The organism is Arthrobacter sp. NPDC093125 (genome assembly GCF_044754225.1).
In the GTDB taxonomy this organism is placed as follows: Bacteria; Actinomycetota; Actinomycetes; order Actinomycetales; family Micrococcaceae; genus Arthrobacter.
The window spans coordinates 1-54,271 of the sequence record NZ_JBIVOQ010000020.1 but is presented as its reverse complement, the minus strand read 5'-3'; the positions used below and the strand labels follow the sequence as shown (position 1 = coordinate 54,271).

Below are 54,271 nucleotides of genomic sequence, written 5' to 3'. Positions count from 1 at the left end.
GCGTTTCGCTGGTGTACGTTTGCATCACCCGCACGGAAGCGAACGTCTCGGACATGGCCGCTGCGATGTCGCTGTCCTTGCTGCGGGCCTCCTTGGAAGCGCTCTTGATGCGGCGCCGGTACACGAGGACGGTCACGAACATCAGCGGAGCAACTGCCAGGCCGATCAATGCGAACGTCGGGTCCACGAGAACGCAGATGGTGGTGATGAAGCCCAGAATGAAAATGTTCGGCAGCAGCACGGAAAGCATCGACACCATCAGGGAACGGACGTAATCCACGTCCGTGGTGGTCCGGGTGACAAGGTCGCCCAGCCGCTGCCTGTCATGAAATGACAGCGACAGGCGCTGAAGGTGCACGAAGACGTCCGCCCGGATAGTGGCCATGGTCTTCTCGCCGACGCCATTGAGCAGCAGTGTCCCCAGATAATCCGCCGCGGCATTCATCACCGTCAGGACGAGCAGCGCCGATGCAGCCAGCAGCAACAGCTGGAGCGGGTTCAGGCTGCCGAGACCCAAGAACTCCGGGGTCGTTTCCGTGCCCGATTTGCCCAGCGGCTGCAGGACGTCGTCAACAATGATCTTCATCGGCCAGGGCAGTGCCACTTGCATTGCTGCGACAAAAATGACCAGCAGCGCGCCGCCGCCCATTGCCCAGGCGTGTGGAGCAGCCGCCCTACGGAACCGCCAAAAGGTGCGAAACATTTGTCCCCCTCGTCAACCGGTAGCCCGGATAGACCCGTTGCGTCTTTCCTTGTGCCGTCAACTATCGCGGGGGGAACTTGGGGAAATGATGTCGGAGCTTGGGGAAACCCTATTCGGCGACGATGAAACCCATGACCGACGTGGCCAATCTGAAATTGGGGGCTTACAACCGGGGTTTCACGGGCTACGGTTTCACTGAGGGACAATTCCTTCCGCATGCGGCGAGCAAAGGAGTTCTCATGGGAGGCGTGTGGCTTCGCACGATCAGCCACAGTATGGTCCGTGCGGACCGTGTCACAGAAATCGCGTCCTCCCGTGGATCAGTTCACGAGGAGACGGGGTATTCCCTGAAGGTTGTGGTCGACGGCAGGGCGCACATCCTCGTCGACAACAGCAACCTCCCGGGCACGATGGAGGAAAGACTCGCGCATGCCCAGCAAATGCAGGATGCGCTGTTGGCCGCTATCGATGCAGCGAACGGTGAAAGCGCCTCGGTGGTCATCAGCCACGAACCCGACGGCGAGCGGTGGATGCTTGCTCCGGCGGCTGACCTGGCTGGCGAACCGGCGACCTGACTGCGGTGCTTTACGGAGTGAGGCCGCTCGCCTCATCCGGCCGTACGAACTCGCACGAACCGTGATGTCGTTCGGGCAGGATGCACGTGCGGCCTGTTGCCATATGCACATTGCCGCAACGGCCTGCCCGCGCCACATCCTCGCGGACGTGAATGCTTCTTAGGTCCGGCCGTTCGTCGGCGCGCACGGCTTGCCGGAAGGATTCGGACGTGTTGTTGTCGTGACTGTTCATGCCTCGTGACTTCCTCGTCGAGTGGCTGCCCCCAGTTAGCAAAGGCCAGTCAGTTGGATACTGAGACTTAATTTTCACCCGCGCGGATTACCCGCGGGTTACGGCTATGTTAGAACCTGCAGAAGAGTCTGTCAGCTGCCAGTTCCTCACTGTTGCGGATGCCTACTTGACGGGCCCGTCCGGGGAATCGGCGCCCTCGGCGGGGTCCTGCGAATGCATGCGGATATCTGTGGGATCAGCGGTCTCATCCCCTTCGGCAGGAGCCTCGCTGTGGATGCGCTGCATCCCTTCCAGATTCTCAGTCATGACTGCCACTCCTCTGCTGAGTGCCCTTGTGTGCCGTGAGCATCACCTAGTTCATCTAGCTCCCGCATTCATCGGCTGTCAAGAACCAAGCGTTCCCGCTAGCCGTCAGCAGCTGCAGCCCGGCCGGGAAAGCTACGCCCAGGCGGCGGTACTTTTCGAGCCTCCGGGGGAGCAGCTCCACCACTCCGGAAGTAGGCTAGGCCTGAGAATGTCGCGGGGAGGACGGGTCATGCCGAAGAAACAGCTACGCAACAGATCTCGCGTGGGTCACGCCCGCGGCTCTACGAGCAGCTGGTGGAACAGCTGATGGACTTCATCGAATCGGCCCAGCTTGGCCCCGGGGACACGCTGCCGGGGGAGCGTGATCTTGCCGAGCGGCTGGGGGTGTCGCGGGCCACGCGGGCCCAAGCCATCACCGCGGAGCGCAGTGACCTTGTTTCCGACGCTGCCCTCCTCAAGCAGCCATGAAGCCGTTTCTGTTGCTCGCCTCGAGGGCAGAGGACGTTGCCGCCGAGGACGAGTACGAGGCCTATCTGCGGTACGGAGGACTGGAGCCTGCGCAGTTGCAGAGGATCCGCCTGGAGCAGGGCCCGCTGCCGGAGGTGGACCTGGACGACCATTCAGGGGTGATCGTTGGCGGCAGCCCCTTCACTTCCAGCGATCCGCCGGAAAAGAAGTCCAAAACGCAGCACCGGGTGGAGCGTGAACTCGCGGGGTTGCTGGACCGGATCGTCGCCGAGGACTTCCCGTTTCTCGGTGCCTGCTACGGCGTCGGCACCCTGGGCTTGCATCAGGGGGCGGTGATAGACCGGACCTATGGGGAGCAGCTGGGCGGGGTGACCATCAGCCTGAGTCCGGAGGGGCTGGAGGATCCGCTGCTGGCAGGGCTGCCGGTGCAGTTCACGGCCTTCACCGGCCACAAGGAAGGCTGTACGGTCCTTCCGTCCCATGCGGTGCTGCTGGCGAGCTCGGAGACCTGCCCGGTGCACATGTTCCGCATCAAGAAGAACCTGTACGCCACACAGTTCCACCCGGAGCTGGATGCTGAAGGCCTCGTCACCCGGATCGACATCTACCGCCACGCAGGCTATTTTCCGCCCGAGTCCGCAGAAGAGCTGATGGCTGCTGCCAGGACCTTCACCGCGACGGAACCAATGAAGATCCTGCGGAACTTCGTCAAGCTTTACGCGAGCGATCACTGAGGTTCGATTACTGACAGAAGAGGACGACGGCGGGCGGCGGCCCGCCGTCGTCCTCTTCCTTGGGACTTGGGAGGGAGCGGGAACCGGCCCCAGGCCGGATGAGTTTTTCGCCCATTGACTTCGGGACGGCGGAGGCTACCGTTGTACTACGTCAACACCGACCTGTTACACGTGCGTACTGGGGGCAGCCGCACACCCGCGGATTGTTTGCGCAGCCAGGCTACAGCCGACAAACCGCAGACCCTCAGCTTCTCTCCACCCGGAGTGCCCATAATTCAAGGTCTCACCCTAGTCCCAGGCAGCGCCATGACACCCAACTACGTGACAGCTTTCTCGGTAAAATCCTTCGACGTCCCGGACAAAAAGAGATACCCGGACAAGGCGCAGGTGGATCTCGTCAGTGTCAACGACTATTCCGTGGCCCGGCTCATTCTGGCCCCCGGCTGGCGCTGGTCTGAAAACTCCCAGCCCACGGAGAAGACGGAATTCTGCCAGCACAACCACCTCGGATTCTGCATCTCCGGAACGCTGGAGATCGCCACGCCCGACGGCCTCGTGAAGACCATCCGCGCCAACGACACCTACGCCATTCCCCCCGGACACGACGAATGGGTGGTAGGTTCCGAACCTTTCGTGGCCGTGGAGTTCCTTGGCGCGGCCTCGTTCGGCCGGCCGTCCAGCCACGGACAGCACGCCCGCATCTGAACGCCAGCCATTGATCCTGCGCCTGCCGTCGCATTCCGGACTGCAGCGCAGGATCACTCCGGCGCTTGCGCAGGATTCCAAGCATTGGCGAAGGAAAAAGCAAGGTTCGGAGTTCTTTGAGGAGACCAAAAATACACTGGAATTGGCCATGAAGGTTGGCCTCTCCCACCGGTCCTCCATCCTCAAGGAACCCCAAAATTCGTTCTTCACTACGAACCCGCCCCGCCTTGGCCACGCTGCTTTTGACGGCACTCGCAGTGACCTCTGCGGGTGTAACCGCCGCAACGGCGGGCGGTGCCACTGACTCGGCTGCCGGCTCGGCTGCCGCCGGTTCGAAGCAGTCCGGAACTGCCCGCTACCTGGTGCGCTACACCGCCGGAACGGACGTGGCGGAGGAGGCGGGCAAACTGCGCTCGCGGAAGATCGCCGTCGGACGGACCTTCGAGAAGGCCCTGCGGGGCGCGGTGGTGACCGCAACCGCCGCCCAGGCTGCTGAGTTCGTACGTTCCAGCCTGGTGGCCGCCGTCGAAATCGATGCTCCCGTCACGACCTCCGAGACCCAGCAGTCGGCACCGTGGGGCCTGGACCGCATCGACCAGCGCGCCCTTCCCCTGTCCGGCTCGTACACGTCGGCGGCGTCAGGCACTGGAGTGAACGCCTATGTGATCGACACCGGCATCCTCGGATCCCACACCGAATTCGGCGGCCGCGTCGGCGCCGGGTGGACCGCTGTTGCCGACGGTCGCGGCACGGGGGACTGCAACGGCCACGGAACCCATGTGGCTGGCACCATCGCGGGCAAGACCTACGGCGTGGCAAAGGCAGCCACCCTCATTCCCGTACGAGTCCTGGACTGCGCGGGGTCCGGCTTCAACTCTGACGTCATCGCAGCCCTGGAGTGGGTGGCCGTGCACCACCAGACCGGCACGCCTGCTGTTGCCAACATGAGCCTTGGCGGCACCGCCAGCACTATGGTGGACTCGGCCGTGCAGGCCCTCGTCAATGACGGCGTCACGGTGGTGGCTGCGGCCGGCAACTCCGCTGTCGATGCATGCACCAGCTCGCCTGCCCGCGTCCCTGACGCGCTTACCGTGGCAGCGAGCGACGCATCGGACCGCCAGGCATCCTTTTCAAACTTCGGCGCCTGCGTCGACCTGTACGCGCCGGGCGTAGGAATCACGTCGGCCGGAACAGCTTCGACAACGGCCACGGCCTCGATGAGCGGCACGTCCATGGCGGCTCCGCATGTAGCCGGCGCGGCAGCTGCGGTCCTCTCTCGGTCACCTGAAGCTGCGCCCGCCGCGGTAGCCACCCAGCTGCTCTCCGGTGCGACGCCGGGCTCCGTCACGGCTGCCACCGCCGGCACGCCGAACCGCCTGCTGTACTTGGACCCGGCTGCAGGCACGGTCACTGCGCCAATAGTCACTGCGCCCACGGCCCCTGCACCGACGGTTACGGCCCGCACTCCGGGTTCCGGCAGCACCGGCATTGCCGCCGGAAGCAACGTCACCGCGACCTTCAGCTCGGCTGTCCAGGGCGTCACCGGCAGCGCATTCGTGCTGAAGAACGCGGCCGGGACCGTGGTGCCGGCTGCCGTCACCTACGACGCCACCACCCGCACGGCAACGCTCGATCCGGCGTCCAGCCTCACGAATGACACGAAGTACACGGCGACCCTCGTCGGCGGGGCTACCGCCATCCGTGATGCTGCCGGTACTCCGCTCACGAACACCAGCTGGACTTTCACCACGGGCCCGGCTCCGGTGGTCACGTCGGTGACCCCGCGGCCAGGGGCGTCCCTGGTGCGCCGGGCCAACAATATCGCGGTCACCTTCAGCGAGGCCATCCAGGGCGCGGGCACCGGCACCATCTTGGTGAAGAACACCGCCACCGGTGCCACCATGGCGGCGACGGTGTCCCGCTACGGAACCACAAACGAGTGGATCCTCAACCCGTCCGCCACGCTGGCCGCCAAGACTAAGTACTCGGTCACAGTTGCCGGCGGTCCGGCAGCAATCCGCGACCTCGCCGGCAACAGCCTGACTACGTACACCTGGACCTTCACCACCGGGTCGGTGTAGCCGGGCGCTGAGGATAAACGTAAGAACGCAGAACGACGGCGGCACCGTGGTGCCGCCGTCGTTCTTCCTAATCCCGAATCAGTTTGCCCGGGACGCGGTTTTACTTGTAGCCGCGGAAGTAGATGGTCTTCTTTTCGCTTTCGTCACTGTGCCGCTTCCAGTCGCCCTTGTCCTTGTAGACGATCTTAACGAAGTGGTAAACCGTGAGCTCCTTCTTATTGCGCTCCGGGAATACCTTGTCTACCTCAACCTTTACGTCATGATGCCGTCCGACCCATACCCAGCCCTTGCTGTGAGGCCGCTTAATCTCTTTGGCCCTGTCGCCCTTTGTCACCTTGAACAGTTTCTGGTCAAAGTAAACGTGAGTGCGCTTGTCGCAGTCGATCTTGAACTTGAAGACGACCTTGACAGCCTTGCCGTAGTCTTTGTCGCCTCTCTTCTTTTCCACAATGTCCGGCTTTTTGGCAGTGACCGTACATTTGTTGTCATTCCTGGGATATTCGGCGGCGTTGGCCGGGCCGGCGAGGGCGATGGGACCGGCAAGCAGTCCCAAGGAAACGGTCGAAACCAACGCGAGCTTGGCTGCCAAGGGGCGCCGCTGAATTGGAGAAGTGGTCATTCTATTGCTCCTGCATAGCTGTGCACGTGTTGTAGATGTGTCCGGGCAGCTGGCCGATCACGGTGCTTGTGGCAGGCTTTGTCAGCCGTTCCTGTCCGCTTATGTAGGGGCACCCGCTCCAGCTCGGGGCCGTCGCTGCGGATCCTCTTATGTCCCGAGGATCCGGTACTTCCAAGGGTACAACCGGAAGTGATGGTCGGCGATTGTTTTTGAGAAATTGTAACCATTAATGGTTGTGGCGGACGGACGACGGCGGCAGTGGCCGCCGTCGTCCGTCCTTGTCCCAGCGGGCTACTTGCTTGGGCGACCAGTCAATGAACGCGAGCAGCGGGCGGTGAAGGAATGGCAGCTCCGGCGGGAGCGTTGGACAGGACATGAAACGTATCGGCTTCCTCTCATTCGGGCACTGGGGACCTGTCCGGGGTTCGCGCACGCGGTCGGCAGCGGAAGCTCTGCTGCAGGGGATCGAGCTGGCTTCCGCCGCCGAGGAGCTGGGCCTCGACGGGGCGTTCTTCCGGGTGCACCACTTCGCACGGCAGCAGGCGTCGCCGTTCCCGCTCCTGGCGGCCATCGCCGCCAGGACCAGCCGGATTGAGCTGGGCACCGCCGTGATTGACATGCGCTACGAAAACCCGCTCTACATGGCGGAGGAAGCCGCCGCCACGGACCTCATCAGCGGCGGCCGCCTGCAGCTGGGCATCAGCCGGGGTTCACCCGAGCCCGCCAAGAATGGCGCCGCTGCCTTCGGCTTCGTTCCGGGTCCGGGGGAGTCAGACGCGGACATGGCGCGCCGGCATGCGGCAGAGTTCCTGAGGGCAGTCGCCGGCGCAGGAGTAGTGGAAGCCGATCCGCGCTACTCCGGAGGGGCCACCGGCCTGCTGCCCATCCAGCCGCGTTCCAAGGGGCTGGAAGAGCGGATCTGGTGGGGCGCCGGCACCCGCAAGACAGCTGTCTGGGCAGCTGAACAAGGGATGAACCTCATGAGCTCCACGCTGCTGACCGAAGACACCGGAGTTCCTTTCGACGAGCTGCAGGCCGAACAGATCGCACTCTTCCGGGAAGCGTGGTCGGCGGCAGGCCACCGCCGCGAGCCGCGCATTTCGGTCAGCCGCAGCGTCATCCCGCTGGCCGACGACGAGGACCGGCAGTATTTCGGGCTCAGCGCCCTGCGCGAGAGCAGGGACCAGGTGGGTCCCCTTGACGGCGCCCTCACCCGTTTTGGCAAAAGTTATATAGGCGAGCCTGACGTCATCGCCGCAGAGCTGGCGAACGATGCCGCTGTGAAGGCCGCGGACACCGTGCTCCTCACGGTACCGAACCAGCTGGGCGTGGACTACAACGCAAAAATGCTCGAAAGCATCGCCACGCATGTTGCCCCAGCCTTCGGATGGCGGCCGAAGATACCAATTTCAGATGAGCCTGTTCGCGGGGCCGGGCTGGCGTCCACTTAAACCGACCGCCCACATAGACTGGGGTCCTGCTGCGCCGCAGCCGGCAGCCATTGGCTCTGCGCGGCGCAGACCGCCCGACGGCGGATGACATGCAGTCCCGAGGGAAAGGCAGTTCCATGAGCGACCCCAACAACCCGGCACACGAGTCTCCCGAACTTCAGGGCCCCGGCGACCCTGACGCCGTCGAGCACGGTCAGCCCCACCCCGGTGCGGGCAACGCGCACAACATCCGCGAAGAACAGCTGACGCAGGCCGCTGGTACTGTGCCCGCAAGCTACGTGGGCAGCGGCGCAACCGACTCCGGCCCGAAGCCGGAAGAGGCGGCGGACGAGTCGGGCATGTGGGACTCGGAGGAAAAGTAGCGGGCTGCCCGGCGGTCAGCGCCAGGTGATGATCCGGTCGGCCCGGTGCCGCGTGGCGGCGATAAGCCGTGCGTTCGCTTCGTCCGAGCCGGCCGCCCACGCCTCGGCCGCCGGCCGGTCCATCCCGAAAAGCATGTGGCGCTCCACAAGGCGGGAAAGCCTCAGTTCATGGGCGGTGTCGATGAACCACACCTCGTCCAGCTGTGCCCGTACCTTTTGCCATTCGGGGTCTTCACTGAGCAGGTAATTGCCTTCGGTGATGATGAGCGGAACGGCCGCCGGCACGGCTATGGACGCGGCTACCGGCTCGTCGATGGACCGCCGGAAGTCGGGCGCGTACACCACTTCCTCATCCCGGCGCCGCAGGCGCTGCAGCAGCGAAACATAACCGCCGACGTCGAACGTGTCGGGAGCGCCTTTGCGCTGCCTTAGCGGTGTGCCGTCGATGATCGCATTCCCCAGGTGGAAGCCATCCATGGGAACCACCAGCGCCTCCTCCGGGCCGAACGCACCCGCGAGGCAGGCCGAGAAGGTGGATTTCCCCGCCCCAGGAGCCCCTACAACGCCCAGCACGATCCGGGCGCCGCCGGCTAACTTGAGGCGCAGCGCGGTGACGGCCTGACGGATGTCGGGGGAGTCGAAAGCCCGCACGGCAGGCGCCTGGACATTGCGCATCGTCATACGGGAAATCCTAAGCCAGGTCCCCGGCGGGCGAGGGGCGCTCGGCTGGCGGCTGCCGCCGACTTAGCCGCGGCCCGGCTTCGCCTGACCTGTTGCCTGACTTAGTCGAGCGGAATCGTGATGGTGACAGCTGTGCCCGATTCAGGATCCGAAGCGATGGCGACCGTTCCACCGGCTTCCTCAACCTCCGCGGCCATCGTCCGCAGACCGGGACTTCGCCGCCCGCCCTCGGAGGATGCGGCCTGAAATGCGGTACTCCCCGCCGAAGCACTCCCGGCGGCACCGTGCCGTGCGGAGCCACGACGCACGGCGCCCTGCCGCATACCGGTGCCGTTGTCGGCAACGGTCAGGCGGATGCCGTGGAAGACGGCGGAAAGCCGGACGGTGACGTCGGTGGCATGGGCATGCCGGAACGCGTTATTGAGGGTGACCTGCGCGGACCGGTACAGGAGGGATGCGCAACTGGCCGAAATCTCGAGGCAGTGGTGCGGTGTCTCCCAGTGGACACAAGTGCCCTGGCGCCGCAGCGGAACAGTCAGCCTGTCAATGCAGCCCGCGAGTCCGAGCCTGTAGAAGTCAGCCGGCTCCGGTTCGCCGATGAGGTCCCGCGCTTCGGCCACTTCTTCGAGAATTGCTGGGCTGTTCATGGCGACCGCCGTCTCCTTGCGTCCTAATGCGAGTCCCGGGAATGATTCGGGCTGTTGCATTAAGGCTGGCGCGGAACGATCAGGCTTAGCGCGGTATTTCCTCAGGATCGGATCAGGATTGCCCGCCGCTGTTCGGGCCGAGGTATCCGCCGGTCCCCCAAGGGCGGCGCTACCCGGCGAATGCCGACGGTTGGAGCGCCTGCCGCGGATACGTCACCGCATCAGCAGCGTCGAGGACCTCCAGTGCCGTCATGTGGGCGGCTGCCGCCACCTCCCGGATGGGTTTGCCGTGGGTAACGGCTGCTGCCACTGCAGTCTGAAGCGTCACAGCGGCGGGCTCGTGCTCAACGCTCTCGGATTCCAGCGTGGCTGCGGCTTCCTCCACTGCCCGGATGTCGTCATCGTCCATCATGCGCTCCTATCTCTGCTCCATTGCAGTGCTGTCTGCGGCGTTATCCGGATTCCAGCGGAAAGGAATTCCAGCTGACGTTTTCCACTGGTTGGTAACGGAGGATTCCGGGTAACTAAGCATACTGTTGGTACCCACCATAAGACAGACTGGTCTGTCTCGTCCATTCACGCGGTAGAGTATTTCCTGATGAAGGTACCTGATGCAAGAGAGGGCACTCTGCTGCCCCAAGGGGTTCGTGCTGCCCAGAACGAACCGCTGCACCGGATACTCGCCACTGCCTACGAGCTTTTCTCCCGTCGTGGCATCCGTGATGTCGGCATCAATGAGCTCATTGAGCGGTCCGGGGTGGCCAAATCCACGTTCTACCGGCATTTCCCCTCCAAGGACGCCTTGGTTCTCGCTTTCCTTGCACTCCGCGACCAGGTCTGGACCGTTGATCTGATCGTTGCCGAGGCCAGACGCAGGGGCAGCACGCCCGAGGGGCGCCTGCTGGCTATTTTTGACGTATTCGGTGACTGGTTCCAGCGCGACGACTTCGAGGCCTGCACCTTCATCAACGTTCTTCTTGAGATGGGTCCTGAGCACCCCCTGGGTGAGGCCAGTATCGGCTACCTTGCCCGGATCCGCGGCCACCTCAAAGCGCTGGCCGAGGAGGCGGGGCTGCGTGACCCGGAAGAGTTTGCCCGCTCGTGGCACATTCTGATGAAGGGGTCGATCATTTCGGCCACGGAAGGTGACTTCCTGGCGTCCAAGCGGGCGCAGCAGATGGCCGGCTGGCTGATCGCACACCACCGGAGCTGAGGCACGCCGGTCCGTCATCCCTCTTTCCTGCCCTTGCCCTTGTCCGCACCCTTGGCCCTGTTGTCTTCGGCGGCGTTGTTTTTCTCGGCGGCGCTCTCCTCGGCTGGCGGAGTGCGCGGGGGTGGTGCCGCCGTTACCGAAGTAGCTGGAACCGGCGGGGCGGGAATGCTCTGGACAGCTGCGCCTCCTGTGGCTGCGGCCTGTGCTGCAGCGTCTGCTGTGGCTTTGTCGGCCGCGGCCTTCTCTGCGGCAGCTTTCGCCGCCGCCGCCTTCTCTGCCGCAGCTTTGGCTGATGCGGCCTTCGCCGCAACGGCTGACCGCAAGTCTGGCCTGACGGTTTCCACCGCTTTCATGATGCTCTGATGGCGCTTGAAGGACACCTCGCCGTCAGCAGCGGCCCTGGTCACGTGATCCACCAGTTCATCAAGGGCCCTTAGTCCGGTAGCAGGGTCTCCGCTTGCAGCCGCTGACGTGACCGCCAGGACGCGGCTTTGCAGCTCCCGGCTGGCGGCAGGGTCGAGGTCCGGCGGAACCGGCGAACACCCCACGGCGGCGGCTGCCGCGATGCCGGCAGCCGCCAGCCCCAGGGCAATGCGCTGCCGCATGCCCCTGCCGTGCAGCATATCCATCATCGTTCCCAGCCTCTGCCACTAAGTCCCGCAGGCCGCTCCAAGCTGCGGGGCCCCGTCCGGTGACGGTTGCTGGACAATCATAAGCCTACTTAGCTTCAATTCGGGAGGCGGTGCGTTGCGAGGGGGCGGCGTGAGTTTTCGAGCAGGTGGCACAGCAGGGCCTGCTCGGGACAATCGGGGTGGGCAGCCAGGTGGCGCAACAGCCTGAGCCTGACTTCGGACTGCGGGTCTGTCGCAGAAATGATGTCAAGGATGAGATCGATAACCTGCTGGCGCATTGCTGTCCGTTCGGGCCGGGTGGCCGGAAGGGCTCCCGCATCCGGAACTGGGCGGGGCCGCCAGCAGCGGCCGGTTTGCTGGTGCTCCCCAAGCCCGGCTTCCAGCTGCGGCCCGTACTCTTGCCCGCGGCGCTGCTGCGGGTCCGGAAAGCTAGCGCCCATTACGGCCCCCAAAGTCGCCGGTCCCGGTCCCGGTCACTGCGCTGGGTCCTCGCTGCACATCCGATGATCGGGAGGGTCCCTGCACGTGGGCAGCCGGGCTGGCAACAGTCACGCCCGGCACCAATATCCCCGGTCTTTGGACAGGATCTGGCTCTGCTAATGCATGGCTCCAAACCTGGAGTCCGGCAACGGCGAGCACTGGAAAGCACAGGAGCAACAGCTTCTTCATGGGGCACTCCTTACGTGGGCTTCACTGCCGGACAAGGTCACTATCCCGCGAAGCTCCTGTGAAAATCCCTACGCGCTGCCCCCGTATTCCGGCCCGCCCCGCCGGGAGTGGGGGTGAAGGCGAATAGAACGGCCCCCCGGCAGCGAGGCTGCAGGGTCCCCATCAGGAAACTTCCAGGTTTTCCCAAGGAATCCCGAATGAGCCGGCGGGGCAGGCCGAAACAAGCCTTAACAAGCTGCAGGCGCGGGCGTACGTTATTGGTGTTGGAACCCATCCCGGCCCGTCCTTCAGCCGGAGCGGGCCGGAAACTGACAGGAGGTAACAGCGATGGCCAACATTCTCCGCCGGGCCGGCGTTGACTTTCCGGAGCCGTTCCGCAGGTTCCTTGAGGGGGACTTGGACTCCTGGCTCCGCGTAGAGGAGTACCGCGAGGCCGGGACGCTGGTGGTCAAAGCCGAGGTACCCGGCATCGACCCGGACAACGACGTGGACATCACGCTCACAGGCAATCAGCTGCAGATCTCTGTCCGCCACGAGGAGAGGTCCGAGCACAGGGGCAAAGAGGGCTACCGGTCTGAATTCCGCTACGGCACGTTCGCCCGCACGGTAAGCCTGCCCGCTCCCGTCAAGGAGGATGACGTCCGCGCCTCGTACACCGACGGGATCCTCGAAGTCCGCATTCCACTGCCTGAGGAACCTGAAGCCGGGGGACGCAAGATCCATGTTTCCCGGGGTGCCGGCGCTGCGCCAGGCTCTGCCGTCTAGCAATATTCGCCTGCAAAACCGGGAGCCCGCGCCCCGCCGCTGCCACTGTCTTGGTTAGAGTCGACGACCTGCACGCTCCCGCGTCCGCGATGAGGGGCACGTCTTCCAAATCGAGTCCTTCGTGGTGCCGGCCGGCGGCCCCCATCCGTCACTTGAGGCGCTCGAGGAAGCGCGGAGAGAATGCGCAGCGCTGGACTGGAAGGTGCAGGATCTTGTGATCATCCCGGTCGCGGAACTGCCCAGGGAGTTCCTGCCGGGCTCCGGCCCGAGGGGCAGAATACTGAACTGCTACCCCTCGTAGTGGGTCTTCGCCGGACCCTGCCCCAGCGAATCCACGATGGTTGTCGCCACGGTGCGGAGTTTGATGTTCCGTGTGCTGGAGGCTGCCTTGAGCAAGGCGAAGGCCTCCTCCTGGCTGCACCTGTTCTGCGCCATGATGACGCCGACGGCGACGTCGATCACGGTCCGCGTTTCCAGGGTGGCCTTAAGGTTGGCAGCTGCGTCACTGTAATGGGCGAAGCGCACTGCAAGCCGCAGGGCCATGGATGTCTGTGAGACGAAGTCCTCCGCCAAGGCCAGGACCCGTCCCTCAAACCGGCCGGGGCGGTGTGAGTAAAGGTTCAGGGCTGCGCGTGTCTCGCCTTCAAGCCGGAAAGGGATGGCCAGGATGGAACGCACGCCCTTGTCCAGCACCGTGCGCGAATACTGCGGCCACCGCTCATGGTTTCCGACGTCGCTAATGTGGACGGTCACCTGTTCGCGTGAAGCCGTCATGCAAGGGCCGTCGCCGAAGTCATACTGGATCTCGTCCATGGCCTGGGCCTCGGGCGAGCTGCTGGCCACAGTCGCCGCCTTGCGGTGGCGCAGCAGCGTAACACCGCACAGGACCTCGTCGCCGGGTTCGGAGAGGCTGCGGGCGGAAACCCGTGCGAGCTCGTGAAGGAACTCCTCCACATCGGAGCTGGCGAGCACCATTTCATTGAGATGCTCGGTAATTGACGTTTCAGATTTTGCAGTCGACTCGCTGGCCACGATTCCCAGTACCGTTTTCGCTCAGGTCAAGACGAGCCGGCGGGCGCAGCGCATTCCACGGAAGGGGAGCGGTAAGCGGCAGCTAGAAGCCGGATCGTACAACTATCCAACGGCCTTCTGCTAAACCGTACCGAGAAATTATATACACCAGTTGGAAAGGCGTTATGACAGCGAGTCGCGGACATAAACACAGGTCAGCCCCATCGGCTCTTCCGTTGCGCGAGCCACAGGGCCTGCCAAAAGGGCTGCGGGAGCGCGCCGCCGCACCTAGGCTGGGTGGATGAAAGCCGGCCGCACACCCGGTCATTCAGAAAGGGCTTCGACGAGGGCCCGCCAGCGGAACAATCAGAGGAGACCTTCGTGAGAATTGCTGTAACCGGCGGAAGCGGAAAGCTTGGGCGCAATGTGGTCCGCAGGCTCAGTGGAGACGGGCATTCCGTCCTGAACCTCGACCGGACAGGAGAACGAAGCCCCGCTCTGGCGCTCGTGGATCTGCGGAACTACGGCCAGGTCCTGGACGTGATTCTGGGCCTGGATGACCGGCACCAGGGATTCGACGCGATCGTCCACTTGGGTGCCATCCCGGCGCCCGGACTCGTGCCGGATGCCGCCACTTTCGAAAACAACATGCTGTCCACCTACAACGTTTTCCAGGCGGCGCGCAGGGCCGGCATCAAAAAGGTGGTGTACGCCTCCAGCGAGACGGTGCTGGGACTGCCGTTCGACGTCGACCCTCCCTACATTCCGGTCGACGAGCAGTACCCGGCCCGGCCGGAGAGCACGTACTCGCTGGTGAAGCACCTGGAGGAGCAAATGGCCATCGAAATGACGCGCTGGGACCCGGAGCTCAGCATCACAGGCCTCCGCTTCTCCAACGTGATGGATCCCGAGGACTACGAGAATTTCCCCTCGTTTGATGCTGATCCGAAGCTGCGCAAATGGAACCTGTGGGGCTACATCGACGGACGCGATGGTGCTCAGGCAGTGGCCCGCGCACTGGAGTACGGCAGACCCGGGTTTGAGGCTTTTATCATCGCCAATGAGGACACTGTGATGACCCGTTCCAGCGCAAGCCTCGCTGCCGAGGTGTTCCCCGACGTCAAGGTGACCAAGGAGCTGGGGGAGCACGAGACGATGCTGTCCATCGACAAGGCCAGGCGGCTCCTCGGGTTCGCTCCCGAGCACAGCTGGCGGACCTATCACTCCAACCGCACCACGCCCACGGAGGACTGAAGGTACTGGGGTACAGGGCGCCTGCTGCCGCCTGGCTACTGCGAAGGTTGCGGCACCTGGCAGTCGATCTTGGGGTTGGCGCCCATGTAGTTCAGGGGTCCTGCTACGACGGTGATGGCCACCGTGCCCGCTTCCGCGCAGGAATCCGGAGAACCGCTGAAATATCCCCGCTGAAAAGCGGCGAAGCCGCCGATGATAAGCCAGATAATCACTAGCGTTCCGACGATCCTCATGGAATCCTCCGTAGCCCCGTTGCCACTCCAGTGTGTGTCCAATTATCCACCGCGGACGGACTCCAGCACAGAGCATCGGGGCGGGCGGAGGCGGGGCGTCGGGCTTGGGCGGTTGGCCGAGGCCCGTTGGCCGGTTACCGCTGGCCATGAGCGGCTGGCCGGCGACGGGACGGCCAGCCGTTCAGTGTCCGATCAGCTCGGTTCGCTCGTTTCGACCGGTGTTTCCTCTACGTCAGGCGTGTCCTCGGCTGTCGCTACGGACGTTTCCCCGGAAGTCCTCCCGGACGGCGAACTGTCGCTGCCGTCCGTTCCTTCTTCCGGTTCAAAGGTGTTGGGCTCCCCGGCGCCCAGCCCGGCCCCGTTCTCCGAGCCGGGTATGCCGCCGGGCTCCTGCCGCGCTGCGTCGGGTCGACCATCCTCGCCGGTGCCGGTGTCTTCAGTGCTCATCTCGTCTCCTGAATCCTCGTAGGGCTGGGAAACCCCACGCTAACAGCGCCTGCCCGGCTTTGTAAGGGACACGCGCGCCGTTTCTCTGCAGCGCGCCGGCGCCGAAAAAGGTACCCTCATCCCACAAAACCATTTGATACTTCGGCGCACAGGCGGCTTCCACGTGGCGAACGGATCGGCAGGCAAGACCGGATGGCGGAGGGTGCTTCACGACAAGTTTGCTGTCGAGGAACGCTACGTCGACGCAGCGGTGCGGAAAAAACTCTATGTCGTTGCCGCTGTCCTGGCCATAGTGGGTGCGGGGGTCTTCGTCCTGGCGCTGACGGGCGTGCTTGAGAGGGACGGCCTGGCGAGCGCGGACGAATCGGCGCACAGGTGGCTGCTCACCACCCGGTCAGAGCCGCTGACCGATTTTATGATCATTCTTGCCGTAATCTTCGGCCCGGTGGCGCTTCCTATCATCGTGCTGGTGGTCACTGCCGCCTGGGGGATCCTCGCCAAACAGGCCTGGCGGCCTGTCCTGCTGGCCGCCGCGATGCTCACCGGGGTCGGGCTCGCACAGGTCATAGGCCGTTCCGTGGAACGCACCCGCCCGCCCGTGGAGCTCATGCTGTTCGGGGCCGACCATACATTCTCCTTTCCGTCCGGGCACGTCCTGGGGGCTTCCAACTTCCTGCTGGTGACCGCCTTCCTGGTGTTTTCCCGGCACAGGAAACCTGCCGTCACCGCCGCCGGCTTCGTCCTGGCCGGCTTCGGAGTGGCCCTGGCTGCTCTCAGCAGGCTTTACCTGGGCTATCACTGGGTAAGCGACGCCATCGGCTCCGTGGCCGTGTCGCTCGTGGTGCTGGGAGCTGTGATTGCGGTGGACACGTGGCGGACCGTGCGCATTCCCGGTGAGCCCCTGACTGAAGATGTTTCCAGGGCCGACACGCAGGCCGACTGACGCGCTTTGAACGGAGGACAGGGCGAGGGTTGCTGTTGATGCCAGCCGATGCGAGAGTATGGCATGGTCACCCAATCCGACGTCCGCCGGGTCTGCCTTGCCCTGCCCGGAGTCGTCGAACGTAGAAGCTGGAACCAGCCAGCGTGGTTCGCGAAAACCCTTATGGCCCGCATGTGGGACGAGGGTGTGCTGACGGTGAAGACCAGGGAGCGCGAGGCCCTCGCGGGAACAGACCCCGCCACCTACTTCTGGACACCGCACCATGAGCGGTCGCCGCAGTTGGTTCTCGTGCGGCTTTCAAGGCTCGACGACGGCGAACTCGCCGAGCTGCTGGAAGAGTCATTCCTTCTGGCCGGCGGACGGATGCGGGCCCCGGGGAGGTGAGTTCCGTGCGGGACTGCTACCCGCCGTCGTCGGCCTGCCTTTGGATGCGCGCGCGGGCGCGTTCGAGCTGCCGGCGGAGCTTGGCGTTGTCCAGCTCAAGCTCCAACACCTTGGCCACGCCCGCCAGGTTCAGGCCCTCATCCAGGAGCTCTCCGATCCGGCGCAGGACCAAAAGGTCCGCTTCGCTGTACTGCCGGGTGCCCCCGGATGTCCGCTCAGGCGTGAGCAACCCGCGCCGCTCATAGAGCCGGATGTTTTGCTGGCCTGTGCCGAGCAACTCCGCGACCACCGAAATGGCGTAGAGCCCTCTGTCTCCGCCTTGATCTGCCACGGTACATCCCTCGGTTGAAAATCTACTGCAGTGACTCTTGCACCAGTTTGACACGGGTGTTATAAAAAATCTATATCAACCACCATAGATACCGGTGGTGACCATCTATTCATCGCAGACTGAAGGAGTGGGAAATGATGCTCATCCGTACCGACCCGTTCCGGGAGTTGGACCGGCTCACCCAGCAGGTCTTCGGAACGGCTGCGCGGCCGGCAGCTATGCCGATGGACGCGTGGCAGGAGGACGGGGAATTCGTAGCCGCGTTTGATCTGCCGGGCGTCGTGCCCGAGAAGGTCGATCTCAGTGTGGAACGGAATGTTCTTACGGTTAGGGCCGAACGCCAGGATCCGACACAGCCGAACGCGGAACTGGTGGTGGCTGAGCGGCCGCGCGGCGTCTTCAGCCGCCAGCTGATCCTTGGCGACACCCTGGACGCCGACAACATCAAGGCCACCTATGACGCGGGCGTCCTGACACTTCGGATTCCGGTCGCCGAACAGGCCAAGCCGCGCAAGATCGAAATCGCGCGCAAGGAAGAAATGCACGAAATCGGAACGTAGCAGCCGGCCCATGTCCAGCGATTTCACTGACCACTACGCGGTGTTGCACGTTCCGCGGACGGCCACCCAGCGGGAGATCGCGCGCGCCTACCGGTCCCTGATGCGGACGCACCACCCCGACCTGGACAACCCCACCGCTGTACCGGCCGAACTGCAGCTCATCATGCAGGCGTTTGAGGTGCTGCACGACCCGAAGCGCCGCCTGGCCTATGACCAGGAGTTCCTCAGGCGGGAGCGCCGCGCCGGCACAGCAGCTGCGAGGGCCGGTCCTTCGCCGCAGGACCGGCCGCGCACCGGGCAACCGGCCGGAGACCCCTCCGCCGCCGGCAAAGCTCCCGGCGGCCGGCCAGTGCCCGTTAATTCCGGGGCCTCTGCCCGGGACATTCCCATCCGGCGCGTGCGGCACGTGGAGCCGCCGTTTCGCGTGACGCCGGTCCGGTGGGAAAGCGGGCCTTGGGCCAATGGACGTTCTGATCCCCGAGGAGAACAAAAACGATGAGCGATTGGCGCCGATACGACTCGCATCTAATTCCGGCCTTTTACGAGCGGTTTGAGCAGCGCTGGGGTCAGGGCACCGCTCCCTTCCTGGACCCTGAAGCCCACGAGCAGCCGCTTCCAAGGGCGCAGTGGATCAACCCTGCAACGGGGGCCGCCTTGGCCGTGGTGCCCATCTGGAGCAACGAGGACCGCCAGAACCGGTCGTTCGGTGTCTTTTACCTGCCGCCCACCGGGGACATCTGGGTACTTCGCCCCGGATTCACCGGCTATCTCGAACCAGCCGAGGACGGCCCTGAGCACCTTGTTGCCCTCAGAAATGACGCCTTCAAGAAAGCCGTGGCCCACGCCAAGGACTTCCTGTTCGGCCCGGCCGTGATGCACTAGCGCGTCCCTGCCGAAGTGCGCCCGCCGCGCGGGCGCGCCCGCTTTCCTGCAGGATCTGGCCCTCGTCAGCCAGGTAGCCGTGTGCCATTCTGGAAGGTGCCGCGAGTTCGGGCCGTCAAAGGAGCAAGGCCATGTTCAAGCCAAAAGGTTCATTTTCCAGCTTCAGCATCAACGATGTGGCGCAGGCTAAGGAGTTCTACGGACAGACCTTGGGGCTGACCGTGGAGGACATGGAGATGGGCTTCCTGCAGCTCACAACTCCCGAGGGTCACAGGATCATGATTTACCCCAAAGACAACCACGAGCCCGCCACATTCACCGTGTTCAACCTGGTTGTCGACGACGTCGAAGCCGCAGTTGATGAGCTCAACGCCGCCGGCGTCCGCACCAAAATCTACGACGATCCGAATCTCCCCACCGACGACAAAGGCATCGCGCGGGGCATGGGACCGGATATCGCCTGGTTCAAGGACCCGGCAGGCAACGTGATTTCAGTGATCCAGGAGAGTGGCATGATGTCCTGAGCGCCCCGCTTGAGGCAAACTTATCCTTCTGACCACCCCCGCGACGAACCAGGACCCGCAAATGCATACTTCCGCCAAAGAGTTGGCCGCCATGGTTCCGCCCGGCTTCACCTTGGGAGTGGCGACTGCCGCGTTCCAGATCGAGGGTGCCCTTGATGAGGACGGCCGGGGGAAGGCGGGATGGGACGTCTTCTCTGCCAAGCCGGGAAACATCGTGGATGGCCACAGTCCCGCCGTGGCGTGCGACCACTACCACCGCATGCCACAGGACGTTGCGCTGATGAGGGAACTGGGGATCGACTCATACCGGTTCTCGCTTTCGTGGCCCCGCATCCAGCCTGACGGCAGCGGCCCGGTGAACAGGGCCGGGCTGGATTTTTACGACCGGCTGCTGGATGAGCTCCTCGCCAGCGGCATTTCCCCCATGGTGACCCTCTACCACTGGGACACCCCCCTGGCCCTGGACGAGGCAGGCGGCTGGCTCAACAGGGACACGGCCTACCGGCTGGGGGAGTTTGCCGCCATTGCCGCGGCGGCCTACGGGGACCGGGTGGCACGCTGGGTGACCATCAACGAGCCTGCAACGGTCACCACCAACGGCTATGCCCTCGGGCTGCACTCGCCGGGGAAGGCGGACTTTGCGAACGGGCTGCCCACCGTCCACCACCAGCTGCTCGGCCACGGGCTGGCGCTCCAGGCGCTGCGGGCGGCCAAGGTGCCGGGGGAGATCGGTATGACCAACGTCTACTCGCCGATGGTGCCCAACTCCGCCAATCCGCTGGACTGGATGAGCGCCGGAGCCATGGACGTGGCACAGAACCGGCTCTACGCCGACCCCGTCCTGACCGGAAAGTACCCCGACCTCGTCCGCCTCGGGAAGTTCTTCTCGTCCTTCGAGCACCCCGATGAGGACATGGCCGTGATTTCGCAGCCACTGGATTTCTACGGGCTCAACTACTACATGCCCACCAGGGTGGCCGCCGGCGGCGGTGACAGCCCGGTCCCCGCAGCGATGGCCGAGGCTATGGGAGACGATCTCAGTGCCGCCACTCCGGGCGCGCCGCTGCACATCGAGCCCTGGCCGGACACGGAAACCACGGCCTACGGCTGGCCGGTTAAGCCGGAGTACATGTCCGTCGCGCTGAAGGAAATGTCCGAACGCTATCCCAATCTTCCGCCGGTCATCATCACCGAGGGCGGGGCGAGCTTCGAGGACATCATCGTGCGGGACAAATCCACCAACCGCAGTTTCATCCCGGACGAGCGCCGCCTGCGTTACCTCTCGGACCATATCGGCACGGCGCTGCGGGCCACGGCCCCGGGCGGCGAGGCTGAGGGAGTGGACCTCCGCGGCTATTACGTGTGGTCCCTCATGGACAACTTCGAGTGGTCCGGCGGCTACAAGCAGCCGTTCGGCCTGGTGCATGTGGACTATGAGACGCTCGAGCGGACGCCCAAAGCCTCCTTTTACTGGTTCCAGGAACTCCTCGAAGAGCGGAGACTCCTCACGGCTGCAGGAGCCGCCGTTGCGGCCGCCGCCGTTCCGGAGGAAGTGGCCCCGGCGAGTGCTGTTGCCGAGGCCGCGGGCGTTGCGGACGGTGGAATGCCCGACGGCGATGCGCAGCCACTGGGGCTGTAACCCTCGGGTTTGCCTCAGAACAGCTTGAGTTCCTTGAGCCGCCGGGCCATGCCTGCGCCGTCCGGCGAGTAGATCCACGGGACGGCTGAGGCGCTGTGGTCGCCGGTTTCTGAATGCCCGCCGGCGAAGACTGATTCGCTGACAGACAGCTGTCGGATGGCGATGGCGGCTACCTTGTCCCCGTGCTTACGGGTAAAGGAGGAGTAGATCTGCTCATCATGCTGGCCGTTATCACCGATCAGCAGCCAGCGCATGTTGGGGAATTCTGCGGCAAGCCGTTCCAGATTTTTACGTTTGTGGTCCTGGCCGCTGCGGAACCAGCGGTCCTGGGTCAGTCCCCAGTCGGTGAGTACCAGCGCGCCCGAGGGGTACAAGTTCCGGTTCAGGAAGCGGGCAAGGGTCGGCGCCGCGTTCCAGGGACCCGTGGACAGATAGATCACCGGGGCGTCGGGGTGCTCCACGATCAGCCGGTCCAGCAGTACCGCCATCCCCGGAGTTGCCATCCTGGCCCGTTCACTCAGGACGAAGGTGTTCCAAAGGGCGAGGAAGGGCCGCGGCAGGGCGGTGACCATGACCGTGTCATCGATGTCGGAGACGATCCCGAACTTGGTCTCCGGCCCGATAACGAAAATGCTCGCCTCCGCGGGCTCGGTGCCTTGAGAACGCAGCACAGCGGTGTGCCAGCCGGGGGAGAGGGACACCTCGACGTCGATATCGACCAGTCCACCCCGGTCCGCCCTGACCTTCGTGACGGTGCCGCCGATTTCAATCTCCACCTCGGATCCGGGAATGGGGACGCTGGTGAAGGCGCGCCAGCCACGTATGTTCTGGTTGCCGTTCTTCGCTGCATGTTCGGCCCGGCTTCCCGGCACAGGCTTGCTTGCCAGCACCACCCTGCCGAGCACCCTGACCCACTCCGTGGAGCCGTAGCCCTGGTATGCGATGGTCTTGGGTTCGAACTTCCACCGCCGCGCGAGCTTCAGCCGCCCGTTGTTGATGGCGTTCGAGAGCCAGTGGGCCAGGCGGAAGATGCGAGTGCCCGACAAAGAAATTTCCTGTGACGCCGTGTCCATGCCATCACTCTGCCATAGCCCGCGGGCTGGGTGGGCCGTTACCGGCATCTGTTACCTTCCCGGAGGCAGGACTTCGCAGCCGCGGGGAAGTCAGCCGTCACCCAGCAGCCACCTCAAAGTATCCGCGTTCCGCACAGCGTTGCCACCGCCGTCGTTATTGAAGTAGGCGTACACGTCCTTGCCCTCGCCGCGCCACTCCCGGATTCTGTCCGCCCACCACCGCAGGTCCTCCTCGGAGTACGAGCCGCCGTACAGGTGCTCGTGGTCCGGGCCGTGGAGCCTGATGTAGACGAAGGGCGCGGTGGCCCTCAGGATGCACGGCAGCCTGGCCCCGCTCATGACGCAGTACGCGGCGCCGTGTCTTTCGAGCAGGCCGTAGACGTCGGGATGGTCCCAGCTCGAATGGCGGAACTCCACGCTCACCCTGATCCAGGGCGGAACTGCGGAAAGAAAGTAGTCCAGCCGGGCGTCGTCCCGTGCGAAATCAGGCGGCAGCTGCACCAGCAGCACAGCACGCTTCTCACCCAGTTCGTGCCAACACCGGGAAATGCGCTCGATCCAGACTTCGGGGCCATAGAGCTTCCTGCCGTGGGTCAGACCGCGCGGGGCCTTGACCGATAAAGCGAAGCCGGCCGGAAGCCGCCGGCGCCAGCTCGCAAAGGAGGTATCGCGCGGCCAGCGGTAGAAGCTGGCGTTCAGTTCCACAGTGCTGAACTTCGCCACGTAGTGCTGAAGCCTGTCGCGGGCGGGAAGGCCCGGCGGATACAGCACGTTTTCCCAGTGGTCGTAACTCCACCCCGACGTTCCAATGTGCACCGACACAGTCAGCCCTGGTCTCCGGGAACGGTCACTCGAAGTGTGTGGACAGGTTTCCGCCGCCTGCTGACTCGACGATCGCGGCCGCCACATCGCGGAGCTTCATGTTGCGGTTGCTGGAGGCGGACTTGATCAGCGCGATTGCCTCGTCCTGGCTGCAGCGGTTCTGGGCGATAATGATCCCCACGGCGGTATCGATGATGGTACGCGACTCCATCGCGGCCTTCAGGTTCGAGGCCGTGTCCGTGTGCTGGGCCAAAAGGATGGCGAGGCGCAGGCCCTTGGACGCCTGCCGGACGTAGCTGATGGCGTTCTCCACCCCGGCGGCGTCGAAGGCGTTCGGCTTGTCAGAGTAAAGGTTGAGACCGGCGCGGGCGCTGTCCCCGGGCAGATCGAAGGGCACTGCCAGGACTGAGCGGACGCCGTTCCGGAGAACGGCCTCGTTGTAGTCGGGGAATTCGGTGTCCAGCTCAAAGTCCGGAACATGGACAACCACCCCTTCGCGGCAGGACCGCAGGCACGGCCCGTCACCGAACCCGTACTGGATCTCGTCCAGAGCCTGGGCGCGCTCGCTGCTGCTGGCTACGGTTCCCGCGGTACGGTTCCTGAGGAGCGTGATGCCGCAGTAGACGTGGCCGTGCGGTCCGGACAGCTGTTCCGCCGAGTAGCGTGCCAGCTCATTAAGGAAATTTTCCACGTCCCTGGTGTCCAGCAGGAGGTCCTGGACATAGCCGAGCACATCCGCCTCGTTTAGGCGACTTTCCAAAGCGGGCTCCAGTTCTGTCATGCCCTCCGGCGGGGCCGGGAAGCCAGGCGCGAGGTCAGGTTCCGGGGCAGTTGTTTGCCTACAACTCAGGCTACACCCCGGTTCCTCTCGTGCAGATGCGGCAGCTATGGCACTGTAAGGGCATGGCACGCATTGAGGACTATGCGGTGGTCGGCGACCTGCACACCGCGGCCCTGATCAGCACCGAAGGTTCCATCGATTGGCTGTGTCTGCCGCGCTTTGATTCGCCGGCCTGTTTCAACGCGCTGCTGGACACCCCGGAGTCCGGGCGCTGGCGGCTTGCCCCCGCGGGTGCAGGGACATGCACCCGGCGGCACTACCGCCGCCACACGCTGATCCTGGAGACTGAATGGGAAACGCCGGACGGTGCAGTCCGGGTCATCGACTTCATGCCCCCGCGTGATGAAGTGGCGGACATCGTCCGGATAGTTGTGGGCCTTGCCGGCGAGGTAAGGATGCGCGGCGAGCTTGCCCTCCGCTTCGACTACGGTCACATCATGCCCTGGGTCCGCCGGGACAGCCGCGGCCTTCATGCAATCGCCGGGCCGGATTCCGCCTACCTTGTCACCACGGCGCCGCTTCGCGGTGAGCACATGCATACCGTCAGTGACTTCACCGTTAAGGCCGGTGAACGCGTACCTTTCGTGCTGACCTGGGCGCCCAGCCATGTCCACCGCCCGCGTGCGGTGGACGCCGAAGCTGTACTCCAGTCCACCGAGGCGTTCTGGCTGGAATGGGCGGGCCAGTGCAACGTGGCGGGGCCGTACAAGGAAGCCGTGGAACGGTCCCTGATAACGCTCAAGGCGCTCACCTATGCCCCCACCGGCGGCATTGTTGCAGCCGTGACCACGTCCCTGCCGGAGCAGCTGGGCGGGCCCAGGAACTGGGATTACCGCTACTGCTGGCTGCGCGACGCCACCCTCACCCTGCAGTCCCTGCTGGCAGTCGGCTATACGGCGGAAGCGGCCGCATGGCGGGACTGGCTGCTGCGGGCCGTGGCTGGCGACCCCGCGGACCTGCAGATCATGTACGGCATCCACGGCGAACGCCGCCTGCCCGAGATGGAGCTTCCCTGGCTTGCGGGTTACGAAAAATCCGCCCCGGTCAGGATCGGCAACGGAGCCGCGGGGCAGCTGCAGCTGGATGTGTGGGGCGAAGTGCTGGACTGCCTGTCGCTCACCCGCAATTCCCTGCTCACGGATCCTGACGAGTCCTGGGATGTACAGGTGGCGCTGATGGAGTATCTGGAAGGAGTCTGGGACCAGCCGGACAACGGGCTGTGGGAAATGCGCGGGCCAAAGCGCCATTTCACCCACTCGAAGGTGATGGCCTGGGTTGCCGCCGACAGGATGGTCAAGGGCGTCCGTGAGTCCGGGCTGCCGGGGCCGGCCCGCCGCTGGGAGGCCCTGCGGGAGACCATTCGCGCTGACGTCATGGCCCATGGCTTCGACGCGGACCGCAACACCTTTACGCAGTCCTACGGCCGCCCCGAACTGGATGCCAGCCTGCTCCTGATTCCGCGGGTGGGGTTCCTGCCGCCGGATGATCCGCGCGTGGTCGGGACCATCGACGCCATTCAGCGAGAGCTGACTGAGGACGGCTTTGTGCTGCGCTACCGTCCGGAAATCAGCGACGACGGTTTGCCCGGCGGGGAAGGAGTCTTCCTTGCCTGCTCCTTCTGGCTGGTCGAAGCGCTCCTCGGTGCGGGCCGGCACGGTCAGGCAACAAAGCTCTTCGAACGGCTCCTGGTGCTGCGCAACGACGTCGGCCTGCTGAGTGAGGAATGGGGCGTGCAGACGGCCCGGCATCTGGGAAACACCCCCCAGGCCTTCAGCCACTTCGCGCTCGTCACGAGCGCCTTGGAACTGCACCAGCACGAGACCCGGCAAAGTAACAGGCCCCTGCCCTCCGCAGCGGGAACTGCGTTGTAGCTACCAGTTTTCGCTTTAAAACCCTTAACCATGCGCGGTCCGTAAGTATACTTACTAATACCTCGCCGAATGGTGAAGAAGGAGGAACGGTGGAATGTCTGGATATTTCGAGCTCGTGGATGCCCCGGACGGCGGCTACCGCATCCGGCTGCTGGACAGCACGGGCACGCTGATGGCAGTGTCCGTCACCTTCCCAACGAAGCGTGCGGCGGTGGCCGGGGTGGCCCGTGCCCGCGAAATCGCCGGGACCGGCCTTATCCGCGACAACTGCAGTGACGCAGTCAAGCGGCCCGCGGAGCGGCACACCAAGCCCGCCCGGAAGGCGGCCGGCACCGGATCCGCGCGGCCGTCGCCGGTCCTTTCCCCTGGCCGGTCCAAGGCAGAACACTGAGGCCGGCGGGGATGCCGCGTCATCACGCGGGCGACCTCCGGAAGGGTGTCCTGTTCGATGTTGACGGGACCCTGATCGACTCCGCCTATCTCCACACGCTTGCCTGGTGGCAGGCGTTCCGGCAGGCGGGCTTCGACGTTCCCATGGCGCGCATACACCGCCACGTGGGAATGGGCGGCGCCCGGCTCGTGGACAGCCTGTTGCCGGAGGGCCGCGACAAGAGCCTCGATACCGAGATCCTCGCCGCCCATGCCGGGATTTTTGGAACTTTTTGGCCTGCCCTGAGGCCGCTGGACGGTGCGCGGGACCTGCTGGCGCAGTGCTCCGAAGGCGGCCTCGCGGTGGCGCTGGCATCCTCGGCCAGGGATGCCGACCTTCAGGCCCTCCGCGCCAGCCTGGCTGCTGATTCATTCATCCACGCCGCCACCAGCGCCAACGACGCGGAACGGAGCAAGCCGGAGCCGGACATCCTCATTGCGGCACTGGCTGCAATCGGCGTCGAGGCCTCTGATGCCGTCTATGTCGGGGATGCGGTCTGGGATGTCTACGCAGCCGCCAGGCTCGGCATCCCCACCATCGGCGTGACCTGCGGCGGCACGAGCGAAGCCGAGCTGCGGGAGGCGGGTGCCGTCGAGGTGTATTCGGGCCCGCGGGAACTCCTGGATCGGCTGCGGGACAGTGCGATCGGGAAGCTCCTCGCGGGCTAGGCGGCAGGCGACAAATCGGACGGGGTAGAGCTTGCGCGGCGGGGCTTAGGCGGCGCTTGGCTTAGCCGGCGCTAGAGCCGGTGGCGGGCCTGCCGGTTGCCTTCCCGTTCCGGGTCAGCTGTTCGCTTGGGGCCTCGCCTGTGAACCCGCCCCCTTCCGGTTCATCTGCGTAGTCGCCCTTATTCCAGGACACCGTAATCGCAACCGACCCGTCGTCGTTCCTTAGAACCTCGGTGACCACCTCCGAGACCGCTGCCCCCATCGCCATGATCTTTGCGCGGTACGTGGTGACCAGCTCCTCAAGGCTTGACTCCGTCCATTCTCCGGGGCGCATCCGGGTGGAGATCTCCACGGGCTCGGGCTGGTACAGCGTCATGATGAAGCCTTTCTTGGGGGCCAGGGGCAGTTCCTACGCTAAAAGCCTTCCCCGGCCGAAACAAGAGCGGTACTGGCTGCCCGCGCCAATTGATAAGCATACTGAGCTTTACCTCGGGCGGGATCAACGCTACGGTCGAAGCAACCCGCATCGCAGCTGAAGGAAGGCACCCCATGAAGGCACTGACCTGGCAAGGCAAGCGCTCGATGAGCGTGCAGGAGGTTCCGGATCCCGTAATCCAGGAGCCTACGGACGCAATTATCCGGATCACCTCCACCGCGATCTGCGGTTCGGACCTTCACCTGTACGAGGTGCTGGGACCGTACATGAACAAGGGCGACATCGTCGGCCACGAGCCGATGGGCATCGTGGAGGAGGTGGGAAGCGCGGTCACCAACCTGAAGAAAGGCGACAGGGTGGTGGTCCCGTTCAACATCGCCTGCGGCAAGTGCTTCATGTGCGAGCGTGGCCTGCAGTCCCAGTGCGAGACCACCCAGGTGAAGGAAAAGGGGTCAGGAGCCGCGCTGTTCGGCTACTCCGAACTGTACGGCTCCGTTGCGGGCGGACAGGCGGAGTACCTGCGTGTGCCGCACGCCGATTACGGGCCCATTAAGGTGGGCCAGGAGCTGCCGGACGAACGATACCTGTTCCTCTCTGACATCCTGCCCACCGCATGGCAGGCCGTGAAGTACGCTGATGCGCCCGGCGGCGGGACCCTCGCCGTTTTCGGGCTGGGCCCTGTGGGCCAGTTCTCGGCAAGGATCGGAAAGCACCTGGGGCTGCGGGTGATTGGGGTGGACCCCGTTCCGGAACGCCGCGAGATGGCGGCACGCCACGGAATTGAAGTGCTGGACTATTCCAGGGACGTTGCCGATGAGATGCGGGAAATGAGCTCCGGCCGGGGACCCGATGCCGTGGTTGACGCCGTCGGCATGGAGGCCCACGGTTCACCGGTGGCAGGTTTCGCGCACCAGGCACTGGGCCTGCTGCCGGACAAGCTGGCCCAGAAAGCCATGGAAACAGCAGGCGTGGACCGCCTTGCGGCACTCCACGCCTCACTCGACGCCGTCCGCCGCGGCGGAACCGTGTCCCTCAGCGGGGTGTACGGCGGCCAGGCCAGCCCCATGCCGCTGCTGACCATGTTCGACAAGCAGATCCAGCTGCGCATGGGCCAGTGCAACGTCCGCCGGTGGACCGATGAGCTGCTGCCGCTGGTGGAGGACGACGCCGATCCGCTTGGTGTGACCGATTTGGTCACCCACCGCGCGGGGCTGGCTGAAGGCCCGGCGCTGTACGAGAAGTTCCAGAAGAAAGAGGACGGCTGCATCAAGGTTGTCCTGCAGCCTTAGTTTTCACGGACTTCCGGGCTCCAGCAGCGGGGTCCGGACGGCGACTGGCGGGAGGCTAGCTCTCCCGCCAGTCGTTGGTTGTGATGTGGGAGCCAGCCTGCGGACCCATCTGCAGCATGCCGCCGTCCACCGCCCAGGATGCGCCGTTCACATAGCTTGAGGCCGGAGAAGCCAGGAAGGCGATGACGGCGGCCACTTCCCGTGCATCACCGGGACGGCCCAGCGGCACTCCGGGCCGGTCCTTCGTGGTCGGGTCCTCGTCGGTCTGCCCTGTCATGGGAGTGGCGATCTCGCCCGGCGCCACGGAGTTGGCAGTGATGCCGTACTCTGCGAGTTCCAGGGCGATGGTCTTGATGAGCCCGCCCAGACCGTGCTTGGAGGCATCGTAGGCTGCGGCTCCAACCCGCGGCTGGGTCTCGTGGACGCTCGTCACGGCAATGATGCGCCCGCCCCGGCCCGCGTCCACCATCCGGCGGGCGGCGGCCTGGATGCACAGGAAGGCGCCGTTGAGGTTGGTGTCCAGAGTGCCGGCCCAGGTCTGGTAGTTGAGCTCGAGGAATTTGGTGCCGTCGCCGGTGCCCGCGTTGTTGACGAACACGTCCACGCCGCCCAGTGCCTCGGCCAGTCCGTCGATGACGCCGGCGCAGCCCAGGAGATCCGTGGTGTCGAGTTGCCTGACCACCGCATTGCGCCCCATGCCACGAACCTCCTCCGCGGTCTTTTCAGCGCCGTCCTTGTCGGAATGCCAGGTGATGCCGACGTCCAGTCCGGCTTGCGCAAGGGCCACCGCCGTGGCCCGTCCAATCCCGGAATCGCTTCCGGTGACGATCGCAGTGCTCGGGGAGAACTCCATGGTGTGTCCTTTCCTTGGAACGGGCTGTGGTTACACGTACTAAGGGGCTTTGGGTTTCGGGGCTTGGGATGTCCGGGTCAGGGTGAGGCATCCACCACGCAGAAGCGGTTGCCGTCCGGATCTTCCAGGACGATGAAGTCCGCGTCCTCCGGGTACAGCTCCCAGTCCACCGCCGACGCACCCAGGTCCAGGAGCCGCGCCACCTCGCCGGCCTGATTGTCGGCGTAGAGGTCGAGGTGGATCCGCGGACGGGGCTGAACCGGCGTCTCGCTGAGCATCAGGGCCAGGTGGGCGCCCTCTCCTTTGTGGGGGACCAGCACCACCCACGTCTCGTCGCCCTCCTCCCGCGGGACGTAGCCCAGAGCGTCACACCAGAACGCGGTGGCCCGGGCGACGTCGTTGACGCCGAGGACGGTTGTTCCGATCGTCAGCATGCTTTCATGTTTCCGTGCGTCCCTTCACGATGCAAGAGGCGGGGAGGGAAAGCCGAAGCCGCCGGAAACGCGCGAAATCGCCGGAAGCCCCCCAGCGTTCTGGAGGGCTTCCGGCGATTTTGGCGGCTCGGGGGAGTGCTTTAGGTCAAGCGGACCTGCCGGTTCATGTCCTTGTAGAGCAGGTAGCGGAATTCACCCGGGCCGCCGGCGTAGCAGGCCTGCGGGCAGAAGGCGCGCAGCCACATGAAGTCGCCGGCCTCCACTTCCACCCAGTCGTTGTTGAGCAGGTACATGGCCTTGCCCTGCAGGACGTACAGGCCGTGCTCCATCACATGAGTCTCGGGAAACGGGATCACGCCGCCTGGCTGGAACGTCACGATGTTCACTTGCATATCGTGGGCCAGGTCGTTGGAGTCGGTGAAGCGGGTGGTCTTCCAGACGTCGTCGGTGTCCGGCATCGACGTCGGTTCCACGTCCTTCTCGTTGGTGACGAAGGACTTCGCCTCGTACCCTTCGAGACGTTCGTATGCCTTGCGGATCCAGTGGAAGGAGACGATGTCGTCGGAAACGTTCTCCAGGCCCCACTCCGAACCGGCAGCCAGGTAGGCGTAGCCGCCCTCCTCGAGCCGGTGGAGCTCGCCGTCGAGGGTCAGGTTGACCGTTCCCTTGGTGACGAAGATGACGCCCTCGACGCCTTCCTCGAATTCTGCCCGGGGTGCCCCGCCGCCCGGCCCGATTTCGACAATCAGCTGGGAGAAAGTCGTGGCGAAGCCGGAGATGGGGCGCGCAATGATCCAGGAACGGGTGTTGGAGAAACCGGGAAGGTTGCTCGTCACGATATCGGTCAGCACGCCTTTCGGGATGACCGTGTACGCCTCCGTGACGATTGCCCGCTCGGTGGTGAGGTGGGTCTGCGGCGGAAGGCCGCCTTCGGGGTAGTAGTACTTGCCCATGTATGGATCCTTACTTTGCAGTTGTGGTGAGGCGTGGATGGGCCAGCACGGTGAGCTCGGGAAGCCCGACGCCGGCAAGCGCCAGCACCTCTTCGGCGCCGACCGCTCCGCACTGGACGCCGCGCAGCACGAAGGCGGCGAGCGCGCGGGCCGTGGCCGGCTCGTCCATCACGCCGCCTTCGGTTTGCTCCACGTAGTTGCGCAGCCGGGCCGCCGCGGCCGGCAGGCCCTGGCGGTAGAAGGCGTAGGTTGCCGCGAAGCGGCTGGGCAGCTGGGCCGGGTGCAGATCCCAGCCCTGGTAGTAGCCGCGTTCGAGGGAACGCCGCACCAGGCGGCCGTGCAGCTGCCAGGCGTTTTCCACGTTGTCGCCCACCGGGATGATGTTGGTGGAGCCGTCCGACAGGCGGATGCCCGTGCCGGCCACCGCCAGCTGCATGACCTCCTTGGCGAAGTCCGCCACCGGGTGTTCCATGGACTGGTACTCGGCGGAGATCTGCAGGGACGCCGAGTAGTCATAGGTCCCGTAGTGGAGCGCGCTGATTCTGCCGGGTACGGCATGGGCGAGCTGTGCGACGGGCGAGGTGCCGTCCGGGCCGAGGATGAGCTGGGGTGTTTCCACCTGCACCTCGAAGCGGAGCCTGCCGGCGGGAAGCGAGTGGACTTCCTCCAGCCGGGAGACCGCATACTCCATGGCCTCCACCTGGGCCACAGTGGTGACCTTGGGAAGGGTCAGGGTCAGCCCTTCGGGAAGCTCGCCGGCGGCAGCCAGCCCGGAGACAAAGAGGTCCAGGGTGCGGACGCCGCGGGCGCGGGTAGGCGCTTCAAAGCACTTGAAGCGGATCCCGATGAAGGGCGGCGCTGAGCCGGCCGCAACAGCGGCGGCCACAGCGGAAGCCGCAGCAACAGCGGCGGCGTCTTCGGCGTCGTCGCCCCGGTCCCCGTAGCCGTCCTCGAAATCGAGCCGGAGATCCTCGATGGGCTCAGCGGTGAGTTTGGCCTCAACGCGGGAGGCGACGGCGGCGGCCAGGGCGCGCTCCTGGCCCAGCAGATGGCCGAGGCGGACGAGTCCGCCATGGGCCTCGGCCATCGAAAGCGCCTGCGCGCCCCAGTCAGCGGCGAGCGACGGCGTGAACCGGTCCGCGGGAACGTACACCGTGTGCACGGGCTGGCGGGAGCCGTCGTCGCCCGGGTAATTGCGCTCCAGCAGGCGGTCGGTGGCGGCCAGCTGCGCATCGATCCGGGCAAGGTCAGCCGCGCCGAGTGATGGTTCGGGCACCGCCATCGCTCAGCCCACCAGTTCGTAGGCGGGGGTTGTGAGGAAGTCGGTGTAGTCCTCGGAAAGGCAAATGTCCGCGATCAGGCTGCTCGCCGGCTGGTAGTAGCGCGCGAAGGCATCCTCGCCCACCTCGCCGCGCAGCTTTTCCGTCTCCTCCGCCAGGATTGTCGTGACCAGCTCGCGGGTGACCTTGTTGCCGGTATCGGCAAGGACCACCTCGTTGCGGATTTGCTGCCAGACCTGGGATCGCGAGATCTCCGCGGTGGCCGCGTCCTCCATCAGGTTGTGGATGGCCACCGCACCGTTGCCTGAAATCCACACCGCCGTGTAGGCCACGGCCACGTAGAGGTTGAGGCGCAGGCCTGCCTCGGTGACCTGGCCGTCCGCGGAGGCAATGTCGAGCAGCTGGCCGGCGGTCACCGAAACCTCCGGGCGCTGCTTGTCCAGCTGGTTGGGGCGGTCGCCGAGCACGGAATCGAACACTTCCTGGCAGACCGGGACAAGGTCCGGGTGGGCCACCCAGGAGCCGTCGAAGCCGTCGTTCGCCTCGCGCGTCTTGTCGGCGCGGACCTTCTCGAACGCCTGGGCGGTGACTTCCGGTTCCCGGCGGTTGGGGATGACGGCTGCCATGCCGCCCATCGCGAACGCGCCGCGGTGGTGGCAGGTCTTGACCAGCAGCTCCGTGTAGGCACGCATGAACGGCGCGGTCATGGCCACGGTGGCGCGGTCCGGCAGCACGAAGCTGGCGCCGGCGTCGCGGAAGTACTTGATGATGCTGAACAGGTAGTCCCAGCGGCCCGCGTTCAGTCCGGAGGCGTGGTCCCGCAGCTCGTAAAGAATTTCGTCCATCTCGAACGCGGCCGGGATGGTTTCGATCAGCACGGTGGCGCGGATGGTGCCCTGGCCGAGGCCGAGGAAGTCCTGGGCGAAGACGAACACGTCGTTCCACAGCCGTGCCTCGAGGTGGCTCTCCATCTTCGGCAGGTAGTAGTACGGGCCGTGGCCGTTGAGCACCAGCTGCTTGGCGATGTGGAAGAAGTGGAGCCCGAAGTCCACCAGGGCGCCGACGGCAGGTTGGCCGTCGATCAGCAGGTGGCGTTCCTCCATGTGCCAGCCGCGGGGGCGGGCCACCACGACGGCGAGCGGCGCGTCGGTGCGCAGGCGGTACTCCTTGCCTTCGGGGGACGTGTAGCTGAGGGTGCCGTTCGCGGCATCGCGCAGGTTCAGGATGGCGTCAATGACGTTGGCCCAGGTGGGGGTGCTGGCATCCTCCAGGTCGGCCAGCCACACCTTGGCGCCCGAGTTGAGCGCATTGATGGCCATCTTGGCAGGGGAAGCCGGACCCGTCATCTCAACCCGGCGGTCCTGCAGGGCCGCCGGTGCGGGCGCAACTTTCCAGTCGCCGTCGCGCACGTCCTTGGTCTCCGGCAGGAAATCCAGGCTGCCGGTCCTGGCGACATGCTCGCGCTTGGCGGTGCGGGCCTTGAGCAGCTCGGCGCGGGTGCCGGCGAATCGTTTGTGGAGCTCTTCAACGAACGCGAGGGCCTTGGGGGTGAGGATCTCCTCCGCACGCTCGATCGGCCGGGGGTCTGTGACTGTGATAGCCATTGTGGGTCCTTTCCAGGGCTGCTAATCAGGCGTTGGCGAAGGCTGTGGCGGCCGAAGCTGCTGCTTCTGTTGAGTCTTCCGCTGTTGCCGCCGCGACGCCAGTACCCGCTGCGGCGTGGGCCGCCGCGGCAACTGCTGCCGCGACGTCGGCGGCCACGTGGGGGTCGAAGACGCTGGGGATGATGTAGCTGGCGTTGAGCTCGTCGTCAGCAACACGGTTGGCAATCGCCTCGGCGGCGGCCACCAGCATCTCCGGCGTGATGTCCGATGCCCCGGCGTCCAGCAGCCCGCGGAAGAAGCCCGGGAAGGCCAGCACGTTGTTGATCTGGTTCGGGAAGTCGCTGCGGCCGGTGGCGACGACGGCGGCGTGCTTGGATGCCACCGTGGGGTCGATTTCCGGCGTCGGGTTGGCCATGGCGAACACGATGGCGTTGTCCGTCATCGACGCGACCTGTTCCTCGCCGATGACGTGCGGGGCGCTCACGCCGATGAAAACGTCCGCGCCCTTGAGCGCCTCATGCAGGGTTCCGGAGAAGCCTTCCGCGTTGGTGTTGGCGGCAATCCAGCTGCGGTGCTCGTCGTCGTACTTCTCGCCCGAGTGGATGGCGCCGGAGCGGCCGGCAGCGATGATGTGCTGCGCGCCCTGTGCCTTGAGGAGCTGGATGATCGCAGAGCCCGCGGCGCCGACGCCGGAAACCACGATCTTCACCTCGTTGAGCTTCTTGCCCACCACACGCAGGGCGTTGACCAGGGCGGCCAGCGTGACGATGGCGGTGCCGTGCTGGTCGTCGTGGAAGACTGGGATGTCGAGCTCTTCACGCAGCCGGTTTTCGATCTCGAAGCAGCGCGGGGCTGCGATGTCTTCGAGGTTAACGCCGCCGTAGACGGGGGCAAGGGCCTTGACGATTTTGATGATTTCCTCGGTGTCCTGGGTGTCCAGGCAGACCGGCCAGGCGTCTACGTTGGCGAACTGCTTGAACAGCGCGGCCTTGCCCTCCATGACCGGAAGCGCGGCTGCCGGGCCGATGTTGCCGAGACCCAGGACGGCGGAGCCGTCGGTGACCACGGCGATGGTGTTGCGCTTGACCGTAAGGTTCCGGGCGGCGTCGGGGTTCTCCGCGATGGCGAGGCAGACGCGGGCGACGCCGGGTGTGTAGGCGCGGGAGAGATCGTCGCGGTTGCGCAGGGCCACCTTGGGAACGACTTCGAGCTTGCCGCCCAAATGCATCAGGAAGGTGCGGTCCGAAACGTTGCGGACTTTGACGCCGTCGAGCGCGTTGAGGGCGTCCTTGACACGGTTTGCGTGGTCGTCATCCGTGGTGTTGCAGGTGACGTCCACAACCAGGGTCTCGTGGTGGGACTCGGTGACGTCCAGCGCGGTGATGGCCGCTCCGGCGGCACCGACGGCGGCCGCGAGCTCGCTGGTGGCGCTGAAGCTGGACGGCGCCTCAACGCGCAGGGTGATCGAATTGCCGGGGCTCGGGTTCGCCATTGAATGTCCTCCTGTAGGGCCCGTTTGCCGGGCTTGGCTGACGCCTCTGAATGTTTTCGTATTATGGATATTATTATCTACTTCATGGAAAGACAAGCCCTTGGGCGCATCAGTTCGGTGCATCGACGGGGACCCGGCTGTCCTGTATCTTGGGATTTCTAAGCAACTCTTTTCACAATGCGGATAAGAGTTGTCGGAAACTACCCCTGGAGAAGACGGAATGGCAGAGAAAGCCGCGGGAGGCGTGCAGTCCGTTGAGCGCGTCTTCGAACTTTTGGAACTCATCACGGACGCCGGGGGAGACGTCACGCTCAGCGAGCTCTCCTCCTCCACGGACCTGCCGCTTCCCACCATCCACCGGCTTCTGCGCACGCTGGTCACGCTGGGCTACATCCGCCAGCTGCCGAACCGCCGCTACGCCCTCGGCCCCCGGCTGATCCGCCTGGGCGAAGGTGCCAACAAACAGCTGGGCGCCCTGGCCCGGCCGCAGCTCAAGTCCCTGGTGGACCGGCTCGGCGAGACGTCGAACATGGCCGTGCTGGACTCCGACATGGTCATTTACGTGGCGCAGGTTCCTTCGCTGCACTCGATGCGCATGTTCACCGAGGTAGGCCGACGTGCCCACACCCATGACACAGGCGTGGGCAAGGCCATCCTGGCTCAGCTCGACGACGAGGCGGTCCGCGGAATCGTGGCCCGCACGGGCATGCCCACCCCCACCCCCAAGAGCATCGGTGACATCGATGACCTTCTCGCGGACCTGAAGCTGATCCGCGAGCGGGGGTACTCCATTGACGAGGAGGAGCAGGAGCTCGGCGTGCGGTGCTTCGCCATGGCGGTGCCCAACGCCCCCACCCCGACCGCCATCTCGGTATCCGGGCCCGTGTCGCGCGTCGATGAGTCCTTCGCCGAGCGCGCAGTCCCGCTGCTCCGCGAAGCAGCCAAGGCCATCTCCGACGAGTTCAACCAAAACTAACCCTCAGCGCGAATGGACACTTGTGGCCCCGCAGTCTGCGGAAAGAAGGGCCACAAGTGTCCGTTCGCGCTCTTCTTTTTCCCCGCGCGAACGGACACTTGAGCCCCCTTGGTGAGTGCCGCCGTCGTGCGCCCGGACCGTAACGAAGCGCCCGGAGGGTAACGAAGCGCGAACGGACACTTGTGGCCCCGCGGTCCGCGGAAAGAAGGGCCACAAGTGTCCGTTCGCGCTTTGGGTTGCGCCGAGTGGGTCAGTGCTCGGACGTTGAGGAGGCCTGGATTGGGACTTCCTTACCGTCGCAGTCGATCAGCTTCCCGCCTTCGAAGCGGTCGCCGTCGGCCAGGCATTGCAGGTCCTCCTCGCGAACCACGCGCCCGGTGCCGGCCACGAAGACCGACTGGTTTTCCGAGTTGCCCGCCTTGAGGTGGTTGAAGAGCAGGTTCAGCAGGATGGCCATCACCGCCGCCGAGCTGATGCCGGAGTGGAAGATGGTGCCGAACCAGGACGGGAACTGGTCATAGAACGCCGGCGCCGCGATCGGGATCATGCCGAACCCGATGGACGCAGCCACGATGATCAGGTTCATGTTGTTGCGGTACTCCACCTTGGACAGCGTCCGGATGCCGCTTGCGGCGACAGTTCCAAAGAGTACGACGCCGGCACCGCCCAGGACGGGGGTCGGCACCGCTGCGACCACACGGCCAAGCACCGGCAGCAGGCCAAGGATCACGAGGATCAGGCCGCCGGCGCTGACCACGAAGCGGCTCTTGACGCCTGTGATCGCAACGAGGCCCACGTTCTGCGCGAAGGCGCTCTGGGTGAAGGAGTTGAACAACGGGGAGATTGCGCTGGAGAGCATGTCCGCGCGCAGCCCGTCGCCGATCCGCTTGGAGTCGACCTTCGTGCCCACGATCTCGCCCACGGCAATGATGTCCGCCGAGGTTTCGGTGAGGGTCACGAGGATGACGATGAGCATGGAAATGATCGCGGCGATCTCGAAGGTGGGGGCCCCGAACGCGAACGGCGTGGGGAAGGCGACGATTTCGCCCTGGCCCACTTTCGAGAAGTCAGCCATTCCGAAGACGAAGGCGATGAGCGTGCCCAGAACCATGGCCAGCAGAATCGATAACCTGGAAATGGCGGCGCTGCCGACCTTGCTGAGCAGGAGGACGATCGCCATGGTTGCCGCGGCCAGGCCGATGTTGGCCATGCTGCCGTAGTTGGGGGCAGCCTTGTTGCCGCCCATGGCCCAGTTGGCCGCTACGGGCATCAGGGTCAGTCCGATGGTGGTGATCACCGTGCCCGTCACAACCGGCGGGAAGAAGCGGATGATCTTCGAGAACAGCGGCGTGATGAGCAGGCCGATCAGCGAGGCCGCAATGACGGAACCGAAAACCGCCTGGATCCCGCCGCCTCCATGGACGATGGCGACCATGGTGGAGACGCCGGCGAAGGAGACACCCTGCACCAGAGGCAGCTGCGACCCGAAGAAACGGACGCCGACGGTTTGCAGGATGGTGGCCAGTCCGCCGACAAAAAGGCAGGCAGCGATGAGCAGGCCGATGTCCTGCGACGACATTCCGGCTGCCGCGCCAATAATCAGCGGCGGGGCGATGATGCCTCCGTACATCGTGAGGACGTGCTGGAAGCCGTACGCGAAGGTCGCGCCCAGCGACAGTCTCTGGTCTTCGGGGCGGACTGCCGCAGTGCGGGCTTTTTTCTTGGTGTTCATGGCAGACTTCCTTGGTTCATGGCAGACGCCTTCGTCTGGCTAACAATGTCTGGCTAACAATTTGGGTCTTGTGGTGCGGGCTTGGCGCCGGGCCGTTGGAAGTGGCCTGTGGCTTGGAGTTTTTGTCCACTTATTAAGGGTTAGGGGTCCCGAAGTCGCGATATCTGGACAAAAACTCGGAACCCGGGGTGGTGCTGGTGGTAGCGGCGGGCCCGCGGAGCTTGTGTCCGCGGGCCGGCCGGCTGCGGTTTCAGCAGAAGCCGGCGATGCCCGACCAGGCGATCTCGGCGGGCGCGGCGTCGTCGCGCTGGACCGTGGCCTCAATCAGGCCGTAGGGCCGGTCCGCGGCGAAGAAGACCTCGTTGGGGTTGTCGAGCCCGAACGGCGAGAGGTCCACCAGGAAGTGGTGCTTATTCGGCATCGAGAATTTGATCTCGTCGAGTTCGCTGTGGGCCTCCAGGACCTTGGTTCCCATGTCGAACAGAGTCTGCTGCAGGGCGTGGGAGTACTTCTCGGTGAACCCTTCGAGCAGCAGGCTCTTGATGTCCTCGTAGCTCTTGTTGAAATCCAACGAGCTGAAATCAGTGCCCTGCTTGAACCGCCAGCGGGCGGAGACGTCGGTGGCCAGGATGCGGTCGGTGGTCTCGGGCAGGGTGGTGTACTTGTCCTTCGGGTATCCCACGAAGCCAGACTGGGTGGACTTCAGGACGGTCAGGTCCTTGAGGCCGGAGATGAGGTGGGTCGCCGCGCCGTCCTTCACGAGGACGGCGGTGCGGACTTCCTGGCCCTTGCGCACGAAGGAGTGATCGTGCTCGCTGCCGTGCGCGTGGATCCGCTCCCAGCTGTAGGACTCGGCTTCCCAGCGTCCGCCGGAGACCCAGTCGAAGCTCGAGGTGAAGTGCTCGCCAAGGCGCAGCAGGAACGCCTCGGGGGAGCCGATGCCGTCCCTGGCGAAGGCGTAGATGGTGTTCTTCTGGGTGTCCGTGGCCACGACGTGGCTGTTGTTGCCTTCGAGGTGGGCGGCGGCAAAGTCGCCCCGGAGCTGCGAGGTGACGTTCAGGTCTTCTATTTCGTGGCGGTCGGTGTCCCGGGTGATTTTGACGACCCGGACTTCGGCCTTGCCGTACTGGTTCTGGCCGAGGATGATCTTGCTGCTCATGGTCTGTTCCCAACTTCCGTGATGTGGAACGCGGTTCCATCATTGAAATTAAGCGCGCTTTCAAACGCGTTTCCGGTGGAGCCGACCCAACAAAAAAGAGCCGGCATCCATTGATGCCAGCTCATTACGACCCTGCCTGCTGCTCCCAGGTTACGTGACCTGGGCCACGAATTGCTTACAAGCGTAGCCCAGCTCGGCCGGTGGTGTACATCACTTTCTGAAAATCAGGATTGTGACCGGAAGCGTCCGTGGGGCTATTGACCGCGCATCGCCGCCAGCGTAGGCTTTTCACACAGCAAAAGAATTTTTCCGCATAGCGAAACCGCGGACATAGACACCGAACCCGAAGAGGAGGATCAGATGAACCCGCAGGACCATTCACCCAGCACCCCGTCCACTGCACCGGCCCAGGCGGCCACGCCTCCTGTCCAGGAGTTCTACCTCCCCAGCGGAGGCGGAGCGGACCCGGATTTCTACCTTCCTGCAGACAGGGTCCACGCTCCGGGACGGATCTCGCGCTGGATCCACAGCCTCCCGGGGTTCGGCAGGCGGCCGTAGCGCCGCGGCGGCGACGCAGGAATTGCCGCAGGACGCGCATATGGTCTGGCGACACCGAAATTCAGGTGTCACCGGACCATTTGCGTGTCACCGGACTATTTGCGCGTCCGCAGACCATGCGCCAGCAGGTAGTCAGGCGAGTGCGGGTGCACCGACGTCAGGACACCGGACGCCCCGGCCACTCCTTGCCGGCCCACGGGTCGTAGTCGGCGATGAGCCCCTCCTGGGGCGGGCGCTCCGCTTCGGGGACGTGCTGCAGGTTCACCCGCACCCTGTACCAGAGCGAGCTCGATCCGCGCATCCCGTCGACGAGCACATCGGCCGGGTGCAGGGCAGGGACCACGTCCGCGTGCCGGGACTTCCACTCATCGAGCGCGGCCAGCGCCTCGGGCTTGGTCTTGGTGCGGGCCACTTCGATCAGCGGCATGACCGATTGTCGGCGGCCGGAACCGTTACCTCCGCGCGGCGGTTTCTCGGCCGGGCCCAGCTTCTCGGCCAGGGCAAGAAGCCCGTCGAGCGTGCCGACGGCGTCATCGATGCCGCCGTGAGGGTCGCCTACGTCCGCGAAGCGCTCGAGAACTGTAGGGACGGTAAATTGTTCCGGCCGGATGGAGCGGGTCTCGTCCCAGGTGAGCGGCGTTGAGACCCGGGCGTCAGGCAGGGGCCGGACCGAGTACGCCGATGCCACGGTGCGGTCCTTGGCGTTCTGGTTGAAGTCGACAAACACACTCTCTCCCCGCTCCTCCTTCCACCACCGCGCGGTGGCGAGGCCGGGAGCGCGGTTTTCGACCTCCCTGGCGAGAGTCTCGGCAGCGAGCCGTACATCCCGGTACGACCATTGCGGCGAGATGCGCACGAGAATGTGGAGTCCCCGCGACCCGCTCGTCTTCGGCCACGCCACGAGTCCCACGTCGTCAAGAACCTCCTGGGCGACGTACGCGACGTCGACGATCTGGGACCAGCCGACCCCCGGCATTGGATCGAGGTCCACCCGGAGCTCGTCCGGATGCTCCAGGTCCTCGGCCCGCACCGGATGCGGGTTGAGGTCGAGGCAGCCAAGATTCACCACCCACGCCAGGCCCGCGGCGTCCCGGATGACGGCCTCCTCAGCCGACGTCCCCGATGCGTAGTGCAGCGTCGTCGTGTCAATGAAGTCGGGGTGGTTTTCGGGCACGCGCTTTTGGAAGAACGGCTCCGCGTCGATGCCCTTCGGGAAGCGCTTGAGCACCATCGGCCGGCCGCCGGCGCCGCGCAGCGCTCCATCGGCGACGGCCAGGTAGTAGCGCACCAAATCGAGCTTCGTCAGCCCGGGCTCGGGGAACACCACCTTGTCCGGGCTCGAGATGCGGACCTCGGTGCCGTCAACGTTGAGGATCTCGGCCGGCGTCTTCGACGGGTTCATGCCGCCACGCTAGCAGCAGGCACCCTCCATTTCGATGGTTCCCTGCGCACTAGTAGGTTCGAACCATCGTCCGCGCCGGGAACCATCGAAACGGCCGGGCCCAGGCGGGGTCAGCCGGCAACAAGCCTGCGCGCCGCCGCTGAGTGTTCTGCGATGAGCCGGCCGAGGTCCAGCCCGGGGATCTGCCCGTCCACCACGCGCCACTGCCCGCCCACCATCACCCGGTTCGCCCGGTCCGCCGCGCACAGCAGCAGTGCGGCAACGGGATCGTGGCTGCCGGAAAAGCGCAGGTTGTCCAGCCTGAACAGTGCCAGGTCCGCCTGCATCCCGGGAGCCAGCTGCCCGAGGTCGCTCCGCCCCAGCACAGCGGCCGACCCGCGCGTGGCCCACCCTAACGCGCGTTCCACGGGCACGTCAGCCCCGTAGCGCAGCCGCTGCAGATACAGCGCCTGCCGCGCCTCGAGGATCATGTTGGACGCATCGTTCGACGCCGATCCGTCCACGCCCAGCCCCACGGGGACTCCCGCGTCCTCAAGTTCCAGGACGCGGGCGGTACCCGAGGCGAGACGCATGTTGGAGGTCGGGCAATGCGCGACGGCGGTGCCCGCGGCGCCCAGCCGGGCGATCTCGGCGTCGCTGAAATGGATGCCGTGCCCCAGCCAGGTCCGCTCCGTCAGCCAGCCCACGCTGTCCAGGTAGTCCACCGTCCGGAGCCCGTACATCTCCCGGCAGAACTCCTCCTCGTCCAGGGTCTCGGCCAGGTGCGTGTGAAGCCGGACGTCGAGCCGCTCGGCCAGCAGTGCGCTCTCGGCCATCAGCTCTTTGGTCACCGAAAACGGCGAGCATGGTGCCAGGGCGATCTGGATCACCGCGCCCTCGCCGCGTTCGTGGTACTGCCCGATCACCCGCTCACTGTCGGCCAGGATCACTTCCGGCGACTGCACCGTCGACTGGGGCGGCAGGCCGCCGTCGTTCTCTCCCAGGCTCATCGAGCCGCGGGTGAGCGTGGCCCGCATCCCCAGCCTGCGCACCGCCTCGACCTCGATGTCGATGGCATCCTCCATGCCCGCGGGGAACACGTAGTGGTGGTCGGCCGCGGTGGTGCAGCCGGACAGCAGCAGCTCGCCAAGGGCGGCTGTAGCTGCGAGCTCGAGGTCGCGGGGCGTGAGCCGGGCCCACACCGGGTAAAGGTGCTGCAGCCACGGGAACAGCGGCGCGTTGGCCACAGGTCCCCAGGCACGGGTGAGTGTTTGGTAGAAGTGGTGGTGGGTGTTGATCAAGCCCGGGAGCAGGACGTGGCTGCCGGCGTCGAACGTTTCCTCGCAGGGCGCCGACGGCTGCGCACCGGGGCCGAGGACTTCCTGGATTTTGCCGCCGGAGACCACGATGCCGCCGGACGCGTCGAGGCTGTTGCCGGTGAAGGCTGCGAGCGGGTTGCGGATCCAAAGCCGCGGACGGTGCTCGGTGGACGAACGGTGTGTGGATGTGCGGTCTCTGGACGAAGCGGGGGACGTACGGGACATTGCGGTTCCTGTCTGAGCGTGCCGATGAAAAGCCAGCTCAGTGGTGCCCTGTCTGCTGATCCAGGTCGCGCCATGTGCGGCGGTAGGCCCAGCGTAGAGGCGGGCCAACGGTGCGTCAACGCCGCCGAGTGTGACAGTCGCCGGGGCAATCCGGAGTGGAGAGCCAAGAACCAGGATTTCACATCACGAAATTAACTTTTCAAAACACTATGGCGCGGGCCACACGTCGGTGCTAATCTCGATCTTGCCAAAGGCGGGCACCGGGAGACCGGGAAGCTATCTACCAGGCGCAACTAAACCTTCAAAGCACATGCTGAAGCCTGGTATCCGTCGCACTGGTGTTTGATCCCGTCACGGGGTACCGGCTTCCACCCCAAGGGAGCGCATCATGAGTACCACCGTCACGGCCGAACAATTCCTGGCCAGGTCCATTGAGCTTGCAACCGCGAACGTCCTCAACAGCGGGGGACCGTTCGGCGCGGTCATCGTCACCGCTGATGGCCAGGCGTTCGACGGCGTCAACCGCGTCACCGCCACCAACGACCCCACCGCCCACGCCGAGGTGACGGCCATTCGCCGGGCCTGCAGCGAGTTGGGCACCTTCGATCTTCGCGGAGCCACCCTCTACAGCAGCTGCGAGCCCTGCCCCATGTGCCTCGCCTCCGCCCTGTGGGCCCGGATCGACCGCGTGGTGTTCGCCGCTGACCGGCACGACGCCGCCTCCGTCGGCTTCGACGACGCCGTTTTCTACGAGTATTTCGACAACGCCGACCGGGACGCCCTCATGCCGGTCTCCAAACTGGGTCTAGCAGACCCGCAGGCCCCGGCCATTCTCGCACCATTCACCACATGGAACACGCTCGATTCCAGGATCGATTACTAGGACCAGTGGTTCCAATGACCATTCTCGACAAGACGCCTGACGGCCCCGAAACCGCGGCCACGAAAACCACGCGCACGCCGGGCAAACAGCCCGCACCCTCCCCGAAAGCCACGCCGTCGAACGCCATCCTGGACCGCTTCTTCCAGATCACCCAGCGCGGCTCAACCCTGGCACGCGAACTGCGCGGCGGCCTGGTCACCTTCTTCACCATGGCGTATATCGTCATCCTCAACCCGCTCATTCTGGGCGGCTTCACCGCTGACAACGCTCCCACGGACGTCGCCGGCGGATGGCTCTCGGCGGCGCAGGTAGGCGCGGTCACAGGCCTCACCGCCGGAGTGATGACCATCCTCTTCGGGCTTATCGCCAACCTGCCATTCGGTCTTGCTGCCGGCCTCGGCATCAACTCCTTCCTCGCCGTGGCAGTCATCCAGGAGGTCACCTGGGCCGAGGCCATGGGCCTGGTGGTCATCAACGGCATCCTGATCGTCCTGTTCGGCGTCACCGGCGCACGGACAGCGATCTTCCGGGCCGTACCCAAGGAGCTCAAGGCCGCCATCACCGTGGGCATCGGCCTGTTCATCGCCTTCATCGGCTTTGTTGATTCCGGCTTTGTCCGCCCCACCGCCGGCGGGCCTCCCGTGCAGCTGGGGGAGAATGGCTCCATCACGTCCCTACCCACCCTGGTGTTCATCGTCGGCCTGCTCGTCATGGGCATCCTCGTCGCCCGCAAGGTGCAGGGCGGACTGCTCATCGGCATCGTCGCCACCACCGTGCTGGCCGCCGTCGTCGAAGCGGTCTTCCACATCGGTCCGGGTAGCAAGGACAACCCCGGAGGCTGGCACCTGAACACGCCGGTCCTCTCAGGCCAGCTCGTGTCCGCCCCGGATCTTGGCCTGGTTGGCCAGTTCGACCTGTTCGGCGCCTTCGGCCGGATCGGGGCACTCGCCGCCACAATGCTCGTCTTCACCCTGGTGTTCACCAACTTCTTTGACGCCATGGGCACCATGACGGGTCTCGCCAAGAGCGCCGGCGTGGCCCACAAGGACGGCACCTTCCCGCGGCTCAAGTCCGCCTTCATCGTTGAAGGCGTCGGGGCTGTAGCAGGAGGCGCGACGTCCGGGTCCTCCAACACTGTGTATATCGACTCCGCCGCAGGCATCGGGGAGGGCGCGAGGACGGGCCTGGCCTCGGTGGTGACCGGCGTCCTGTTCCTCGGGTCCATGTTCCTCACCCCGCTCACCAGCGTTGTGCCGCTCGAAGTGGCCGCCGCCGCCCTCGTTGTGGTCGGGGCAATGATGATGGCGCAGATCCGCGAGATCAAGTTCACCCGGTTCGCCGTGGCACTGCCGGCCTTCCTGACCATCGTCACCATGCCGCTGACCTACTCGATCGCCAACGGCATCGGCGTCGGCTTCGTGTCCTGGGCAGTGATCGGGGCGGCCTCCGGCAAGGCGAAGAAGATCCACCCGCTCATGTGGGTGGTCACGGCGGGCTTCCTCGTCTACTTCGCCCGCGGACCAGTGAGCGCCCTGCTCGGCGCGTAGACAGGCTCGGCGCGTAAACCTGCTAGGCGTAAAGCGCCCGGCTGCAGACGCAGCCCTTAGACCGGACCGGGACAGGCAGATGGGGCCTGTCCCGGTCCACACCCCACGTCCGCAACCCGGCCCCGTCCCAACCTGCACCACCTCTGCCGGTGCTTTCGCCGGCCGCCGATAGGAACGAGAATATGGAAACCACCGCAGCCCAGGAAAAGGGAGTGCAGCTATGTTGGATCTAATGCCTTCCCTCGCCGGCTGGCTGCCGGCGGCCGCAGGGCAACGGTGCGCCGTTGCCACGGTCGTGGGCACCAGCGGTTCTGTGCCGCGCCCGATGGGAACCTCCATGATGGTCTCCGAATCCGGCGACGTCCTCGGCAGCATCTCCGGCGGTTGCGTGGAGGGAGCCGTCGTCGAGGCGGCACTGGAAGCAATGCACGACGGCGGCAGCCGGCTTGAGCAGTTCGGCTACAGTGCCGCCGACGCCTTCGCCGCCGGACTCACCTGCGGCGGCGAACTCGAGGTCCACATCGAACCCCTCGACGCGCTCGGCAGGACCTACAGCGAGTGGCTGCGCCAGGCCCCTGGGAGCCCGGTGGCACTCATCCGCAGGGTGGACCTCACCGGGAGTGGCGCCGTCGTGGTTCCTGACCCGGCCACCTTCAAGGCAGCGGAGTCGGCTGCGCTGGCGGCCCTTCTCGGTTTGCAAGGTAACCGAGGCGCCGCGCGCCAAAGTAATGCCTACGGTGTTTCAGCAGTAGCACTGGCAGCAGCCGCGGCCCAGCTTGAACCGCTGCTGCGCGGCGGGCGCACCGGGCTCGTCCGGCTCGCCCCCGCCGGAGGCTGCTTCGCGGGCACGTCCGAACCGTCGGGCACATCCCGGCCCGAAGACCCAGACATCCCGCGGCCCGAGCCCGTCACGCTCCTCGTGGAAAGCCGTCTGCCGCCGCCGCGCATGCTGGTGGTCGGCGCGAACGACTTCGGGGCGGCCCTGGTGCCGGCGGCGAAACTGCTCGGGTACCGCGTGACGCTCGTGGATGCCCGCCCAGCGTTTGCCGCCCAGACCCGTTTTGAGAGTGCCGACGATGTCGTGACGGACTGGCCCCACCGCTACCTGGCGGCCGAGGCCGCCGCCGGAAACATCGACTCCCGCACTGCCATTTGCGTCCTCACCCACGATCCCAAGTTCGACATTCCGCTACTGAGAGAGGCGCTGGCCCTGGACATGGCGTTTGTTGGAGCGATGGGCTCGCGGCGCAGCCACCGCCAGCGTGTGGACGAACTGCTGGCCTCGGGCGTAGCCCCGGAACGGCTGGGCCGGCTCCATTCCCCGGTCGGGCTCGACCTCGGAGCCGTCACACCGGCCGAGGTGGCAGTGTCTATCACGGCAGAGCTGATCGCCGCACGAACTATGGCCGCCGGCGGGGTGCCGTCCTGCACGCCGCTGCGGAACACTGCCGGCCCCATCCACCGGCCCTCCCAATGCGCGTCCACAGACGCCTCCACAGACGCCTCCACAGAAAACAAGGTGACGCCATGGACATGAACACCATTGAAGCCATGGTCCGCACAACGGACCCGGCCGAATGGCGCGACGGCGACGCCTGGCTCGCCGGGGGTACCGTCCTTTTTTCCTACGGCAGCTACGCCTTCGGCCCCGAACCGCTCCGGCGGCTGCTGGACCTTGGCTCGGCGGGCTGGCCCGCCATCACGGTGACCGACGGAGGGATCGAGCTGGCCGCCACCTGCACGGTCGCGGAACTCTACGCCCTCCCGGACTCGCCGCAGGTTGCCGGCCGTGCCGGTGAGTGGCCTGCCCTCGACCTCATCCGGCCCTGCTGCGATTCCTTTGTGGCCTCCTTCAAGGTGTGGAACATGTCCACCGTGGGCGGCAACCTCTGCACCTCACTGCCGGCCGGACCCATGATCTCGCTCTGCGCCGGCCTCGACGGCACGGCCACCATCCTCGGCCCGGGCGGCGCCAGCCGTGAGCTGCCGGTCGTCGGCTTCGTCACCGGAGACGGACAGAACGTCCTGGCACCGGGGGAGCTGCTCCGCAGCATCCGTCTCCCGGCCCCGGCGCTGTCAGAACGCGTTGCCTTCCGCCGCCTCTCGCTGAGTAACCTCGGACGGTCGGGGGTGCTGCTCGTTGGAAGGCTCGACGCCGGCATGCAGCTGACGCTCACAGTCACCGCCGCAACGAAACGGCCCGTGCAGCTCCGCTTCACCCGCTTGCCGGACTCGGCCGAACTCAAACATGGGTTGGACGAAGCCATCCCCGGCTCCCTCTACCATGACGACATCCACGGGCTGCCCGCGTGGCGCCGCGACATGACCTACCGGCTCGCCGAGGAGATCCGCGGCGAACTCGCCGCGCCGGACGGCGTCCGCCCCGGGCCGGGCAGCGCCCTGCCCCTGGCGGTGTCCGGCGACTTCTGGCCGCCGGAAAGGCACGCCGCCCGCACCACGACCACCCCGCAGAAAGACACCCGAGCATGAGCATCGACATCAACGGAGTACCTGCCGGAACGGCGCCCCGCCCGGGCCAGTGCCTGCGCACCTTCCTGCGCGAGCAGGGCAACCTGGGCGTGAAGAAGGGCTGCGACGGCGGCGACTGCGGAGCCTGCACAGTACACGTGGACGGAACCCCGGTGCACAGCTGCATCTATCCGGCGGTGCGTGCCGAGGGCCAAGAGGTCACCACCATCGAGGGGCTGGCGGGGGACGCCGGGCTGCATCCGATGCAGCAGCAGTTCCTGGACCGGCAGGGGTTCCAGTGCGGATTCTGCACCGCGGGCATGGTCATGACGGCTGCAACCTTCGACGAGTTCCAAAAGGAGAATCTGCCGCGCAACCTCAAAGGCAACCTCTGCCGCTGCACCGGCTACCGCGCCATTGGTGACGCAATCTGCGGCCACGAGGGACACCCGGACCCGCAGGGCCAGGGGTCCGGCATCGCCGGAGAAGGCCAGCCGCAGCCAAGCCCCGGGCAGCTCGGCGACGACGTGCCCGCTCCCGCGAGCCGCGCAGTGGTCACCGGCAAGGCCCGCTACACCCTGGATGTACCGGCGGAGGAGCTTCCGGGACTGCTGCACATGAAGCTGCTCCGGTCCCCGCACCCGCACGCCCGGGTGGGCTCCATCGACAAGACCGCCGCACTGGACGTTCCGGGCGTCGTGGCCGTCTTCACCTCCGAGGATGCTCCCGACCAACTGTTTTCCACCGCCCAGCACGAGCTCTACACGGACGACCCCGACGACACCCGGCTGCTGGACGACGTGGTGAGATTCCGCGGCCAGCGCATTGCAGCCGTCGTCGCTGAATCGGTGGGGGCTGCCGAAGCGGGCGTCCGGGCACTGAAGGTGCAGTACCAAAAACTCCCGGCCGTGTTCACGCCCCAGGACGCCCTTCTTCCCGGAGCGCCGGCGATCCACGGCGACAAGGACAGCGCCGCGGCAAGGATCAGCAGGCCCAAGGACAACGTGGTGGCCGAACTGCACTCCGAACTCGGCAGCGTGCAGGACGGCTTCGCTGAGGCCGACTTCGTCCACGAGCAGACGTACCGGACACAGCGGGTGCAGCACGTGGCGCTTGAGACGCACTCGTCCATCGCCTCCGTGGACAACGCGGGCAGGCTGCAGATCCGTACCTCGAGCCAGGTCCCGTTCCTGGTCCGCCGCACCCTGTGCCGGCTGTTCGGGCTGCCCGAGGAGCAGGTCCATGTGGTGACGGGCCGGGTGGGCGGCGGCTTCGGCGGCAAGCAGGAGGTGCTCACCGAGGACATCGCGGCGCTCGCGGCCCTCAGGTTGAAGCGCCCGGTGCAGCTCGAGTTCACGCGCACCGAACAGTTCACGGCCACCACCACCCGGCACCCGTTCACCATCAAACTCAAGGCCGGCGCCAGCAGAGACGGCCGGCTTACCGCCCTGGAGCTCGACGTGCTCACAAACGCCGGCGCCTACGGAAACCATTCCCCCGGCGTGATGTTCCACGGCTGCGGCGAATCACTGGCCGTGTACAAATGCGCCAACAAGAAGGTCGATGCCCAGGCGGTCTACACCAACACCGTCCCCTCCGGCGCCTTCCGCGGCTACGGCCTGAGCCAGATGATCTTCGCCATCGAATCCGGCATCGACGAGCTGGCCGCCGGCATCGGCATGGATCCGCTCGAATTCCGCCGCCGCAACATGGTCCGCGAGGGTGACGACATGCTCTCCACCCACTCCGAACCCGAGGAGGACGTCCTCTACGGCAGCTACGGCCTGGACCAGTGCACGCGGCTGGTGCAGGACGCGCTGGCACGGGGCCGTGAACGGTACCGCGCCGCCGGACTGGATGACCTGGGACCGGAGTGGGCCATCGGCGAGGGCACCGCGTTGTCCATGATCGACACCGTCCCGCCGCGCGGGCACTTCGCCCACTCGAAACTCCGGCTGCTGCCGGACGGCACCTACGTTGCCGACGTCGGAACCGCAGAATTCGGCAACGGCACCACCACAGTGCACGCCCAGCTCGCGGCCACTGCGCTGTCCACGAATGCCGGCCGGGTCGCGGTGCGGCAGTCCGACACGGACTTGATCGAACACGATACCGGTGCCTTTGGCTCGTCCGGCACGGTGGTGGCAGGCAAGGCCACGCTCGCCGCGGCCGAGGAACTGGCGGTGCGGATCCGCGCCTTTGCCGCCGGCGTCCGCCAGGTCCAGTCCTCGGGCTGCTTGCTCGACGGCGACGCAGTGGTGTGCGAGGGAAGCCGCGTGCCGCTGGCGGAACTGGCGCACGAGGCTGCGGAAGCCGGCGTCGAACTCGTTGCCGAGGGCCGCTGGGGCGGCACCCCCCGGTCCATCGCGTTCAACGTCCACGGTTTCCGCGTTGCCGTCAACACCGGCACCGGGGAGCTGCGGATCCTGCAGAGCGTGCAGGCAGCGGACGCCGGCGTCGTGGTCAATCCGAGGCAGTGCCGCGGCCAGATCGAAGGCGGCATAGCCCAGGCGCTGGGGGCCGCGCTGTACGAGGAGGTCAGGGTGGACGACGGCGGCCGGGTCACCACGGACATCCTGCGCCAGTACCACATCCCGTCGTTCGCGGACGTGCCGCGCAGCGAGGTGTACTTCGCCGAAACGAACGATTCGCTGGGGCCGCTGGGTGCAAAGTCGATGAGCGAAAGCCCGTTCAATCCCGTGGCGCCTGCCCTGGCCAACGCCATCCGCAATGCCACGGGCGTGCGGTTTGCCGAGCTTCCCATCGCGCGGGACAAGATCTACCTGGGCCTGAAGGAAGCCGGCCTCGTCCCCGAACCCAGAAGCAAAGCGGGCTCACTCAGCGCCCAATGACCTGCGGCACTGAACTGCGGCACTGAAGAGCCGCAATGAACCGCCGCAATGAACCGCCGCAATGAACCGCCGCAATGAACCGCGCCGAAGGGGCGCCAAGTGAGCCCGTGTGGGGTTGGCAACATATAGTCGGAGGATGGAACAGCGCACTTTAGGCAAGACCGGACGGGATGTTTCCGTCGTCGGACTCGGAACATGGCAGCTCGGCGCGGACTGGGGCAACGTCGATCCCGCACAGGCACGGGCGGTCCTGGCCGCGTCCGCAGAGGCCGGGGTGACGTTCTTCGACACCGCTGACGTCTACGGGGACGGCCGCAGCGAGCAGGCCATTGGCGCGTTCCTGGCCGACAACCCCGGGCTGGACATCACCGTGGCCACGAAGATGGGCCGCAGGATGGAGCAGCAGCCGGAGAACTACAACCTCGCCAACTTCCGTCAGTGGGTCGACCGGTCCCGCCGTAACCTGGGCACCGATTCTCTCGACCTCGTCCAGCTGCACTGCCCGCCCACCGCGGTCTACAGCAACGCCGAAGTCTATGACGCCCTGGACACTCTCGTCTCCGAGGGCGCCATCCGGAACTACGGCGTCAGTGTCGAACGCACCGACGAGGCGCTGGAAGCCATCCGGCATGAGGGCACCGCCTCCGTGCAGATCATCCTCAACGCCTTCCGCCTCAAGCCGCTGGATGCGGTGCTCCCCGCGGCGAAGGCCGCCGGCGTGGGAATCATCGCCCGCGTGCCGCTGGCCTCCGGCCTGCTGTCCGGCAAATACAGCAAAGAGACGTCGTTCCCGGAAAACGACCACCGGAACTACAACCGCGCCGGTGGCTCGTTCGACGTCGGCGAGACCTTCTCCGGGGTGGACTACGAGCTAGGCCTGAAGGCCGTGGCTGAATTTGAGCAGCTGGTGCCGGAAGGCGCAGCCACCGCCCAGGCTGCTATCGCCTGGATCATCGCGCAGGAGGGCGTCACTTCCGTCATCCCCGGCGCCCGCAACGTGGAGCAGGCCAAGTCCAACGCCGCCGCCGCGGGGGTCTCGCTTGGTGCAGAGTTCGACGAGGGTGTCCGCTGGATCTACGACCACTACTTCCGCGAGGCCATCCACCCCCGCTGGTAACAGCAACGCAGGGTTCCTTACGGCCCGCCATGCCGGGCGGAAGTTTGCTGTGCCGGGCGGAAAGGGAGGCAGGCGCATGACCTCATCGTCGATCGACACCTTTATCGACCGGCTCGCCGCCGTGGAAACCCCGCCGGGGTGCACTAACTTTTTCGACCACTCAGCTCCCGCGAATGCCCTGCGCCGGCAAAACCTGGCGGCCTATTTTGGGGAGATGCAGCAGCGGGCACCGACGGTGCTGCTGCTGGGGGAAGCCCCCGGTTTCCGGGGCATGAGGATTACCGGCGTTCCCTTCACCAACCGCACCATGTTCCAGGGGCCCGCCAATTACTTCGGGCTGCTCGGGGCAGCGAAAGGGTACGTGCTGCCACCGGAGGCCGCCGGCGTCGCTGCGGAGCCGACGGCCACCGTGATGTGGGAGGTCCTGGCCGAGCTCGACGTCCTCCCCGTGCTGTGGAGCGCCTGCCCCTGGCATACCCATGTGCCGGGACAGCCGCTGACCAACCGCACGCCAACGGCCGCCGAGGCCGCTTTGGGCACCCCGTTCTGGCAGGACCTGACCAGGCTTTTTTCCATCGAATCGGTGGTGGCCGTGGGCAACGTCGCCCACCAGAGCCTCCGCCGCAACGGCCTCGATGTTCCGAAGATCAGGCACCCTGCCCATGGCGGAAGGGCCCGCTTCAAGGAGGGGCTGCAGGAACTCCTTGCAGCGGGCACGCTGTAGCGGCACTAGCTCCCAGGTGCACCAGCCAAGCAGGTGCACTAGTCAAGCAGGTGCAGCTGGTCCGGCGTATCGAGGTCTTTCCCGCCGGGCTGGCCGGAGCCCGGAGGCGGAGTGCAGGCCACCAGGTCGATCAGCTCCGGGTGCGCCTGCAGGAATAACCGGGCACCGGCGTCGCCGGTTGCGGAGGCCGCGGCTTCGGCACGCAGTGTTGCATCCAGCAGCAGGGGATGCCCGCGCCGCAGGTCCCCTGGACGCTCGGAACCCGGGTGGCGCCGGTAGGCGGCCGCCGTAACGCGGCCGGGACGGTGTGCCTTCAGCAGCCGGCTCACGGTTTCCGGCGTCAGCCCCGGCTGGTCCACGAGTGCCACGAGCACGTGGTCCTGAGGCCGCGCGGTGCCGAGCCCCAGTTTGAACGAGCTGCCCATGCCCGTTTGCCAGTCGGGGTTCTCCACCACGGTGTGACGCTGCAGCCCGGGAACTTTCCGCACCGTCTCCGCCCCCGCCCCGAGCACCACCACCACTTCGCGGCAGCCGCCGTCGAGCAGGGCGTCCGCCAGCACTTCAACGAGGGTGCGGCCGCGGAACGGCAGAAGCGCCTTCGGGCCGAGCCCGAGCCTGATGCCGGCACCCGCGGCGAGAAGGACAGCGGTGGTACCGGCGGTGGTACCGCCCTGGGCCGGGAGGGGTGTCATGTGCTCCACCTTAGAACCGCCTTTCCGCTTCGGCAGCAAGACTACTGGCCGGTAGGGGTGGTTACTCCAGTTAGTGGTCGCTAACCTCGTAAATGTCGTGTTGGCAATTGGGGGCTACAGACGGCTGCAATGGCGCAGCTGGCAGAAGGAGCGCAGATGGCAGGCACATTCGAAATAGTAAGCGCGGGACAGGAATCGTTCCGCTTCCGGCTGAAGGCGGACGACGGCACCCTGGTTGCCGTTTCGCCCAGTTATCCGAGCATCAAAGCAGTTGTTGCGGGCATCACCGCGGTGCGTGAAAACGCCGCCACCGGGTTTGTCGTAGACCGTAGAGTCTTCCCGAGCTGAGTCCAAGCGCGCTCGCCATTGGAATGACGACGGCGGCCCTCACCGAAAGGTGGGGGCCGCCGTCGTCGTTGGTTGAGCCGGTGGGGAGCGAAACCGAGCGACGGGTTTCGACACGCTCAACCAGCTGTCAGGCGTCGCCGCCTGCTCCGCCGGTGGTGCCCGCATTGACGTCGAGGAGCTTGTAGCGGTCCATCGCGTACGACGGCGCTCCCTCCTCCACCTCACCCCTCGCCGCGAGCAGCTGCAGGGTTTTCACGACGATGGAGTGGGTGTCGTTTTTGAAGAACCGGCGGGCTGCGGCGCGGGTGTCGGAGAAGCCGAAGCCGTCGGCGCCGAGGGAGGCGAACTCGTTCGGGACGAACTGGCGGATCTGGTCCGGGACGGCCTTCATGTAGTCCGAGACGGCGACTACGGGGCCTTGGGCGCCTTCGAGCTGTTTGGTGACGAACGGCACCCGTGCCTGTTCGCCGGGGTTCAGGAACGCTTCTTCCTCGGCGGCCAGGCCGTCGCGGCGCAGTTCGTTCCAGGAGGTCACGGACCAGACGTCCGCGGAGACGCCCCAGTCCTCGGCGAGGATCCGCTGGGCATCCAGCGCCCACGGCACCGAGACACCCGAAGCCAGCAGCTGCGCGCGGGGGCCGTCGGTCTTGGCCGGTGCGAGCAGGTAGATGCCCTTCAGCACACCTTCGACGTCCAGCTCATCCGGTTCGGCGGGCTGGACGATCGGCTCGTTGTACACGGTGATGTAGTACATCAGGTTCCGGTCGGTCTCACCCGCGGCGGAGGGGCCGTACATGCGTTCGATGCCGTCACGGACGATGTGGCCCATTTCGTAGCCGTAGGCGGGGTCGTAGGTGACCACGGCGGGGTTGGTGGAGGCCAGGATCGGGGAGTGGCCGTCGGCGTGCTGGAGGCCTTCGCCGGTGAGGGTGGTCCGTCCTGCGGTGGCGCCGATGATGAAGCCGCGGGTCATTTGGTCCGCTGCTGCCCAGAAGGCGTCGCCGGTGCGCTGGAAGCCGAACATGGAGTAGAACACGTAGACCGGGATCAGCGGCACGCCGTGGGTGGCGTAGGCGGTGCCGGCGGCGGTGAACGCCGCGACGGCGCCGGCTTCGTTGATGCCGGGGTGGATCAGCTGGCCCTGGGCGGATTCCTTGTAGGCCAGGACCAGGTCCCGGTCCACGGACAGGTA

58 protein-coding genes and 1 pseudogene (1 of these 59 cut by a window edge) are annotated in these 54,271 nt (G+C 65.7%); 31 read left to right on the top strand and 28 right to left on the bottom strand.

Going from position 1 to position 54,271, the window contains the following annotated elements:
* Positions 1–703, bottom strand: partial view of an ABC transporter ATP-binding protein gene (locus tag ACIP9X_RS21255; RefSeq protein ID WP_400481732.1) — the 5' end (the start) only. It extends 1,136 nt beyond the left edge of the window; 703 of the gene's 1,839 nt are visible here — the first part of the coding sequence; the start codon lies at positions 701–703; the stop codon falls past the left edge of the window.
* A 239-nt stretch (positions 704–942) separates the two neighbouring features.
* Here ACIP9X_RS21255 and ACIP9X_RS21250 point away from each other — a divergent pair, with 239 nt between their 5' ends.
* Positions 943–1,278, top strand: a complete 336-nt coding sequence (locus ACIP9X_RS21250; RefSeq protein WP_400481731.1) for a hypothetical protein — start codon at positions 943–945, stop codon at positions 1,276–1,278.
* Positions 1,279–1,672: 394 nt separating this feature from the next.
* Here ACIP9X_RS21250 and ACIP9X_RS21245 read toward each other — a convergent pair whose 3' ends face one another.
* Positions 1,673–1,816, bottom strand: a complete 144-nt coding sequence (locus ACIP9X_RS21245; RefSeq protein WP_400481730.1) for a hypothetical protein — start codon at positions 1,814–1,816, stop codon at positions 1,673–1,675.
* A gap of 255 nt (positions 1,817–2,071) precedes the next feature.
* Here ACIP9X_RS21245 and ACIP9X_RS21240 point away from each other — a divergent pair.
* The 4 genes and pseudogenes from ACIP9X_RS21240 to ACIP9X_RS21225 form a co-directional block, all read left to right on the top strand.
* Positions 2,072–2,236 (top strand): annotated as a pseudogene (locus tag ACIP9X_RS21240) (GntR family transcriptional regulator); the annotation flags it as partial.
* 44 nt (positions 2,237–2,280) lie between these two features.
* Positions 2,281–3,018: a glutamine amidotransferase gene (locus ACIP9X_RS21235; RefSeq protein ID WP_400481729.1), complete on the top strand. Its 738-nt coding sequence runs from the start codon at positions 2,281–2,283 to the stop codon at positions 3,016–3,018.
* 306 nt (positions 3,019–3,324) lie between these two features.
* Positions 3,325–3,723, top strand: a complete 399-nt coding sequence (locus tag ACIP9X_RS21230) for a cupin domain-containing protein (protein ID WP_400481728.1) — start codon at positions 3,325–3,327, stop codon at positions 3,721–3,723.
* Between the two features lie 257 nt (positions 3,724–3,980).
* Positions 3,981–5,804, top strand: coding sequence for a S8 family serine peptidase (locus ACIP9X_RS21225; RefSeq protein WP_400481727.1), 1,824 nt, complete (start codon positions 3,981–3,983; stop codon positions 5,802–5,804).
* Between the two features lie 100 nt (positions 5,805–5,904).
* Here ACIP9X_RS21225 and ACIP9X_RS21220 read toward each other — a convergent pair whose 3' ends face one another.
* On the bottom strand, positions 5,905–6,423 hold the full coding sequence (locus ACIP9X_RS21220; RefSeq protein WP_400481726.1) for a hypothetical protein: 519 nt from the start codon (positions 6,421–6,423) through the stop codon (positions 5,905–5,907).
* A gap of 374 nt (positions 6,424–6,797) precedes the next feature.
* Here ACIP9X_RS21220 and ACIP9X_RS21215 point away from each other — a divergent pair, with 374 nt between their 5' ends.
* Together ACIP9X_RS21215 and ACIP9X_RS21210 are read left to right on the top strand one after the other, a co-directional pair.
* Positions 6,798–7,874, top strand: coding sequence for an LLM class flavin-dependent oxidoreductase (locus ACIP9X_RS21215; protein ID WP_400481725.1), 1,077 nt, complete (start codon positions 6,798–6,800; stop codon positions 7,872–7,874).
* A gap of 116 nt (positions 7,875–7,990) precedes the next feature.
* Complete coding sequence (locus tag ACIP9X_RS21210; RefSeq protein ID WP_400481724.1) at positions 7,991–8,236, top strand: hypothetical protein; 246 nt, start codon at positions 7,991–7,993, stop codon at positions 8,234–8,236.
* Positions 8,237–8,251: 15 nt separating this feature from the next.
* On the opposite strand, the gene ACIP9X_RS21205 is transcribed toward ACIP9X_RS21210, so the two are convergent.
* The 3 genes from ACIP9X_RS21205 to ACIP9X_RS21195 form a co-directional block, all read right to left on the bottom strand.
* A complete protein-coding gene (locus tag ACIP9X_RS21205; RefSeq protein ID WP_400481723.1) occupies positions 8,252–8,917 on the bottom strand; it encodes a nucleoside/nucleotide kinase family protein in 666 nt (221 codons plus the stop codon).
* A gap of 101 nt (positions 8,918–9,018) precedes the next feature.
* Positions 9,019–9,564: a sensor histidine kinase gene (locus tag ACIP9X_RS21200; RefSeq protein ID WP_400481722.1), complete on the bottom strand. Its 546-nt coding sequence runs from the start codon at positions 9,562–9,564 to the stop codon at positions 9,019–9,021.
* A gap of 169 nt (positions 9,565–9,733) precedes the next feature.
* Complete coding sequence (locus ACIP9X_RS21195) at positions 9,734–9,976, bottom strand: hypothetical protein (RefSeq protein WP_400481721.1); 243 nt, start codon at positions 9,974–9,976, stop codon at positions 9,734–9,736.
* Positions 9,977–10,162: 186 nt separating this feature from the next.
* On the opposite strand from ACIP9X_RS21195, the gene ACIP9X_RS21190 reads away from it, so the two are divergent.
* On the top strand, positions 10,163–10,777 hold the full coding sequence (locus ACIP9X_RS21190) for a TetR/AcrR family transcriptional regulator (RefSeq protein ID WP_400481720.1): 615 nt from the start codon (positions 10,163–10,165) through the stop codon (positions 10,775–10,777).
* 14 nt (positions 10,778–10,791) lie between these two features.
* Here the strand turns inward: ACIP9X_RS21190 and ACIP9X_RS21185 are convergent, their stop codons facing one another.
* Complete coding sequence (locus ACIP9X_RS21185; RefSeq protein ID WP_400481719.1) at positions 10,792–11,409, bottom strand: mucin-associated surface protein; 618 nt, start codon at positions 11,407–11,409, stop codon at positions 10,792–10,794.
* A gap of 95 nt (positions 11,410–11,504) precedes the next feature.
* Positions 11,505–11,849: a hypothetical protein gene (locus ACIP9X_RS21180; protein WP_400481718.1), complete on the bottom strand. Its 345-nt coding sequence runs from the start codon at positions 11,847–11,849 to the stop codon at positions 11,505–11,507.
* A gap of 556 nt (positions 11,850–12,405) precedes the next feature.
* Here ACIP9X_RS21180 and ACIP9X_RS21175 point away from each other — a divergent pair.
* Positions 12,406–12,843, top strand: coding sequence for an Hsp20/alpha crystallin family protein (locus ACIP9X_RS21175; protein WP_400481717.1), 438 nt, complete (start codon positions 12,406–12,408; stop codon positions 12,841–12,843).
* A gap of 288 nt (positions 12,844–13,131) precedes the next feature.
* Here the strand turns inward: ACIP9X_RS21175 and ACIP9X_RS21170 are convergent, their stop codons facing one another.
* The gene (locus tag ACIP9X_RS21170) at positions 13,132–13,875 is read right to left on the bottom strand and encodes an ANTAR domain-containing protein (protein ID WP_400481716.1); all 744 of its coding nucleotides are present in this window, start codon (positions 13,873–13,875) and stop codon (positions 13,132–13,134) included.
* A 360-nt stretch (positions 13,876–14,235) separates the two neighbouring features.
* Between ACIP9X_RS21170 and ACIP9X_RS21165 the strand changes: the two genes are divergently transcribed.
* Positions 14,236–15,108: an NAD-dependent epimerase/dehydratase family protein gene (locus ACIP9X_RS21165; protein ID WP_400481715.1), complete on the top strand. Its 873-nt coding sequence runs from the start codon at positions 14,236–14,238 to the stop codon at positions 15,106–15,108.
* Positions 15,109–15,143: 35 nt separating this feature from the next.
* On the opposite strand, the gene ACIP9X_RS21160 is transcribed toward ACIP9X_RS21165, so the two are convergent.
* Both ACIP9X_RS21160 and ACIP9X_RS21155 read right to left on the bottom strand, forming a co-directional pair.
* Positions 15,144–15,320: a hypothetical protein gene (locus ACIP9X_RS21160; protein WP_400481714.1), complete on the bottom strand. Its 177-nt coding sequence runs from the start codon at positions 15,318–15,320 to the stop codon at positions 15,144–15,146.
* 213 nt (positions 15,321–15,533) lie between these two features.
* The gene (locus ACIP9X_RS21155) at positions 15,534–15,788 is read right to left on the bottom strand and encodes a hypothetical protein (protein WP_400481713.1); all 255 of its coding nucleotides are present in this window, start codon (positions 15,786–15,788) and stop codon (positions 15,534–15,536) included.
* A 163-nt stretch (positions 15,789–15,951) separates the two neighbouring features.
* On the opposite strand from ACIP9X_RS21155, the gene ACIP9X_RS21150 reads away from it, so the two are divergent.
* Complete coding sequence (locus ACIP9X_RS21150; RefSeq protein WP_400481712.1) at positions 15,952–16,731, top strand: phosphatase PAP2 family protein; 780 nt, start codon at positions 15,952–15,954, stop codon at positions 16,729–16,731.
* Between the two features lie 63 nt (positions 16,732–16,794).
* Positions 16,795–17,115 carry an MmcQ/YjbR family DNA-binding protein gene (locus ACIP9X_RS21145; RefSeq protein ID WP_400481711.1) on the top strand — a complete coding sequence of 107 codons (321 nt, stop codon included), beginning with the start codon at positions 16,795–16,797 and terminating at the stop codon, positions 17,113–17,115.
* 16 nt (positions 17,116–17,131) lie between these two features.
* Here ACIP9X_RS21145 and ACIP9X_RS21140 read toward each other — a convergent pair whose 3' ends face one another.
* Positions 17,132–17,446 (bottom strand): MerR family transcriptional regulator, encoded by a 315-nt coding sequence (locus ACIP9X_RS21140; protein ID WP_400481710.1) that lies wholly within the window; start codon positions 17,444–17,446, stop codon positions 17,132–17,134.
* A gap of 137 nt (positions 17,447–17,583) precedes the next feature.
* On the opposite strand from ACIP9X_RS21140, the gene ACIP9X_RS21135 reads away from it, so the two are divergent.
* The 5 genes from ACIP9X_RS21135 to ACIP9X_RS21115 all read left to right on the top strand — a co-directional run bounded on the left by ACIP9X_RS21135 (position 17,584) and on the right by ACIP9X_RS21115 (position 21,051).
* Complete coding sequence (locus ACIP9X_RS21135) at positions 17,584–18,006, top strand: Hsp20/alpha crystallin family protein (protein WP_400481739.1); 423 nt, start codon at positions 17,584–17,586, stop codon at positions 18,004–18,006.
* 10 nt (positions 18,007–18,016) lie between these two features.
* Positions 18,017–18,505, top strand: coding sequence for a J domain-containing protein (locus ACIP9X_RS21130; protein ID WP_400481709.1), 489 nt, complete (start codon positions 18,017–18,019; stop codon positions 18,503–18,505).
* Positions 18,502–18,888: a hypothetical protein gene (locus tag ACIP9X_RS21125; protein ID WP_400481708.1), complete on the top strand. Its 387-nt coding sequence runs from the start codon at positions 18,502–18,504 to the stop codon at positions 18,886–18,888. Before ACIP9X_RS21130 ends, ACIP9X_RS21125 begins: the two co-directional genes overlap by 4 nt.
* Positions 18,889–19,019: 131 nt before the next feature.
* Positions 19,020–19,412, top strand: a complete 393-nt coding sequence (locus tag ACIP9X_RS21120; protein ID WP_400481707.1) for a VOC family protein — start codon at positions 19,020–19,022, stop codon at positions 19,410–19,412.
* A 61-nt stretch (positions 19,413–19,473) separates the two neighbouring features.
* Positions 19,474–21,051: a GH1 family beta-glucosidase gene (locus ACIP9X_RS21115; RefSeq protein ID WP_400481706.1), complete on the top strand. Its 1,578-nt coding sequence runs from the start codon at positions 19,474–19,476 to the stop codon at positions 21,049–21,051.
* A 14-nt stretch (positions 21,052–21,065) separates the two neighbouring features.
* On the opposite strand, the gene ACIP9X_RS21110 is transcribed toward ACIP9X_RS21115, so the two are convergent.
* From ACIP9X_RS21110 to ACIP9X_RS21100, 3 genes are all read right to left on the bottom strand, one after another.
* Positions 21,066–22,124: an App1 family protein gene (locus ACIP9X_RS21110; protein ID WP_400481705.1), complete on the bottom strand. Its 1,059-nt coding sequence runs from the start codon at positions 22,122–22,124 to the stop codon at positions 21,066–21,068.
* Positions 22,125–22,214: 90 nt separating this feature from the next.
* Positions 22,215–22,946, bottom strand: a complete 732-nt coding sequence (locus ACIP9X_RS21105) for a DUF72 domain-containing protein (RefSeq protein ID WP_400481704.1) — start codon at positions 22,944–22,946, stop codon at positions 22,215–22,217.
* Positions 22,947–22,971: 25 nt separating this feature from the next.
* Positions 22,972–23,727 carry an ANTAR domain-containing protein gene (locus ACIP9X_RS21100; RefSeq protein WP_400481703.1) on the bottom strand — a complete coding sequence of 252 codons (756 nt, stop codon included), beginning with the start codon at positions 23,725–23,727 and terminating at the stop codon, positions 22,972–22,974.
* Between the two features lie 95 nt (positions 23,728–23,822).
* On the opposite strand from ACIP9X_RS21100, the gene ACIP9X_RS21095 reads away from it, so the two are divergent.
* The 3 genes from ACIP9X_RS21095 (at position 23,823) to ACIP9X_RS21085 (ending at position 26,756) form a co-directional block, all read left to right on the top strand.
* Positions 23,823–25,658 carry a glycoside hydrolase family 15 protein gene (locus ACIP9X_RS21095; RefSeq protein WP_400481738.1) on the top strand — a complete coding sequence of 612 codons (1,836 nt, stop codon included), beginning with the start codon at positions 23,823–23,825 and terminating at the stop codon, positions 25,656–25,658.
* A gap of 94 nt (positions 25,659–25,752) precedes the next feature.
* Entirely contained in the window at positions 25,753–26,049 is a 297-nt protein-coding gene (locus ACIP9X_RS21090) for a DUF1508 domain-containing protein (RefSeq protein ID WP_400481702.1), read from the top strand.
* Between the two features lie 11 nt (positions 26,050–26,060).
* A complete protein-coding gene (locus ACIP9X_RS21085; RefSeq protein WP_400481701.1) occupies positions 26,061–26,756 on the top strand; it encodes an HAD family hydrolase in 696 nt (231 codons plus the stop codon).
* A gap of 61 nt (positions 26,757–26,817) precedes the next feature.
* Here ACIP9X_RS21085 and ACIP9X_RS21080 read toward each other — a convergent pair whose 3' ends face one another.
* A complete protein-coding gene (locus tag ACIP9X_RS21080) occupies positions 26,818–27,132 on the bottom strand; it encodes a hypothetical protein (protein ID WP_400481700.1) in 315 nt (104 codons plus the stop codon).
* Positions 27,133–27,305: 173 nt separating this feature from the next.
* Between ACIP9X_RS21080 and ACIP9X_RS21075 the strand changes: the two genes are divergently transcribed.
* Entirely contained in the window at positions 27,306–28,481 is a 1,176-nt protein-coding gene (locus ACIP9X_RS21075; protein WP_400481699.1) for a zinc-dependent alcohol dehydrogenase, read from the top strand.
* 55 nt (positions 28,482–28,536) lie between these two features.
* Here the strand turns inward: ACIP9X_RS21075 and ACIP9X_RS21070 are convergent, their stop codons facing one another.
* From ACIP9X_RS21070 to ACIP9X_RS21045, 6 genes are all read right to left on the bottom strand, one after another.
* The gene (locus tag ACIP9X_RS21070) at positions 28,537–29,334 is read right to left on the bottom strand and encodes an SDR family oxidoreductase (protein WP_400481698.1); all 798 of its coding nucleotides are present in this window, start codon (positions 29,332–29,334) and stop codon (positions 28,537–28,539) included.
* A gap of 77 nt (positions 29,335–29,411) precedes the next feature.
* Positions 29,412–29,768, bottom strand: coding sequence for a VOC family protein (locus ACIP9X_RS21065; protein WP_400481697.1), 357 nt, complete (start codon positions 29,766–29,768; stop codon positions 29,412–29,414).
* Positions 29,769–29,908: 140 nt separating this feature from the next.
* Positions 29,909–30,721 (bottom strand): bifunctional allantoicase/(S)-ureidoglycine aminohydrolase, encoded by an 813-nt coding sequence (locus tag ACIP9X_RS21060; protein WP_400481696.1) that lies wholly within the window; start codon positions 30,719–30,721, stop codon positions 29,909–29,911.
* A 10-nt stretch (positions 30,722–30,731) separates the two neighbouring features.
* Entirely contained in the window at positions 30,732–32,003 is a 1,272-nt protein-coding gene (locus ACIP9X_RS21055) for a DUF6986 family protein (protein WP_400481695.1), read from the bottom strand.
* Positions 32,004–32,006: 3 nt separating this feature from the next.
* Complete coding sequence (gene aceB / locus ACIP9X_RS21050; protein ID WP_400481694.1) at positions 32,007–33,605, bottom strand: malate synthase A; 1,599 nt, start codon at positions 33,603–33,605, stop codon at positions 32,007–32,009.
* Positions 33,606–33,630: 25 nt separating this feature from the next.
* On the bottom strand, positions 33,631–35,097 hold the full coding sequence (locus tag ACIP9X_RS21045; RefSeq protein ID WP_400481693.1) for an NAD-dependent malic enzyme: 1,467 nt from the start codon (positions 35,095–35,097) through the stop codon (positions 33,631–33,633).
* A 220-nt stretch (positions 35,098–35,317) separates the two neighbouring features.
* Here ACIP9X_RS21045 and ACIP9X_RS21040 point away from each other — a divergent pair, with 220 nt between their 5' ends.
* Entirely contained in the window at positions 35,318–36,073 is a 756-nt protein-coding gene (locus ACIP9X_RS21040; protein ID WP_400481692.1) for an IclR family transcriptional regulator, read from the top strand.
* A gap of 250 nt (positions 36,074–36,323) precedes the next feature.
* On the opposite strand, the gene ACIP9X_RS21035 is transcribed toward ACIP9X_RS21040, so the two are convergent.
* Positions 36,324–37,805, bottom strand: a complete 1,482-nt coding sequence (locus tag ACIP9X_RS21035; RefSeq protein WP_400481691.1) for a nucleobase:cation symporter-2 family protein — start codon at positions 37,803–37,805, stop codon at positions 36,324–36,326.
* Between the two features lie 250 nt (positions 37,806–38,055).
* Positions 38,056–38,964, bottom strand: a complete 909-nt coding sequence (pucL, locus tag ACIP9X_RS21030; protein ID WP_400481690.1) for a factor-independent urate hydroxylase — start codon at positions 38,962–38,964, stop codon at positions 38,056–38,058.
* Between the two features lie 360 nt (positions 38,965–39,324).
* On the opposite strand from pucL, the gene ACIP9X_RS21025 reads away from it, so the two are divergent.
* A complete protein-coding gene (locus ACIP9X_RS21025) occupies positions 39,325–39,522 on the top strand; it encodes a hypothetical protein (protein ID WP_400481689.1) in 198 nt (65 codons plus the stop codon).
* Between the two features lie 157 nt (positions 39,523–39,679).
* Here the strand turns inward: ACIP9X_RS21025 and ligD are convergent, their stop codons facing one another.
* Positions 39,680–40,924, bottom strand: a complete 1,245-nt coding sequence (gene ligD, locus ACIP9X_RS21020; RefSeq protein WP_400481688.1) for a non-homologous end-joining DNA ligase — start codon at positions 40,922–40,924, stop codon at positions 39,680–39,682.
* Between the two features lie 110 nt (positions 40,925–41,034).
* Positions 41,035–42,447, bottom strand: coding sequence for an 8-oxoguanine deaminase (locus tag ACIP9X_RS21015; RefSeq protein ID WP_400481687.1), 1,413 nt, complete (start codon positions 42,445–42,447; stop codon positions 41,035–41,037).
* A gap of 388 nt (positions 42,448–42,835) precedes the next feature.
* Here ACIP9X_RS21015 and ACIP9X_RS21010 point away from each other — a divergent pair, with 388 nt between their 5' ends.
* The 7 genes from ACIP9X_RS21010 to ACIP9X_RS20980 all read left to right on the top strand — a co-directional run bounded on the left by ACIP9X_RS21010 (position 42,836) and on the right by ACIP9X_RS20980 (position 52,039).
* Complete coding sequence (locus ACIP9X_RS21010) at positions 42,836–43,330, top strand: nucleoside deaminase (RefSeq protein WP_400481686.1); 495 nt, start codon at positions 42,836–42,838, stop codon at positions 43,328–43,330.
* Positions 43,331–43,344: 14 nt separating this feature from the next.
* Positions 43,345–44,877: an NCS2 family permease gene (locus ACIP9X_RS21005; protein WP_400481685.1), complete on the top strand. Its 1,533-nt coding sequence runs from the start codon at positions 43,345–43,347 to the stop codon at positions 44,875–44,877.
* 220 nt (positions 44,878–45,097) lie between these two features.
* The gene (locus ACIP9X_RS21000; RefSeq protein WP_400481684.1) at positions 45,098–46,414 is read left to right on the top strand and encodes an XdhC family protein; all 1,317 of its coding nucleotides are present in this window, start codon (positions 45,098–45,100) and stop codon (positions 46,412–46,414) included.
* Positions 46,405–47,367, top strand: coding sequence for an FAD binding domain-containing protein (locus ACIP9X_RS20995; protein WP_400481683.1), 963 nt, complete (start codon positions 46,405–46,407; stop codon positions 47,365–47,367). Before ACIP9X_RS21000 ends, ACIP9X_RS20995 begins: the two co-directional genes overlap by 10 nt.
* Entirely contained in the window at positions 47,364–50,198 is a 2,835-nt protein-coding gene (locus ACIP9X_RS20990; RefSeq protein WP_400481682.1) for a molybdopterin-dependent oxidoreductase, read from the top strand. The genes ACIP9X_RS20995 and ACIP9X_RS20990 overlap by 4 nt, the downstream gene beginning before the upstream one ends.
* Before the next feature lie 136 nt (positions 50,199–50,334).
* On the top strand, positions 50,335–51,315 hold the full coding sequence (locus tag ACIP9X_RS20985; protein ID WP_400481681.1) for an aldo/keto reductase: 981 nt from the start codon (positions 50,335–50,337) through the stop codon (positions 51,313–51,315).
* 76 nt (positions 51,316–51,391) lie between these two features.
* Positions 51,392–52,039, top strand: a complete 648-nt coding sequence (locus ACIP9X_RS20980; protein WP_400481680.1) for a uracil-DNA glycosylase — start codon at positions 51,392–51,394, stop codon at positions 52,037–52,039.
* Positions 52,040–52,077: 38 nt separating this feature from the next.
* Here ACIP9X_RS20980 and nboR read toward each other — a convergent pair whose 3' ends face one another.
* Positions 52,078–52,731 carry a nicotine blue oxidoreductase gene (nboR, locus tag ACIP9X_RS20975; protein ID WP_400481679.1) on the bottom strand — a complete coding sequence of 218 codons (654 nt, stop codon included), beginning with the start codon at positions 52,729–52,731 and terminating at the stop codon, positions 52,078–52,080.
* 156 nt (positions 52,732–52,887) lie between these two features.
* On the opposite strand from nboR, the gene ACIP9X_RS20970 reads away from it, so the two are divergent.
* On the top strand, positions 52,888–53,079 hold the full coding sequence (locus tag ACIP9X_RS20970) for a YegP family protein (RefSeq protein ID WP_400481678.1): 192 nt from the start codon (positions 52,888–52,890) through the stop codon (positions 53,077–53,079).
* 127 nt (positions 53,080–53,206) lie between these two features.
* Here the strand turns inward: ACIP9X_RS20970 and ACIP9X_RS20965 are convergent.
* On the bottom strand, positions 53,207–54,271 hold a 1,065-nt coding region (locus ACIP9X_RS20965), incomplete at its 5' end, for a transketolase-like TK C-terminal-containing protein (protein ID WP_400481677.1).

Coding starts and splice junctions, on each gene's coding strand:
- ACIP9X_RS21250 (WP_400481731.1), top strand. CDS start 943: ATGGGAGGCGTGTGGCTTCGCACGATCAGCCACAGTATGGTCCGTGCG.
- ACIP9X_RS21245 (WP_400481730.1), bottom strand. CDS start 1,816: ATGACTGAGAATCTGGAAGGGATGCAGCGCATCCACAGCGAGGCTCCT.
- ACIP9X_RS21235 (WP_400481729.1), top strand. CDS start 2,281: ATGAAGCCGTTTCTGTTGCTCGCCTCGAGGGCAGAGGACGTTGCCGCC.
- ACIP9X_RS21230 (WP_400481728.1), top strand. CDS start 3,325: ATGACACCCAACTACGTGACAGCTTTCTCGGTAAAATCCTTCGACGTC.
- ACIP9X_RS21220 (WP_400481726.1), bottom strand. CDS start 6,423: ATGACCACTTCTCCAATTCAGCGGCGCCCCTTGGCAGCCAAGCTCGCG.
- ACIP9X_RS21215 (WP_400481725.1), top strand. CDS start 6,798: ATGAAACGTATCGGCTTCCTCTCATTCGGGCACTGGGGACCTGTCCGG.
- ACIP9X_RS21210 (WP_400481724.1), top strand. CDS start 7,991: ATGAGCGACCCCAACAACCCGGCACACGAGTCTCCCGAACTTCAGGGC.
- ACIP9X_RS21205 (WP_400481723.1), bottom strand. CDS start 8,917: ATGACGATGCGCAATGTCCAGGCGCCTGCCGTGCGGGCTTTCGACTCC.
- ACIP9X_RS21200 (WP_400481722.1), bottom strand. CDS start 9,564: ATGAACAGCCCAGCAATTCTCGAAGAAGTGGCCGAAGCGCGGGACCTC.
- ACIP9X_RS21195 (WP_400481721.1), bottom strand. CDS start 9,976: ATGATGGACGATGACGACATCCGGGCAGTGGAGGAAGCCGCAGCCACG.
- ACIP9X_RS21190 (WP_400481720.1), top strand. CDS start 10,163: ATGAAGGTACCTGATGCAAGAGAGGGCACTCTGCTGCCCCAAGGGGTT.
- ACIP9X_RS21185 (WP_400481719.1), bottom strand. CDS start 11,409: ATGATGGATATGCTGCACGGCAGGGGCATGCGGCAGCGCATTGCCCTG.
- ACIP9X_RS21180 (WP_400481718.1), bottom strand. CDS start 11,849: ATGGGCGCTAGCTTTCCGGACCCGCAGCAGCGCCGCGGGCAAGAGTAC.
- ACIP9X_RS21175 (WP_400481717.1), top strand. CDS start 12,406: ATGGCCAACATTCTCCGCCGGGCCGGCGTTGACTTTCCGGAGCCGTTC.
- ACIP9X_RS21155 (WP_400481713.1), bottom strand. CDS start 15,788: ATGAGCACTGAAGACACCGGCACCGGCGAGGATGGTCGACCCGACGCA.
- ACIP9X_RS21145 (WP_400481711.1), top strand. CDS start 16,795: ATGGTCACCCAATCCGACGTCCGCCGGGTCTGCCTTGCCCTGCCCGGA.
- ACIP9X_RS21135 (WP_400481739.1), top strand. CDS start 17,584: ATGCTCATCCGTACCGACCCGTTCCGGGAGTTGGACCGGCTCACCCAG.
- ACIP9X_RS21130 (WP_400481709.1), top strand. CDS start 18,017: ATGTCCAGCGATTTCACTGACCACTACGCGGTGTTGCACGTTCCGCGG.
- ACIP9X_RS21125 (WP_400481708.1), top strand. CDS start 18,502: ATGAGCGATTGGCGCCGATACGACTCGCATCTAATTCCGGCCTTTTAC.
- ACIP9X_RS21120 (WP_400481707.1), top strand. CDS start 19,020: ATGTTCAAGCCAAAAGGTTCATTTTCCAGCTTCAGCATCAACGATGTG.
- ACIP9X_RS21115 (WP_400481706.1), top strand. CDS start 19,474: ATGCATACTTCCGCCAAAGAGTTGGCCGCCATGGTTCCGCCCGGCTTC.
- ACIP9X_RS21110 (WP_400481705.1), bottom strand. CDS start 22,124: ATGGACACGGCGTCACAGGAAATTTCTTTGTCGGGCACTCGCATCTTC.
- ACIP9X_RS21100 (WP_400481703.1), bottom strand. CDS start 23,727: ATGACAGAACTGGAGCCCGCTTTGGAAAGTCGCCTAAACGAGGCGGAT.
- ACIP9X_RS21095 (WP_400481738.1), top strand. CDS start 23,823: ATGCGGCAGCTATGGCACTGTAAGGGCATGGCACGCATTGAGGACTAT.
- ACIP9X_RS21090 (WP_400481702.1), top strand. CDS start 25,753: ATGTCTGGATATTTCGAGCTCGTGGATGCCCCGGACGGCGGCTACCGC.
- ACIP9X_RS21085 (WP_400481701.1), top strand. CDS start 26,061: ATGCCGCGTCATCACGCGGGCGACCTCCGGAAGGGTGTCCTGTTCGAT.
- ACIP9X_RS21080 (WP_400481700.1), bottom strand. CDS start 27,132: ATGACGCTGTACCAGCCCGAGCCCGTGGAGATCTCCACCCGGATGCGC.
- ACIP9X_RS21075 (WP_400481699.1), top strand. CDS start 27,306: ATGAAGGCACTGACCTGGCAAGGCAAGCGCTCGATGAGCGTGCAGGAG.
- ACIP9X_RS21070 (WP_400481698.1), bottom strand. CDS start 29,334: ATGGAGTTCTCCCCGAGCACTGCGATCGTCACCGGAAGCGATTCCGGG.
- ACIP9X_RS21065 (WP_400481697.1), bottom strand. CDS start 29,768: ATGCTGACGATCGGAACAACCGTCCTCGGCGTCAACGACGTCGCCCGG.
- ACIP9X_RS21060 (WP_400481696.1), bottom strand. CDS start 30,721: ATGGGCAAGTACTACTACCCCGAAGGCGGCCTTCCGCCGCAGACCCAC.
- ACIP9X_RS21055 (WP_400481695.1), bottom strand. CDS start 32,003: ATGGCGGTGCCCGAACCATCACTCGGCGCGGCTGACCTTGCCCGGATC.
- aceB (WP_400481694.1), bottom strand. CDS start 33,605: ATGGCTATCACAGTCACAGACCCCCGGCCGATCGAGCGTGCGGAGGAG.
- ACIP9X_RS21045 (WP_400481693.1), bottom strand. CDS start 35,097: ATGGCGAACCCGAGCCCCGGCAATTCGATCACCCTGCGCGTTGAGGCG.
- ACIP9X_RS21040 (WP_400481692.1), top strand. CDS start 35,318: ATGGCAGAGAAAGCCGCGGGAGGCGTGCAGTCCGTTGAGCGCGTCTTC.
- ACIP9X_RS21035 (WP_400481691.1), bottom strand. CDS start 37,805: ATGAACACCAAGAAAAAAGCCCGCACTGCGGCAGTCCGCCCCGAAGAC.
- pucL (WP_400481690.1), bottom strand. CDS start 38,964: ATGAGCAGCAAGATCATCCTCGGCCAGAACCAGTACGGCAAGGCCGAA.
- ACIP9X_RS21025 (WP_400481689.1), top strand. CDS start 39,325: ATGAACCCGCAGGACCATTCACCCAGCACCCCGTCCACTGCACCGGCC.
- ligD (WP_400481688.1), bottom strand. CDS start 40,924: ATGAACCCGTCGAAGACGCCGGCCGAGATCCTCAACGTTGACGGCACC.
- ACIP9X_RS21015 (WP_400481687.1), bottom strand. CDS start 42,447: ATGTCCCGTACGTCCCCCGCTTCGTCCAGAGACCGCACATCCACACAC.
- ACIP9X_RS21010 (WP_400481686.1), top strand. CDS start 42,836: ATGAGTACCACCGTCACGGCCGAACAATTCCTGGCCAGGTCCATTGAG.
- ACIP9X_RS21005 (WP_400481685.1), top strand. CDS start 43,345: ATGACCATTCTCGACAAGACGCCTGACGGCCCCGAAACCGCGGCCACG.
- ACIP9X_RS21000 (WP_400481684.1), top strand. CDS start 45,098: ATGTTGGATCTAATGCCTTCCCTCGCCGGCTGGCTGCCGGCGGCCGCA.
- ACIP9X_RS20995 (WP_400481683.1), top strand. CDS start 46,405: ATGGACATGAACACCATTGAAGCCATGGTCCGCACAACGGACCCGGCC.
- ACIP9X_RS20990 (WP_400481682.1), top strand. CDS start 47,364: ATGAGCATCGACATCAACGGAGTACCTGCCGGAACGGCGCCCCGCCCG.
- ACIP9X_RS20985 (WP_400481681.1), top strand. CDS start 50,335: ATGGAACAGCGCACTTTAGGCAAGACCGGACGGGATGTTTCCGTCGTC.
- ACIP9X_RS20980 (WP_400481680.1), top strand. CDS start 51,392: ATGACCTCATCGTCGATCGACACCTTTATCGACCGGCTCGCCGCCGTG.
- nboR (WP_400481679.1), bottom strand. CDS start 52,731: ATGACACCCCTCCCGGCCCAGGGCGGTACCACCGCCGGTACCACCGCT.
- ACIP9X_RS20970 (WP_400481678.1), top strand. CDS start 52,888: ATGGCAGGCACATTCGAAATAGTAAGCGCGGGACAGGAATCGTTCCGC.